Source organism: Hansschlegelia zhihuaiae, from assembly GCF_004103825.1.
Taxonomy (GTDB): Bacteria; Pseudomonadota; Alphaproteobacteria; order Rhizobiales; family Methylopilaceae; genus Methylopila; species Methylopila zhihuaiae.
The window spans coordinates 1-54,900 of the sequence record NZ_RYFI01000011.1 but is presented as its reverse complement, the minus strand read 5'-3'; the positions used below and the strand labels follow the sequence as shown (position 1 = coordinate 54,900).

The window sequence follows — 54,900 nt, the reverse complement described above, 5'->3', positions numbered from 1 at the left end:
GCGGGCAACTGGTCCTTGGCTTGTTGCAGCCGCTCGTTCACGAGCTGGCGGGCGAAATAGATGTCGGTCCCGTCCTTGAACACGACGGTGACCTGGGAGAGCCCGTAGCGCGAGAGCGAGCGGGTGTAGTCGAGGTCGGGAAGGCCGCCGAGACCTGTTTCGAGCGGAAAGGTGATGCGCTGCTCGACCTCGAGAGGCGAGAAGCCGGGCGCGGTGGTGTTGATCTGGACCTGGACGTTGGTGATGTCCGGCACGGCGTCGATCGGCAGGCGCATGAAGTTCCAGGCGCCGAAGGCCGCGACGGCCAGACACGCGAACACCACCATCCACCGCTGCGCGATAGAAAACGCCAGAATCCGTTCGATCAGGCCGTTCGGCTTGTAGTCGCCCGCCTCAGTGCGCGTTGCATCAGTGCTCATGGCTCGCGCTTCCCTTTGCGAGCTCTGCCTTCACGACGAAGCTGTTCCTCGAGGCGTAGGATTCGCCCCCCTTCAGACCCGTCACGACCTCGACGGACCGGCCGTCGCGCCGTCCGAGCGTCACGTCACGGGCGGCGAAGCGATCGCCCTCGCGGACGAACACGACGTCCCGCCCCTCGAGCGACTGGACCGCGTCAATCGACACCGCGAGCGGGACGGACTGCTCGGCGGTCGCCACGGCGCCCGTCGCGAACAGGCCCGGCCGGAACCGCCCGTCATTGGCGATCACGGCGCGCGCGACCGCGCTCTGGGTGTCGGCCGCTCCGATCGGCGAAAGGTAGGAGATCCTCGCCTCGATCGGTTCTCCGCCGTCCTCGGGGTCGATCCGCACGATCTCGCCAATCTTCACCTTGGCGAGGTCGCGGCGATAGACCGAGAAGTCGACCCAGAGCGTCGAGAGGTCGGTGATCACGAAGGCGGGCTTCTGCTCGGAGACATATTCGCCGAGCGAGGCCTGCCGCTCGGTGATCACCCCCGCCATCGGGGCTCTCAGCTCATAGGTGGTCAAGCTCTGGTTGCTCTCGACGACCGCGAGCAGGTCACCCTTCTTCACCTGGTCGCCGAGACGCTTCGACAGCGTGCGGACCACGCCGGGGAACCGCGGCGTGACCTGCACGACCGCCTCCTGGTTGGCCTGCACGATCCCGTTGAGCTGAAGTTCTTCGCGCAGCGTCGAGGCTCCGGCCTTGGCCAGCGCGATCCCCGCGGCCCGCACCTTGGCCTCGCCGAGCTCGACCACGCCCTCGGGGAGCTCCGCCCCATGACCGTGGCCGTCGTCTTCCTTCTCGGACCCGTGCCCGTGCCCGTCGTCCTTGGCGTCGACGGCCGCGACCTTCAGGGGCGCGTCGCCCCCCGCGTCGGCCTTGGGCTTCGGCTTGTCATGGCCATGGCCGTCGTCAGAGCCGTGGCCGTGACCATCGTCCTTGGAGTGCGCGTCTTCCTTCCCGTGGGCATGGCCGTCGGCCTCCTTGTGGTCGTCGGCGGCCGCGACCTGGATCGGGCTTCCCGCGTCAGCTTTGGGCTTAGGCGTGTCGTGGCCGTGTCCGTCGTCCTTACCGTGACCGTGGCCATCGTCCTTGCCGGAACCGTGGCCATGGCCATCGTCCTTGGAGTGGTCATCGTCCTTGCCATGGCCGTGCCCATCATCCTTCGAATGGGCGCCGTCCTTGCCGTGGGCGTGGCCGTCGCCCTCCTTGTGGTCGTCGGCGGCCGCGACCTGGATCGGGGCACCTGCGTCGGCCTTGGGCTTCGGCTTGTCGTGGCCGTGACCGTCGTCCTTGCCATGGCCATCGTCCTTGCCGGAACCATGGCCGTGGCCGTCGTCCTTGGAGTGGTCATCGTCCTTGCCATGGCCGTGCCCATCATCCTTCGAATGGGCGCCGTCCTTGCCGTGGGCGTGGCCGTCGCCTTCCTTGTGCCCGTCGGCGGCGGCGACCGTTTTCGGCGTCTCGGCATGAGCGTGGCCCTCCCCGCCCATCAGGCCGGAGTAGAGAGACAGCGCCTGGGCGGCGACCGCGGAGGGGCCCTGCTGGACGGCGTAGAGGCCACCGGCCCCGATGAGGCCGCCCACGATGAGGACGGCGGCATCGCGTGCGATCGAGCGGCTCATGACAGGTCTCCGGACAGGACGTTGCGGGTCGCGGCGGTCGCGCTGGCTGACGGGGTTTCGGATTGCGGGAAGGCGCGGCGGACGTAGCAGGGCGGCTTCGTCGGCTGGCCCTTGAAGTTCCGCTTCGACCACGCGTGGCCGTGGCCGAGATGGGCGTGGTCGGCGTGCGTGTCGGGATGGCCGTCGCCCGCGAAGTGGCGGACGCGGACGTCCCGGGCGTTGCAGGTCGGCGGCGTGCGGCCGTCGTAGACCCAGGCGCCACCGTAATCGGGAAGCGGGACGACGCTGGGCGTCGAGGCGGGCGCGGCGATGGCGGCGGTCATCGAGGCGAGCAGAGCCAGGCCTGCGGCGCAGGCGGTCTCGACGGCGTTCATTTGTCTCTCCGGGACAGAACGAGGGCAGATCCCGTCAGGCCTTCGAGACTGGCGAGCGATGAGTGGAAGGAGACGAGCGCGTCGATCTCCTTGAGCGAGGCTTCCGAAAGGGCGGCCCGGGCGTCGAGCAGCTCGAGCAGTGAGTAGCGGCCCTCGCCGTAACCGGAGCGCACCGCGTCATAGGCCTCGCGGGCGATCGGGATGACATTGGCGCGGGTGAGCCGGGCCTCGTCGTAGGAGCCGCGCAGCGCCTCGTAGGCGTTGCCCACGAGGATCGTCAGAGTCCGCTGCGCCGCGGCCTTTTCGGCCTCGGTCTTCGCCAGGGTTTCGTTCGCCTCGATGACGCCGCCCTGGTTGCGATCAAACACTGGAAGCGGAACGCTGAGCGTGGCCATGACCGCGTTGGAGCGGTCCTCGCGGTAGTGTCGCCAGCCAACGCCCGCCGTGACGTCAGGCACGGCCTTGGCCTGCGCCGCAGCGAGCAAGCCGCGTCGCTGGGCCCTCACGGCGGTGAAGCGCGTGAGCTGCGGGGTCTGCAACGCCCTCGACATCAGCGCGTCAAAGGGGGGCGGCGCGCCGATGCGGCGGAGGTCGCCCCCGACGGAGGCGAAGGACGGCATCCTCTCTCCGATCAGCGCTGACAGTTCGCGCCGGGCGGCCTGGAACGCCGACCGCGCCTTGGCGAGCTCGACGCGGGTGGTCTCGGTCGCGACACGACCACGAGAGATCTCCGCGCTCGACGACGCGCCCGCCTCGACGCGCCGCTGCAGCAGCGGGGTCAGTTGGTCCAGATCGTCCACCTGGGTTTCCAGCTCCACGACGCGCGCCTGGGTGCCGAGCGTCCTCGCGAAAGCTTCCGTGGCTTCCGCTAGGACCTGAAGCCGTGTTGCGGCCCGATCCCAGCGCGCCGCGTCGATCTCGGCGGCCGCGACCGCCAGACGCGCCTCGCGCTTGCCGCCGAGCTCGAACAGCTGGCTGATCTGGAGCGTCGTCTCGGCGCTCTCGAGGTTGCGCTTGAGCTTTGAGCCGAAGGCGTTGTCGAGCTCGGCGGAGAGCTCAGGATTGGGGAAGACGCCGGCCTGGAGGCTGCGACCGCTCGCCGCCCCGATCTCCCGGTCCGCCGCGGCGAGAGCAGGACTTGAGGAGATAGCGCGTGACAGCGCCTGAGACAGCGTGAGCGACCGCGCAGCCTGACTTGGAGACTTGGGCGCGGCGTGCGTCGCCGGCGCGGGAAGCAGCGCGATCGCCACCCCCAGCGCAAGCGCGCGGGTTCTGAAAAGCATGACCTGACCTGATGAACTGACGAGCGGTGGCGAGCGCGCTCACGCGCGCGCGGACTTAGGCTTTCGTCAGGTCAGGCTCGGGGAGGAGGAAGATCGACCAGCGGCTCTCGTCCCGCAGCCGAGGGCACAGAGGACCATGAAGGGGACGAGGCCAATGCGTTCGGAGCGGCAGCAAGATAGCGCATCGGCTCGGGAATGGTCGCGCAGCCATGGCATCCGTGGCCGACCACCTGGCCGTTCAAGTCCACATCGCCGGACTGGCCATCGACGTGGATGCCGGAATGGTCAGTCGAGATCCCCTCGAAAGCGTCGGCCGAGACCGCATACGAGAGCGCCGACTCGATGGTGACGTGGCCCGCGAAGCTGCGCTCGACGGCGTCGCCAACGCCGAAGACGACCAAGCAAAAGGCGACCGCAACCCGGACACAGACGCGCCAAGCATGCGTTGATCTTGCCTTCGACAGAACGTCCATGCTGCAACGCATCCGTGGAAACAGGGGTCGGTGTCAAGCGCCATGGCCGCCACGACTCCGCGATCGGATGGTGACCGCGAGCCGTCAACGTGTCCTTAACCCACCTTTGCGGGCAGTCCGTCTTGAGGCGAAAGAACCTCGATGATCCGGCAGTCGCGGACCGCCCCGTGACCGCATTGACGCACCATGCCGCGGAGCTCGTCGCGCAGCACAGCAAGGTCAACGATCTTGCGCGCGACCTCGGTGAGGTGGCTTCGGGGGCCGCCGTGCTGCCAGCAGCCGGATGTGCTCGTAGTAGCGGACGGTGGCTGAGCTTGTGGCCTGTCCCGGGCGACGATGTCGAACATCTAAACCAATGTCTCGCTGGCGCTCGGCCTGAAGGGCGCGTTTCTGGTCGCGACCCTCCTCGGCTTTACGCCGCTCTGGATGGCGATCTTTTGCCGACACGGTGCTGGTAACCGCCAACGCGCTCCGGCTGCTTCGTGTCCTCGTTGACGCTCCATGACGCTGGAAGCTTATGAGTGATCTTGAGGGCCTTCTGGATGGGAGACATAGCTTCGCCTACCAGGGCGAAGACCATGCCTCCCGAGACGACCTTCTGGCCTGGGTCCCGTTCACACACCGCCGATCACTCCTTGTCCCGTAGTAGGTGGGACGAGGCCGGGGTTCCGCGGTCGGCCTCGAAGGAGCGGGCTTCTCCCCTTTCGGGGCGAAACGCCGTGCCAGTCGCCACGGCGGCAGCTTCTGGCCTTAGCTGGGGTCCGCGCGAGCGGTTTCCCCTTCCTGACGCCCTCGCGGCGCCTTCCCCCTTGCCAAGGGGCGTCTTTTCTCGGGGTTTGGCTCACCACGACGTGGTCGTCGAGCGAGGCCGAAAGGGCATGACGATCGTTGGGTCGAGCGATCTAAACTGAGATCATTTGCTCTAGTCAGCCATTCTCCCATGCGGCGGTCCGCAACGACAACAGAAATACTTGCTTCTGAAATTGAAAAAATCGTTGATCTTTCCGATCCAACACAAAGCCGCCGTAATGTAGTCGATCTCCTTGTTCTACGCGGCGCTGGGAAGCCCCCGCTGCAGCGCGCCGACACGGGCGGCCGTTCTCTCGTGCCGGGTCAGAGGCTGAACGTCCTCGCCGGGGATCTCGTAGGCCGCGGCGCGCTTCACTAAGAGGAGGCGCTGGGGCGCGTGCTCGGCCTCTGGATGCGGATGGTCACCATCCCCAACCAGTCGTCGGTGGCGAAGGCCTTCCAGGAGTTCGACGAGGACGGTCGGATGAAGCCGTCGCCCTACTACGACCGGGTGGTCGACGTGATGGAGGAGCTGGTTAAGTTCACCTGGCTCACGCGGGACCTGTCGGATCACCTCACCGACCGCTACAGCGAGCGCAGGGAGAGCGCCGCGGCGCTCGAAGCGCGGGTGAACCTCAAGCAGGCCGTCTAGGGCGTGAGCGGGGCCTCGACGCCGCCGGGCGGCAGGATCGCGGTCCCGCTGCTCGGGGTCGCGCAGATCCTGTCGTGGGGCTCAAGCTTCTACCTGCTCGCCGTGCTCGCGACCCCGATGTCCATCGATACGGGATGGCCGATCGCGTGGGTGGTCGGCGGCGGGTCGGTCGGGCTGCTCTGTGCCGGGATCGTGTCGCCCTTCGTAGGCCGGATGATCGACAGCTTCGGCGGGCGGCCGACAATGGCAGCGGGGTCGCTCCTGATGGGCGCCGGGCTCGCCGCGGTCGGCTCCTCGACCGGGCTTGTGAGCTATCTCCTCGGCTGGGTCGTCCTCGGTGTCGGCATGGGCGCCGGGCTCTACGACGCGGCGTTCTCGACGCTCGGCCGGATCTTCGGGGCGTCGGCGCGGTGCGCCATCACCAATCTCACCCTGTTCGGCGGCTACGCCAGCACTGTCTGCTGGCCCCTGACCGCTCTCGCCGTCGAACACATCGGCTGGCGTGGGGCCTGCTTCGCCTACGCCGCCGCGTAGGTGTTCGTGATGGCCCCGGCGCTACTTGTCCTGCTGCCGCGGGAAGCGCGGAAGGCTCCAGCGGCGGACGACACCACGACCAACCACCGGTCGCCCCCCGGCGAGCGCGGGTCGTTCCTGCTGCTGGCTGCGATCCTGATGGCGAATGGCGCGGTCCAGACGGTGTCGGTGCACCTGCTTACGATCCCGCAAAATCAGGGCATGGCGCTCGCCGCCGCCGTCGCGGTCGGCGCTCTGATCGGGCCGTCGCAGGTCGGGGCTCGCGTGGTCGAGATGCTGGTCGGCGACCGGTTCCACCCCACCGTGACGCTTGCCTGCGCGGCGGGCTGGTCGCTGTCGGCGTCATGCTGCTCGCGCTCGGGGCGGCGCCGGCGGCTGTCGCGGTCGTGCTGTATGCGGCTGGGAACGGCGTGTGGTCGATCGCCCGCGGCACGGTCCCGCTCGCGCTGTTCAGCGCTGCGCGCTACCCGGTGGTGATGGGCGGCTGGCGGCGCCCAACCTGATCAGGCGGTCGGCCGCGCCCTTCGCCGCCGGCCTCGCGCTGACCGCCCTCGAGCCCCGGATCGTGCTGGTCGCGCTGGCGGTCGCCGCGGCGGGCAACGCCCTGCTGGCCCTCGTGCTCATGTTCCGCGCCGGTCGATCGCTCGGGTCCCGAGGACGCGCGACGTAGGCGACGCAAAGAGAGCGAAGTTCCGCACCCGCGAGGGTATCGCGGATGCCCGAGAACTTTTTTTGGCCAAGAGGATCCAAGGATCAGAGTCGACGCGTGGGCGCCCACTTTTCGAAAACGCCGTTTTCGATGAGACTCGCATGCTACTCGACCTACACTCGGGACTAACCAAAATGGTTGTCGGCTAGATCCAAGGATGAACTCTGGGGCAACAGGACCCATACTCGAACCCCATCAAGCATATTAAATTTTTCTAGGACTTCGACCTCCGCACCATTTGTCTGACTCTCTCCTGCGAATGTCAAAAGGACTACCTTTTGCAACCATTCCGGGAGCGTGCTAGATCAGTAACTTAAAGTTTGCAAAAGGGTCGTTGCAGAATGTCGCGCACCATCGGCTACGTCAGGGTCAGCACGGTCGATCAGGACCCAGCTCTCCAACGCAATGCGCTTGCAGACATCGGCGTCACCGAAATTTTCAGCGACACCACCTCCGGCGCCAACCCGAAGCGACCCGGGCTCAAGAACGCTCTCGCTGCACTGGAGAAGGGCGACACGTTGATCGTTTGGCGTCTCGACCGGCTGGGTCGCAGCATGAGGCAATTGGTAGACACCGCCGACGAGATCCAATACAAGGGCGCACACTTGAAGAGCGTCACCGAAACGATAGACACAGCCACCGCGGGTGGAAGGGTTTTGTTCCACGTTTTAGGTGCGCTAGCCGAATTCGAGCGCGAATCGATCAAAGAGCGCGTCGTCGCAGGCATGATGGCAGCGAAGCGCGACGGGCGGCATGTTGGGCGCCCCCAGCTCATGACTCCAGACAGAGTAGCCCTCGCTCGCGAGCAACTCACTCAGGGTCGCAGCTGGGCTGAGGTTGCGCGGCTCTTCAGCATTTCGCCTTCGACCTTGTCACGCGCCTTACAAAGACATCTCTCCTCTGGCTAATCCGTTAGGGCCTTTCGAAAAGAATGCCGTGGACGGGCCATACTTCCTTAAGATCGGTCATCTGCCCGGTCTCATAGGTGAGGACGACTGGGGGGAAGTCGCCGCTGATTTCGAGACTTTCCAGCACGACGGTATTTGCCTCACCTCGTCGCAAACGTTTGAAATAGCGGGCATCGTTGCCGTCACCAGCGATGACTGGCCGCCCCTCCAGCCGCGTTAGCGCGTGGGTCGGCGATACCGCGTCGCCGATCATCAGCATTTGCCCATCAAGAGCTATAGGCTCAGCACTCTGGCCAGACACCTCGACTAGTCCCTTGATCTCTATCGCGAAGCGTTGGAGAGCACTTTCGCCGCCGCAGTCGCCGACTTCTGCTTCTCCGACTGAGTTAATGTGATTGTAATCGAATAGAACGCCGATTATCTTGTGGAGCTCGAGCGTAGATCTTTTGATAACAATCGGTTGAGATATTTTCCTTGGATTGACAGAGTGTGCCGTCAATACTGCAATGTCGCTGTGATTATCTGCGATCTCAAAGCGACGTGCGACCACACGTGCCTCGCAGCGAGCAACAACGAGGGACTTGGGCGAAATATCGCCAATCTCTCGGACGAGCAGGACGTCTCCAGTTCGCGCAACGGGCTCGATCGTCGGTGCTAGCAGTCTGAAAGCAAAGTGACGTCCAAGCACAAGTGGGCTCGAGCTCGAAGCATTCAGGTCGAGGTCGACACGGCCGTCTGCCGCCAATCCACCGCTTAACGCTGCTGCACGGCCACGCAGCGGGAAGCGCAGCAGGTTCTTGACCTTATCGGTGTATCCCTCTGGAAGATCGCAAGCTGGATCATTAGCATGCAGTGCCCTAAGCCCACCGTGGATTAGGAAGTGATCTCGCGCGAGGCTGAAGGAGCGTCTCAAGGCCGGCTCAAGTTTGCCTCGCCAATGCGCTTCTACAACAGTCGCTTCAGCCATCGCTAAAGTAGTGCGGCCGGCATGATGCGACATCTCAAGGAACTTGATTGCGTCAATTCCCTGGTCGAGCCTCCCAACAAGAGTATGGAATTCTGACTTATCCCAAGGGGCGAGTTTCGCGGCATGCAGCTCGCGCACCTTGTCCCGCGCTTTTCCCATAACGAAACCATGGGTCACCCAGGCAACATCGGCAGCGTGACCTCTCAACATCAAACGCATGAGGCCCTCGACGTAGACGCGGACGTCGCTGATGTAGACTTGCGCCGCGGCCGGTGTGTTCTCAGTCTGCGTCTTCGCCCACCTTCGTTCCAACGCGGCACCCTCGAACACGCCAATGTGCCCAATTTCCGGGCCGGCAGATACAATAATCCCTTCTCGCCCGACAATGCCATGAACGTTCTTTACAAGTTCGACGAATATTTCATCGTGAGTAACTAAAATAACTTGAATTGGTGTTGTTGCCTGCTGAAGCGAAACAATTTCCATCGCCCAACGCAATCGATGTTCGGCATCAAAAGTTGCTTGCGGATCGTCAAGAATGAGTAGCGGAAGCGGGTCACTGCCGATCTGCTTCACAGCCTCGGCGCGCAGCGCGAACAGAAATGCCCAGAGCACCGCGCGGAGCCATGACGTATTCGCCACCAGCGTCGCGTCAATCTTAATGGAGGGGACGAAGCCGCCATGAACTTGAAGCCCGAGTTTCTTCTGTAAGTCAGCTCCCTTAAAAGAAAATCGCTCAGACTCGTGCATTCGTTCTAGTATTGCAGCGATCTCTCCGGACAACGTGTGGATCGCCAGGCGTGCTTGAGCTTCAGCTAAGACGCCGAGGCGCTTCAGCGGCGTGAGGCTCTCTACGATAGACTCGCGCTCGTTCTGGGCTTTCTGATATCTGTCTGTATCCCGGCCAGAGATCCAAGCTCTTCCTAACGCGTCAGCAGCAGAGCGATAGGGTTCGGCCTCGCTGATTGCGCCCGAGAGCCTCGACAGATGTTGAGCCAATGTCTCCTTGGGCGCGTCATCTCCGCTGGTGTCGTCATAAGTCGATGACGATCCGACACCGCCATCTAAAGCTTGCTCCCACCAGAGTTTCCATGCTTGGGAATTATCGATGAACCATTTCTCGAGCGAGATCAGTCGAAGAGCCGCTGCGATTTCTATGCGAACTGTGTCGGCCGCGGTTGGGTCGTTGGGGGCGCTGGCTAAATAAACGAGTTCGGGCTGCGGCGCGGCCTCGAATGCTTCAATCGATAAGCGAACGAACGTTGCTAGCGTGCTTTTAACGCGTGGCTTGTCGATTAGGCGCGCTTTGAGGTCGGCTAGCATGCTTTCGCGAGGAGCAAGCGATGCGAACTCGGCAAGCCGCGATCTTATTTCAGCCGGTAGAGCTGATGTCAGGCGCGCTCGAATGGCATTGAGGTTATCAGTGAGCTGCCGTGTCGCAGCTTCTCCGCTTCGACGCAGAGCTTCCATCTCCGCCCGCAGGGCCGCGTCGTCCAGTATCTTCTCGCATAGGGGACAATCAGTAAGCTCGTGCCCGCCCTTATGCGTTTCGTGCCAATGCGCGGCCAGCGCTTTGAGCTGCAATCTTGTATCACTCTGTGTTCTCGCATCGAGGTCAACGGCCTCTGCTAACGCTGACTCAGCAGTAGTTGCTGCGTTCTGAACTTGCGTCCTAGCCTCTCCGGCCAGTGCTGATCTCAGAGTCGATAATGCCTTCCAAGTTGGGATCGTATATAGCCCTGTTGCCAAATCTTCCCTTGCGATGGCGATCGCGCCGGCAACGTCGATCTGGACGTTAACCGTTCTTAGATCAAGGCCTTCGGCGAGGTCGTCACTTATCACCTGAGTTAATTCAGCTGCACGTTCGCGAAATCTTTTGCCAAGACGCGCGAAGGGGCCGTCTACGTCAGATGTATCATTTGGTTGGTATGCCGATATACTTTCTCCGGTCGGCTTTATGGCGCGCTGTGCCTCAGAAAGCGCCGCTTCGAAGAGGCTCTTGTTAGTATGAACCTGCTTTTGATTGGTCGCGAGATATTCGCGCCCTTTGTGGCAAAGGCCTTCAACAAGTGCGCCGACGTCGATCAGGTCGTCCAAACCGGTAAGCGTTTGGACCGCTTGCGTGAGTGGCGTCTGCCCTTTCTCAAAACGTATCCGCGGCATACGAGACGGCATGAGGAGGCCGGTCTCAGCGAGGACTTCGAGAGCGTTCAGCGCGGGGTCACAGTTGTAAGTGACCTCACCGCCCTCTAAGCGCCGCTCGACTAGCGCGGCAGTCCCAGCGCTATCTTGAAACGTAAGGGTGACGCGAACCAGCGGGTTTCCGACGAGACCGCTAGGTGCGTCCGGGTAGCAAGCGATCGGCGGCCATGTCCCGATCTTCCGATTGTTGCTATCGTAGACCTCTGCGCGCACGACTGGCTGTGCCGTATCGTGGTCTCGGGGGCGCTCTCCTGTCATAGCCCAGAGGATGGCCCCGATCAGGGATGACTTCCCGCTGCCGTTGGGTCCTTGAAGGATTAGACTTTCAGTGTCGAATTCGTAGCTGAATGGGGGCCCATTCCACGTGTTGAGCCCACCAAACCCTTCCGTCTCAATTTTTTGAAGGCGCCAAGGTCCGGTCTGTGCCGCCACCGCGTTTTCGCTGATGTCAGTGGCCGGGTCATCCTCTGCCGTGAAGGCGCTAGAAAGCCCGTCGATGAACTCGTCAGGAAGCCCCTTGGCATCTCGAACCGATGACCCTGCGAGATAGGCGAGCAAGCGCCTCTGAGCGGCTTCTTTCAGTTCTATGGCTTCGCGTTTCCCATCAGCGTTTGTCCATTCCACCTTTCTGCCAGCTAGCAGGGCGCGCTGGATCTCGAGCTTGGTCAGTCGGTTCATTGTCGCTACCCCGAAAAGCGCACATGGCGCTTCGGAGACGCATGCTAGGTTGCAATGGCCGTTGTTCAAGCGCACTACGCGCGGTCGCTGGGGGTAACTCAATGACCGTGGACGCCCGCCATAAACAAGCAGGCGCTGCAAACCTCGAGCGCGTCTCACGGTCGAGGCCCGTAACATACGGGCATGTGTTACGGATAATCTCGCAAAAAAAAGTTGAAACTTGTGTTAGATCAATGACTTAAAAAGTCTGGCTGGGGCGGGAGGATTCGAACCTCCGCATGGGGGAATCAAAATCCCCTGCCTTACCGCTTGGCTACGCCCCAAGGCCGGCTTGTCGCCGCCCGCGGCGATGGATAGCCGTGGGCGGGCGGGGCCGCAACCGGGCTTGATCGACCCGACCCCAAGCGAGAGAGCGCGATGGCCGAGGAACTCGTCTTCGACAGGACGGCCGACGCGGCGCCGGGGGAGGTCGCCGAGGTCGCGCCGCTGGTTCGTCGGATCGTCGCCCCGAACCCGTCGCCCTTCACCTTCACTGGCACTGCGAGCTACCTCGTCGGGCGCGGCAAAGTCGCGATCGTCGATCCGGGCCCCGACGATCCCGCGCATCTCGCCCGGCTTCTGGCCGCCGTGCGCGGAGAGACGGTGAGCCACATCGTGGTCACCCACACCCACAGGGACCACAGCGCGGGCGTCTCCGCCGCAGCCGCCGCGACGGGGGCGCCGGTCGTGGGCTGCGGCGCGCATCGCCGCTTCCGGCCCGCGCAGGACGGCGAGTCCGCCCCCCTCGAGGCCGGCGCCGATCCCGGCCATCGTCCCGACGTCGAGCTCCGGGAGGGTGAGGGCGTCGCGGGGCCGGGCTGGTCGCTGGTCGCCGTCGAGACCCCCGGGCACACGGCCAATCATCTGGCGTTCGCGCTTCCCGAAGCGCGGCTCGTCTTCTCCGGCGACCATGTGATGGCGTGGTCGACCACCGTGGTCGCGCCGCCCGACGGAGCCATGGGCCCGTATGTCGCCTCGCTTCGGAAGCTGATCGCGCGCGACGAGGACCTTTATCTGCCGGGCCACGGCCCGGCGCTCCGGAACGCGCGCTCGTTCACGCGCCACCTGCTCGGCCACCGGCTGATGCGCGAGGCCGCGATCCGCGAACGGCTCCGCGTCGGCCCGCAGCGTGTGACGGAACTCGTCGCCGAACTCTATCGCGGCCTCGATCCGAGCCTCAGGCGCGCCGCAGGTCTGTCGGTGTTCGCCCACCTCGAGGATCTGGTGGCGCGCGGCGAGGCGGCGACCGAGGGGCCGCCGCGGATCGACGGCCTGTTCCGTGGCGCGGGCTGAGCCGTCTCAGGGCGCGGCGTTGGCCGCGGCGGTCAGGTCGGCGAGGAAACTCTGGATCCGCGCGGCGTTCGCTCCGAAATCGGCGTCTCCGACGCGCGACGCCGACCGCATGTCGACCCGCGACCCCTCGGCGTCGGGGCGCACGCGGATCACGACGTCGCTCTCGAGGCCGAGCACCGGGCTGCGCGCCACGGCCTCGATCCGGCCGGTCGGCCCGCCGCCGCGCGGGAAGGAGGTGCGGCCGATCACCCGCCATTCGCGGTCGTCCACCAGCCCCGCCGCGAGATTGGCGATCTCCTCGGGCGGCAGCGCGAGCCTGAGCGGCGCGAGGTCGGGATAGGCGTCGCGCTGGGCGGCGGCCTGCTCGGGCGGGATGAGCGCCGGCGGGACCGGGTTGTCGCGAGGCCCGCGGTCGCGGGCGGCCCGCTCGAAGCGCGGCGGGTCGGCGAGGTCGGTGGTCACGTCGTTGATGCGCGGCGCGCCGAAGTTCGATCCGACCACATAGGCCGGGCCGCCGAGCACTATGGCGGCGAGCGCGATCGCGAGGAAGGCGCGGACGCCACCCGTCCGTCCTGTCTTCCAGACCACGACGAGCGCGACGACGCCGATCACCGCCGCCGCGCCGGCCAGCGCGAAGCCCGACAGCAGGGCCGAATAGGCCGCCGACGCCTCGACCGCCCGCAACCGCAGCAGGATCAGGGCGTAAAGGCACACGATCGCGGAGAACGCCGACAATCCGATCGCGAGGCCGGCGATCCGGGAGCGCGGGGCGGGGGGAAGGCGGGGATCGAAGGTCACGAATCGGGCCCGCAGATTCGCTTGAGGGCGAGGAAGTCGGCGTCGTCCATCACCGGCGCCGCCGGCCCGTCGCCTGCGATGGCGTCGATCGCCTGGCGGCGCTCGCCGGTCGCTGGATGCGACTGGACCCAGCGTTCGATCGTCTGCGCGCCGGAGCGCCCGCCGTTGTCGGGCTCGCTATCCGCCTCCTCGTCCGTGAGACGGGTGAGCATCTCGCCGAGCGCCCGCGGATCGCCGCCAAGCCGCCTCATGAGCGCGACCGAATAGGCGTCGGCGTCGGTCTCGGCGGCGCGCGAATAGGACGCCTCGCTCAGCACCCGCAACACCGCGATCGCGGCCGTGCCGCCGACGAAGTCGCCCAGGACGAAACCGAACAGCAGCGACGCCCCGCCGGCCTGGAGCGCGTGGCGCGTGCCGTCGCGGTTCGCGGCGTGGCCGACCTCATGGGCGAGCACCGCGGCGATCTCGTCGCCGCGCGCCGCGTGCTGGATGAGGCCGTCGAAGAGGTAGATCATGCCTCCGGGCAGCGCGAGCGCGTTCACGAAATCGCTCCGGACCGCGACGATCTCGATCGGGACGGGCAGGGCGGCGGCGTCCGACAGCCGCCTGGCGAGCCGGTCGAGGGCCTCGCGTCCAGGCCGCTCTTCGGAGCCTTCGCCGCAGGCGAAGGGGCCGGGCCGGGTTTCTATGAAGCCGCGGATCTGGCGGTCGGCTTCGCGGCCCATGCGCTGGTCGACGCTCCAGGGCAGCAGCGGCGTCAGGCGTTCGGCGAGCGCCGGAATTCCATAGAGCCCGAACAGCGTGAGGGAGACGACCGCGGCGAGGCTCCAGAGCACGACCTTGCGCGCGGTTCCGGCCTCGGCGGCGTGGGAGGCGCTGAGCTTCGGCGCGGCGGCGCGAACCGCCGCGGCGAGCGCGGCGTCGGCGATCTCGAGGCGAGCGAGCGCCGGGCCGCCCTCGCGCGTGAGCCGGAGCGCGCCGGGCCGCGAGGCGAGGGCGCGGACCTCGTCGAGCGGCCAGGAATCGAGCCGCGCGCCGTCGGGCCGGATGATGAGCAGCGCGTCCGAGAGCGCGACATGGACGTGCTGCCGGCGGCTGGTCAGCCCGTCGAAGAACACCGCGGCTCCGTTTGCGGCCACGCCGGACGCCTCAGAACCCGCCAAAGTCGAGCGCGTCCGCGACGCCCTCGCCGAAGGCGTTGGCGGGCGGCTCCGTCGACTGGTTGGCCATGAGAGCCGCGAGGCCGCGGATCTCGACGCTCTCGAGCGACTTCCGCCAGATCGGCCGCACCACGAAGAGCTGCCAGAGCGCCGCGAAGATGAGGCCGACGACGAAATAGAACGCCGCGGCGCTCGCCATGAGCGCGACCTGGCCAGCGCCCGCCAACTCCGGCGACAGGCTTTCGGTCCCGGAGCCCGCGATCAACGCGGCCGCGACCACGAGGACCGCGATTCCAAGGCCGAACAGCAGCAGGATGCCGGCATAGCCGAGATAGACCTTGAAGAAGGCGAACAGCCCGAGATCGCAGCCGACGGTCGCGTGGCCGATGCTGCAGCCGTTCGCCCACCAGCGATATTCGATCGCCTGAAGGAGCGGGAGGATGAGGACCAGCATGATCAGCGACAGGCCGATCGCGCCGCCGGCGGCGAACGGATGACCCGCCGCCTCGGCCGGAGCCGCTTCGCCGGAGGCGGCTGCAAGCAGCCCCAGGCTTGCGACGGCCAGCCCAAGGACCAGGATCGCGACCAGCCAGAGCAAGATTCCGCGCTTGAACAGCTGTCCGGCGGTCGCCGAGAATTCGCCCTTCTGGTCGCCGAACCAAGTGTTGGTCATCTTGTAGCGTTCGAGGCTCGTCCGCATCCACGGATAGGCGAGGCCGAGCGTCAGCAGCGTCACGATCCCCCAGCCGAGCGAGCGGCCCGCATAGGCCCAGCCGGAGCCGGATTGCTGGAAGCGGACGCCGCGCCAGATCGTGCGCGTCAGCCGGTAGCGCCGCGCGCGGAACAAAGCGTACTGGGCGAGGAAGAACAGGCCGACGGTCGAGCCGTATTGCAGCAGGACCGCGCCGATCGGCCCGGTGGCGAGCCCGAGGAGGAAGAGCGCCGTGTAAAACGGGACGAGCGCCGCGACCGCGATCAGGAAGCCGATGAACAGCTCGACGCCGCGCCCGGTATATTCGAAGGCGTCGCCGTCGAGTTCGGAATTCTCCCACAGGAAGCGGCGGACCTGCGTCACATACCAGAAGCGGTAGACGCCGAGCGTCAGCAGCGTCAGCGCGAGGCCCTTGAACACCACCGGGAACATTGCGCGCGCCGAGCCGTGGAAGCCCGGGCGGACCGCAGCCCCGCCGCCGTGACCGAAAGTCGAGACGTCCACGCCGATCCCCTGTCGCGCCCGCCGGTCAGATTCGGACCGGAGCGCATGGCCCGTTAGAGCATGGCCCCGCGCCGGAGGCGAGACGCGCGGGACCGCTCACGCCGCCTCGCGCGCGCCCTCTCGGGTCGCCCACTCCTCGGCGCGGTCGAGCGCCCGGGCGAGGCGATCGAACAGTTCGTCGATCTCCGCCTCGCTGATCACCAGCGGCGGGCAGATCGACACCGCCTCGCCGATCGCGCGCACGATCAGCCCCTCGTCCTGTGCGAGCGCCACCGCCTTCGCAGCCGCCGCCCGTCTGGCGTCGAAGGACCGCTTGGTCCGCTTGTCGGCCACAAGCTCGACCGCGCCCACGAGCCCGATCCCGCGGGCCTCGCCGACGATCGGGTGGTCGGCGAGCGCCTTCAGGCGGCGCTGGAACTGCGGGATGATGGCGCGGACATGCGAGAACACGTCCTCTCGCTCGTAGATTTCGAGGGTCTTGAGCGCGACAGCGGCCGCGACCGGATGGCCCGAATAGGTGAAGCCGTGGCCGAACACGCCGATCTTGGCGCTCTGGGCCTTCAGCGCGTCGTCGATCCAGTCCGGGATGATCACCGCGCCAAGGGGCACGTAGGAGGAGGTCAGGGCCTTGGCGACCGAGACCGTGTCGGGCGTCATGCCGAGCACGGATGAGCCGAACCATTCGCCGAGCCGCCCGAAGCCGCAGATCACCTCGTCGGCGATCAGCATGATTTCGTGCTTCTCGAGCACCGGCTGAATCGCGGCGAAATAGCCCTCGGGCGGCACGATCACGCCGCCAGCGCCCATCACCGGCTCGGCGATGAACGCCGCGACCGTCTCGGGACCTTCCGCCTCGATCTGAGCGTCGAGCTCGGCGGCGAGCCGCGCCGAGAACTCCGCCTCGCTCTCGCCCTCATGGGCGAAGCGCCAGTGATGCGGGCAGGCGGCGTGACGCACGCTCGACAGCGGCAGGTCGAAATCGATGTGGTTGTTGGGCAGGCCGGTGAGGCTGGCGCTCGCGATCGTGACGCCGTGATAGGCCTTGATGCGGGAGATTATCTTTTTCTTCCGAGGGCGTCCGAGCGCGTTGTTGACGTACCAGACGAGCTTCATCTGGGTGTCGTTGGCCTCGGATCCCGACGAGCAGAAGAAGACCTTGGCGGCCTCCATCGGCGCGATTTCCTTCAGCTTCTCCGCGAGCGCGATGGCCGGATCGTGGCTCTTGCCGGTGAAGAGATGCGCGAAGGGCAGGCGCCGCATCTGCTCGGCGGCGGCTTCGACCAGCTCCTCGCGGCCATGGCCGAGCGAATTGCACCAGAGCCCCGCCATGCCCTCGATATAGGGCTTGCCGTCGACGTCGTGGACGAACACGCCCTGGCCGCGCTCGAGGATCAGCGTGCCCTGCTCGGGCAGCGTCGCGAGGTTCGAATAGGGGTGGAGGACCGTGGCGACGTCGCGCGCCTGAAGATTTGTCAGCATCGGTCATCGCCTTTCAGTGGACGGTCCGGCGATGACTACGGAGTTTGGGCGGGCTTCGGAAGGGGCGTTTCTGGGGAGGCGGGCTTGCGCGCCTTGTCGGCGGGCGGCGCGTCGGCCTTCGGCTCTTCGTCTGCCTTGGTGCGGGGCTGCCCTTCCGCGTCCTTCTTGTCCTCCTCGGGCGCCCGGGCGACCTCCGGATCGGACCATTGGCAGAGCTTAGACTTCCCGTGGCGCGGCTGAAGGTCGATGTGGAGATGGTTCTCGTGGAAGCCGTCGGAGCCCGGCCCGAGGACCGTGTCGAAGCGCTCGCAGGCGCCGCTTTTCGCGGCCTTCGCAAGCGCTTCGGGCATGTCGCTCGCGAAGATCCCGAAGCTTTTGCCGTCCGACAGGCCGAAGCCCGACAGGTCGACGGCGTTGGCGCGGCCGTGCTCGCTCATCTTGCCGCCAGCCGCGCCGTTGCGGCCGCGGCACTGGAACGAGCCGGCGATCTCGAGCCGCTCGAGCTCTGCGCCGGAGAGCTTTGCGGCCGGCGCGACATCGTCGCGCAGATAGTCCGCGAGCGCCTTCGCCATGCCGCATCTCAGGGTCGCGGCCGGCTTGACCTTGATCTCGCCGCCGTCCTTGCGCTTGACCGCGGTCGGCGAGCCCGGCGGCCCGCCGCCGCAAACGCCCGGCCCCTCGATCGGCGGCAGCCTTTCGGCGACGGCGTAGTCGCGGTCGGCCAGCACGCCGCAGTCCGGGTCCTCGTCATGGGTGGTGACGGGGAGCGGGATGGCGGGGGGTGTCGGGCCCGGCGGCGGCTCGGGCGGCAGCGGGGCCGTCGGCTCCACGGCCGCCGTCTCCGTTCCGGGGCGGCGGGGCGGCAGCGGCACGCCTTCGGGCGCAAGGCCGCCTTCGGGAGCGAGGCCGCCCTCAGGCGAAAGACCTTCGCGCGTCGGCGCCGCGACTTCTCCGGGCGCGGCCGGCCTCACCGGAGGCAGCGGCACGTGGAGGTCGGGCGCGTCGTCACTGTCGTCGGGGGCAGGGGTGGCCGCGACGGGCTCCCGCGGGGCCGGCATGGCCAGTATCGCTAGCACATTGGCGGGCGCGGGCGCCGGCCCCTCCGGAGGCAGCAGTGGCGCCGGGTCGGGGGCGGGCGCCTGGGCGGCGACCGCGGCCCAGGCGTCGGCTTCGCGCCGCGTGTCGCCAGCGGGAAGCAGTCCGAGAGGGGCGAGACGCAACGGAAGCCGCGCGTCCATCGGATCGACGGGTTTCGGTTTCGCGGCGGCGGCCGGCGGCCGCTTCTCCTGCGCGCGTCGCGTCTTGGCAGGTTTCCTGCCGCGTGCGGGTTCGCTGCGCTTGGTTCGCTTGGTCCGCCGCTGCGGCTTCCGCTCGGTCTGCCAGGGGAAGCGGAACTGGACGGGCGTCGCGGCTGAGACGGCCTCGGCGGGACGCGGCGCGGGCTGTAGGGATTGCGCCGGCGCGGTCCAGATGACGGCGCCGACCAGCGCCGTCGCCGCCCAACCGAGGATTTTCATCGCCTGACGATATGTCGCGCAACACGGGCCGGGCAAGGCGACGGTCTCCGCCCTTTCGTCAAGGTTGCGCCGGGTTTGCGCGGCCCTCATCCCTCGTGTAACGCTCGTCGTCTCGTTTTCGAGGACGTCTCAAACCCGTGCCATCTGTTCCGTCCGTCACGCCGCTGCTCGACCGCGTGCATGTTCCGGCGGACATGCGCGCGCTGTCGGACGAGGAGCTCCGCACGCTCGCCGACGAGCTGCGCCAGGAGACGATTTCGGCTGTCTCGGTGACCGGCGGCCACCTCGGCGCGGGGCTCGGCGTCATCGAGCTCACGGTCGCGCTCCACCACGTCTTCGAGACGCCGAAGGACCGGCTGATCTGGGACGTCGGCCACCAATGCTACCCGCACAAGATCCTGACCGGTCGCCGCGATCGCATCCGCACGCTTCGCAAGGGCGACGGGCTTTCGGGCTTCACCAGGCGCGCCGAAAGCGAATACGACCCCTTCGGGGCCGGCCACTCCTCGACCTCGATCTCGGCGGGCCTCGGCATGGCGGTGGCGCGCGACCTCAAGGGCGCGGACAACCATGTCGTCGCGGTGATCGGCGACGGCGCGATGTCGGCCGGCATGGCCTATGAGGCGATGAACAACGCCGGCCATCTCGGCTCGCGGCTCGTCGTCATCCTCAACGACAACGATATGTCGATCGCCCCGCCAACCGGCGCGATGTCGGCCTATCTCGCGCGGCTGGTCTCCGGCCGCACCTATCTATCGTTCCGCGAGATCGGCCGGGGGCTCGCCAAGCGGCTGCCGAAGTTCGTCGAGCGCGGCGCCGCCCGGGCGGAGGAATACGCTCGCGGCCTCGCCATGGGCGGCACGCTGTTCGAGGAGCTCGGCTTCTACTATGTCGGCCCGATCGACGGCCACAATCTCGAACACCTGCTTCCCGTCCTGCGGAACGTGCGCGAGGCCGAGCACGGGCCGATCCTCGTCCATGTCGTGACCAAGAAGGGCAAAGGCTACGGCCCGGCCGAGGAGTCGGACGACAAGTATCACGGCGTATCGGCCTTCGACGTCGTCTCGGGCGCGCAGTCCAAGCCCAAGGCCAATGCGCCGAGCTACACCAAGGTGTTCGCCGAAAGCCTGATCCGCGAGGCCGAGGACGACGATCGCGTGGTCGCGATCACGGCCGCGATGCCCGGAGGCACCGGGCTCGATCTGTTCGGCCACGCCTTCCCGAGCCGCACGTTCGACGTCGGCATCGCCGAGCAGCACGCCGTGACCTTCGCGGCGGGCCTGGCGACCGAGGGCCTGAAGCCCTTCTGTGCGATCTATTCGACCTTCCTGCAGCGCGCCTACGACCAGGTGGTGCACGACGTCGCGATCCAGAAGCTCCCCGTGCGTTTTGCGCTCGACCGCGCCGGGCTTGTGGGCGCAGACGGCGCGACCCATGCGGGCGCCTACGACCTCTCCTATCTCGGCTGCCTGCCGGACTTCGTGCTGATGGCCCCCTCTGACGAGGCCGAACTCGTCCACATGGTCGCGACCGCCGCGGCCTATGACGAAGGCCCCTGCGCGTTCCGCTATCCGCGCGGCGAGGGGGTCGGCGTGGAACTGCCGATGCGCGGGCGCGTCCTGCCGGTCGGGCGCGGCCGCATCCTGCGGGAGGGCACGACCGTCGCGCTGCTGTCGCTCGGCACGCGCCTCGGCGCCGCGCAGGAGGCGGCCGAAGAGCTCGCGCTCAAGGGCGTATCCGCCACCGTCGCCGACGCCCGCTTCGCAAAGCCGCTCGACCGCGCGCTGATCCTCTCGCTCGCTCGCGAGCACGAGGTGCTGATCACCGTCGAGGAGGCCGCCGCGGGCGGCTTCGGCGCTTCGGTGCTCCAGCTGCTGGCGGGGGAGGGCGCGCTCGACCGCGGCCTCAAGATCCGGACGCTCGCGCTTCCAGACCAGTTCATCGAGCACGACAAGCCCGAGCGCCAGGTGGCGCAGGCGGGGCTCGACGCGCGGGCGATCACGGCCGCCGCGCTCGCCGCGCTTGGCCGCGAGGCGAGGACGGCTTTGCGGGCCTAAGGCCCGCGCGGCTCTCCGTCGCCGTTTTGCGACAGGCTCCGCAACCCGGCCCGTAGGGCTTCAGCGTCAGACTGGAGAAGCGCGCCGTCCACCTCGGCGTGCGTGCGCTCCCAGATCGGCGTCGCCGCAGCGAGCAGGGCGAGGCCCACGGGCGTCAACGTCAGCAGCCGGCCGCGCTTGTCCTCCGGATCGACCACGATCTGCAGCAAGCCTCGGCGCTCGAGAGGCTTCAGGTTCGCGGTCAGCGTCGTGCGGTCCATGGCGAGCAGGTTCGCCACCGAGCCGATCGACGGCGGTTCGGGGCGATTCAGCGACGTCAGCAGGGAAAACTGGCCGCTGGTCAGCCCGACCGGACGCAGGGCGTCGTCGAAGCGCCGCCCCAGCGCGCGCGCCGCCCGCTGCGAGGCGAGACAGAGGCAATGGTCGCGGATGTACAGGGTCGTTTCGAACGAAGTGGACCGTTCGGTCACGGCGGGTTGATCGGCGGAAGGAGCGGACGCGTTTGACATGCGCCCATTTACGTTGATATCAACATATAAGTCAAGAATGAGCACGGGAAGGAACGTGATGTCCTACGTCGAAGGCTTCGTCGTCGCGGTTCCTGCCGCCAACAAGGACGCCTATCTCGCCCTCGCCAGCAAATGCGCGCCGTTGTTCAGGGAGTTCGGCGCGACCCGTCATGTCGAGGCCTGGGGCGACGAGGTGCCGGACGGGAAGGTCACGGACTTCAAGGGCGCGGTGAAGGCCAAGGACGACGAGGTCGTGGTCTTCTCCTGGATCGAATATCCCGACAAGGCGACGCGCGACGGCGCCAACCAGAAGATCATGAGCGACCCGCGCATGAAGGAGATGGGCGCGGAGATGCCGTTCGACGGCATGCGGATGATCTTCGGCGGCTTCGCGCCGATCGTCGACGAAGGCCCGAAGGGCGCGATGGGCTACGCGGACGGCATGGTCGTGCCGGTCTCCGCCGAGAGGCAGGAGGACTATCGCGCCTTCTCCAGGCACGCCGCGCAGGTGTTTCTCGACCACGGCGCGACCCGCGTGGTCGACGCCTGGGGCGACGACGTGCCGGACGGTAAGGTCACCGACTACAAGGGCGCGGTGAAAGCCGAGGACGGCGAGAAGGTCGTCTATTCCTGGGTCGAATGGCCGTCGAAGTCCGCGCATGACGAGGGCTGGAAGAAGGTCATGCAGGACCCGCGCATGCAGCCGGGCCAGCCCATGCCCTTCGATGGCAAGCGCATGATCTATGGCGGCTTCGCGCCGATCCTCGACGCGTGAGTTAGCCGACCGCCGCCAGGATCGGGATCCGCTCGCGGGCGTTTAGCGGCGCGCAGACGTCGCCGAAGACGCGGAACGCTCCGCGGCCCGCGGCCTTGGCGGCGTAAAGCGCCGCGTCGGCCTCGCCGAACTGACGCCATGGCGCGTCGGAGGTCGAAAGCGCGACCCCGACTGAAGCCCCGACCGGGACGGCCTTGCCGTCGCGCTCCACGGTCATGCGCAGCGCCGCCACGATGGCGCAAGCGATGCGCTCGATGGCGTCGCGGCCGAGATGTCCTCCGAGCAGCACCGCGAACTCGTCGCCCCCGATGCGGGCCACGAGCTCGGCCTCGGCGCAGGCAGCGCTGAGCCGCGCAGCCGCTGTCTTCAGGCATTCGTCGCCCAGCGCGTGGCCGAACGTGTCATTGACCTGCTTGAAGCCGTCGAGATCGATCAGCAGCAGCGTCGAGGACGCGCATTCGCCGCCCATGCGCCGGCCGGCGTCCGACAGCCGCTCCTCGAACACCGCGCGATTGGCGAGGCCGGTCATCGCGTCGACCTCCGCGAGGCGGCGCGTGCGCTCAGCCTGCGACTTCGCCTCCGTGATGTCCTGCTTCATGCCGTAGAGGCGGGTCGACACGCCGTTCTCGCGCTCGACGTCGGCGGTGATGCGGATCCAGCGGCGCGTCCCCTTCGGCGTGACGATCTCCGCGTCGAGCCTGAAGCCGACGCCGGTGCGGATGGCGTTCGCGCGGACACGCGTCAGCGTTCTGAGTGATGGCTCGGCGTAGCAGGCGAGAGTTTCTTGGCGCCGGAGGCGCGCGCCGCGCGGCAGATCGAACATGTCGTAGACGCCGTCGGTCCATTCGAGCGCCTGGTCGCGCAGCGAGCATTGCCAGACGCCTGCCTGCGCGGTTGCGAGCGCAAGGCCGACGATGCGGTCGCGACGGGCAAGTTCGGCGTTTTGCTCACGGAGCAGGACGGTCCGGCTCTCGAGCTCGGAGAGCAACGTCCGCGCCGAAGAGAGGCCGCCCGCGACGTCGGGAAGGTCCATATCCGCGCGTTCGTTTGACTGCGGGACGGCGTGGAGCATCGTGCGGCGCAACCTTTCGGAACCAGGCCGAACCCCTAGATAAGCGACACTTCGTTAAGCATTGCTGTCGCACGGATGAAGGGCTGCGGGCGGCTTCAGAAGCCCAGCACCCTGGCGATCTCGTCGGCCGCGAGCGTCGGGGCGAGTTCGCCCTTCGCGACCTCGGCCTCGAGCGTCGGCACGCGCTCGGCTAGCTTCGGATGCTCGGCGAGGCGGTCGCGGAAGCGGGCCTCCACCATGTCCCACATCCAGCGCACCTTCTGGGCGGCGCGCCGTTCCGCGAATTCGCCCGATTTCTCGCGCGCCTCCCGGCAGGCGAGCACGCGCCGCCAGAGCTCGTCGAGGCGGATGTCCTCCCGACCCGACACCGTCAGCACCTCGGGCGTCCATGCGCCCGATTGGCTCGACAGGATCCTGAGCGCCGCGCGATAGTCGCCGGCGGCGTCCTTGGCCCGCGCCTCGCCGTCGCCGTCCGCCTTGTTGACCGCGATGATGTCGGCGATCTCGAGCACGCCCTTCTTGATGCCCTGGAGTTCGTCGCCGGCGCCGGGCAGCATCAGCACCACGAATACATCCGTCATGTCCGCGACCGTGATCTCGGACTGGCCGATGCCCACCGTCTCGACCAGGATCACGTCGAAGCCCGCGGCCTCCACCAGCAGCATCGTCTCGCGCGTCTTGGCCGCGACGCCGCCGAGGGTGCCGGCCGATGGGGAGGGGCGGACATAGGCGTTCGCGTCGTGGGCGAGCCGGCGCATGCGCGTCTTGTCCCCGAGGATCGAGCCGCCGGTGCGCTTCGACGACGGGTCGACGGCCAAGACCGCGACCTTGTGGCCGTCGGCCGTGAGCCGGCTTCCGAGCGCGTCGATCGTTGTCGACTTGCCGACGCCGGGCACGCCGGTGATCCCGACCCGGATCGCCTTGCCGGTCTCGTTCAGCAGCAACTGCACCATGGCGCGAGCGGCCGCCTGATGGTCCGGGCGGCGTGACTCCGCAAATGTGATCGCGCGCGCCAACGCCGCCCGCTCGCCCTTGCGGATGCGCGCGGCGAAGGCTTCGACGTCGATCCCGGAAGGAGAAGCCGCGTCCGACACTTAAAACCTCAAGGATTTGGCCGACAGCTGTGAAGCACAGCCGGCTCGGCGCGGCGTGATCGATTCACCGCATACGCCGAAAAAATGATCCCGGTCCGCCGAACTGTCATCTCGCGTTCAGCGTTCTCGGGGCATAAGTGTGTTACGGAATGTTTCACACCGCGCGTCGAGGGAGGACCTGATGAACGCGGACCGGCTGGAAGGGCTCTGGCGACAGGCGAAGGGTTTGGCGTTGCAGGTTTGGGGACGGGCGACCGGCAACCGTGCGCTGGTGATGCGCGGCAAGGCCGCGGCCTTCTCCGGCGCCGCGCAGGCAAGCTTTGGCCGCGCGATGGGCGCGGGACGGCTGCTCGGCTTGCGTCGCCGCCTTGGCGTGTGAAACTGCACACCACGCGGCATTGACCTGATCGGCGACCGTCGACGCGGCCCGCCGCAGCGCGGACGTCCTCACTCCGCCGCCTGCGCCTTGGCGTAGCCCAGCCGTTCGTTGAGCAGCCCCATCAATTCCTTCGCCGCGTTGGCCACAACGGTGCCGGGCGGGAAGATCAGGCCGGCGCCCGCCTCCTTCAGCGCCGGATAGTCCTGCGGCGGGATCACGCCGCCCACCACGATCACCACGTCCTCGCGGCCTTCCGCCTTCAGCGCGTCCCGGAGCGCCGGCACCAGCGTCAGATGGCCGGCCGTCATGGTCGAGATGCCGACGACATGGACGTCGTTCTCGATCGCCTGCCGAGCGCATTCCTCCGGAGTGGCGAACAGTGGCCCGATGTCGACGTCGAAGCCGAGATCCGCGAATGCCGAGGCGATGATCTTCTGGCCACGGTCGTGGCCGTCCTGCCCGACCTTGGCGACCAGGATGCGCGGCCGGCGTCCGTCCGCCCGCTCGAAGGCCGCGACCAACTTCTGCACGTCCTCGATCGCGCCCATCTTCCTGGCCTCGCGCTTGTAGACCCCCGAGATCGACTTGATCTCCGCCCGGTGCCGGCCGAACACCCGCTCCATCGCCTGGGTGATCTCGCCGACCGTCGCCTTGGCGCGCGCCGCCTCGATCGATAGCGCGAGCAGGTTGCCGTCGCCGCGCGCCCCGGCCTCGAGCCTGTCGAGCGCCGCGTCGACCGCCGACTGGTCGCGCTCCTCGCGCAGCCGCTTCAGCTTCGCCTCCTGTGCGGCGCGCACCTCGGCGTTCTTGATCTGGCGGACGTCGAGCGTCTCGTTCTCCAGCACCTTGTATTTGTTGACGCCGACGACGGTCTGCTCGCCGGAGTCGATCCGCGCCTGGGTGGTGGCGGCCGCCTCCTCGATGCGGAGCTTCGGCACGCCGGCCTCGATCGCTTTCGCCATGCCGCCGAGCCGGTCGATCTCGGCGATATGGGCGAGCGCCTTCACAGCGAGGTCGCGTGTCAGCTTCTCGACATAGGCCGAGCCGCCCCATGGGTCGATGAACCGTGTCGTGCCGCTTTCCATCGCGAGCACCAGCTGGGTGTTGCGGGCTATGCGGGCGGAAAAATCGGTCGGCAGCGCCAGCGCCTCGTCGAACGAGTTGGTGTGGAGCGACTGGGTGCCGCCTTGCGTCGCGGCGATCGCCTCCAGCGTGGTGCGGACGACATTGTTGTAGACGTCCTGCGCGGTGAGCGACCAGCCGCTCGTTTGGCAGTGGGTGCGCAGCGGCAGCGACTTCGGGCTCTTGGCCCCGAGGTCGGTCATGAGCTTCGTCCAGATGAGGCGCGCGGCCCGCATCTTGGCGATCTCCATGAAGACGTTCATGCCGATCGCCCAGAAGAACGACAGGCGCGGCGCGAAACGGTCGATGTCGAGCCCGGCCGCGAGCCCGGCCTTCACATATTCCGCGCCGTCCGCCAGCGTGTAGGCGAGCTCGAGGTCCGCCGTCGCTCCGGCCTCCTGCATGTGGTAGCCGGAGATCGAGATCGAGTTGAACTTCGGCATGTGCTCGGACGTGTGCGCGAAGATGTCCGACACGATCCGCATCGAGGGCTGCGGTGGATAGATGTAGGTGTTGCGGACCATGAACTCCTTCAGAATGTCGTTCTGAATGGTCCCGGCCAGCTGTTCCTGCGGCACGCCCTGTTCTTCGCCCGCCACGATGAAGAGAGCGAGGACCGGCAGCACCGCGCCGTTCATCGTCATCGACACGGTCATCCTGTCGAGCGGGATGCCGTCGAACAGCGTGCGCATGTCGTAGATCGAGTCGATCGCGACGCCCGCCATGCCGACGTCGCCCGCTACTCGGGGATGGTCGCTGTCGTAGCCGCGATGGGTCGCGAGATCGAAGGCGACCGACAGACCCATCTGCCCGGCCGCGAGGTTGGCGCGGTAGAAGGCGTTCGAGTCCTCGGCGGTCGAGAAGCCGGCATATTGCCGGATCGTCCAGGGCTGCGAGGCGTACATGGTGGGGTAGGGGCCGCGGATGAACGGCGCGAGACCCGGCCAGGTGTCTAGCCCCGCCAAGCCCTCCAGCTCGGCCTCGCCATAGACGGGCGCTACATAGATACCCTCCGGCGTGTTCCAGGGCTCGGCGGCGCCTTCGGGCGCGGCGGGTTCGGGCCGGGTCCAGGGAACGGACGAGAAATCGGGCAGCGTCTTCGCCATCATGCGCCTCCGGCCGCCGCCTTGGCGGCCTCTTTCAACGTCGCGAGCGCATCGTCTCCGGCCGTGACGAAGCGCGTGACGCCTGCTTCGATGAGGGCCTCCGTCAGCTCACCAGGCCTGCCGGCCAGCCAGACCTTCGAGCCGCGCGTCTTCAACCCGGAGACCACGGCCGCCGCCTGCTCGGCATAGCCTTCGTCCGATCCGCACAGGATCGCAAGTCTCGCTCCGCTTTCTTCGAATGCGGCCGCGATCGCCTCCGGCTCCGCCGCTACAGGGCCATCCAGGAACCGCAACCCGCCCGCGGTCAACAGGTTCCGCACGAAACCGGCGCGCGCCGAATGCTTAGCGATCGGGCCGATCAGCGCGAGGAAGACGGGCCCGCCCTTCGCCGTCCGGGCCTCATTCTCCGCGCGGAGCGCCTCGAACGGCGCCGCGAGCCGATCGAGGTCGAGCGCCAGGACGGGGGCGCTCGGGTCCGGCCGCAAATTGGCCCTGAGCGTAGCGATCGAGGCGCCGGACTCGAGCGCCGCGACCATTCCTTCGAAGACGATCACGTCGTGCGTCGGATGTGCGTCCTGCGGCGCGGCCGCGGGCGAGGTCTGCGGGAGCGGCCCGAGGCCCAGCGCGGGAAGGGTCTCGCCACGCTGAGGGAATTCGCTCACACCCACGATCGGCGACTTGCGCCGCGCGACGTTTTGAGCGCGCGCCTCGCGGGTCTCGGCGATCCGCCTCTGCCAAGCGCCGGCGCGAAGACTCGCGAACAGTCCGCCCTCGCGTTCGATCTCCTGGAACAGCGTCCAGGCTCGATCGGCGAGACTGTCCGTCAGCTTCTCGATCGCGCCGGCGCCTGCAGCCGGATCGGCGACGCGGTGCGCGTTCGACTCTTCGAGCACGATCGACTGAACGTTGCGCGCAAGCCGCCGCGCATTGCCGTCGGACCTGCCCAGCGCATGGGTGTGAGGCAGGACGGTGAGCGAATCCGCGCCGCCCACGCCCGCCGCGAAGGCTGCAATGGTGGTGCGCACCATGTTGGTGTGCGCATCCCGGATGGTCATCATCCGCCGCGAGGTCTCCGCATGGATGTGGACCGCCCCCTGATCGAGCCCCGCCTCGCGGCGCCAGCCGGCCCAGAGCAGCCTCAGCGCCCGGATCTTCGCAATCGTCGTGAACTGCTCGGCGTCGACGGAGACTGCGAAGGCGATCGTCCCGGCGGCCTGATCGAGCTCGAGTCCGTTGTCGAGCAGCGCGCGGACATGGTCCGTCGCGCTCGCCAAGGCGCCCGCAAGTTCCTGCGTCTCTCCGCCCCCTGCGTCATGAGTGACGCGCGAGTCGATCATCGTGACAGGGCTCGTAAAGCCCCGCTCGCCGAGAGACGAAACGAGGCGGGCGAAGCGCGAGCGGATTTCCAGCCAACTCACGGGCAGGGCGCCCATGAGTGCGAGATCGCGCAGCAGGTCGATCCCGAACAGGATATTGACGGCGTCCGGATCGAGCCCGCGGCGCTCCACCAACGCGGCCGCCATCGCAGCCGCGATCCGGCCTTCGATAGGCGCGGCGTCCAAATGGAGTGGGACCAGATCGAGCAAAACGCCGTCCAGGGCCCGGTCGAAGCGGTCGAGCGTGTCGGCCGCCACTCCGGAGCCGTCGCCCGGGCGCGCAAAGACGAAGGACAGACCCGAAGCGCCGTTGTTCAGATCCTCGAGCGCCTGCGCGTTCGCCTCGGAAGGCTCGGCGAGGTCGATCCGGGTCATCGCGATCCAGGGCTTGCCAGGCGCTCGGCCCACGATCGGTCGGGCGGGCGTCCGGGGCGCAATCGCCTCGACCGGCGTGCCGTCGACGAGCGTACGACGCAGGATCGGCTCGAGCGGCCGGCCCTTGAGGGCGGCCTCGGCGGCCTTTCGCCATTCGGCTTCGTTCGCCGGGAACTCGGCGGCGAAATCGGTCGTCAGGGCGTCGGGCTCGGCGGTCATATTCGTCTCTGGTGCAGTGCAGCGCGACCCTGCCACATGCGCTCCGTCGCGCCATCTTGGACGATGGAACTATCGGATGCGTGGAACAAGACGCGGCATTGCCCGAAGACATGGCGCAGCCGCGCGCAGGGAGAACCTTTCCATGAGCGAAGGCCCAGGGGCGAAAGTCTACGTCTTCGACGCCTATGGCACGTTGTTCGACGTGCACTCGGCGGTCGCCCGCCACCGCGAGACGATCGGGCCCTCAGCAGATCGCCTTTCCGAACTCTGGCGGACCAAGCAGCTCGAATACAGCTGGGTGCGGTCGTTGGCGGGCCGCTATCGCGACTTCTGGTCGCTGACCGAGGACGCGCTCGATTTCGCGGCCGCGAAGATCGGCGGGATCGCGCCCGAGGCGAGGGCGACGCTGCTCGACGCCTATCGCGCGCTCGACGCCTATCCGGAGATTCGCGAGGTTCTGGGCGAGTTGAAGGCGCAGGGCGCGTCGATTGCGATCCTGTCCAACGGCTCGCCTGCGATGCTCGACGCCGGAGTCTCGGCGGCCGGGATCGGCGACCTGCTCGACGATGTCCTGTCGGTTGATGAACTCGAGGTCTTCAAGACCGATCCTCGGACCTACGCGCTCGTCACGCGCCGCTTCGGGGTCACGGCTGAAGATGTTTCGTTCCAGTCCTCGAACCGGTGGGACATCGCAGGCGCCAAGGCTTTCGGGTTCCGCTGTGCGTGGATCAATCGCGCGGGCGCGCCGGACGAATACGCGGAACTCACGCCCGACAGGACGCTGTGCGATCTGAGAGGGCTGCTCGACGCCTCAGAATGAGACGCCGAGCCGGGCCCGGCCGGCGCGGGTCGAGACGCCGTCGCGCGAGCCGTAGTCGTAATTGACCTTGAACTCGACTCCCTGGGCGAGGCTGGTCCCGACCCCGAGCCCGCCCACGACGCCGCGGCCGGTCGGGCTGCCCAGCACCGCGGCCGTGATCTCCGAGGCGTCGGACCTTGCGCGCAAGCGGTCCGCCTTGAAGCCCACCACCTCGTCCGCGCCGACAAAGGCCTCGAGATCGAGGTTGTGGTTGGGGGCGACCCGCACGGTCTTCGCGCCCGTCAAGCGGATCGTTCCGATCGCGGCGGCGGCGCGCCGTTCCGCGAAGGAAAGACCGCCATTGTCGCCCTTCACGTCGAAGCCGGAGAGGCGGTTGGCGTGCAGCGACAACGTGGCGGCCGGCGTGATCCTCAGACTTTCGACTTCCAGCGTGCCTCCGACCTGGCTGGCGGCCCTCAGGCCAGTCGAGACGGCGCGGCCCTGACACCGCGCATCTTCGGGCCCCTGTCCCAGGCCGTCGAAATCCACCGTGGTCGCGCCGACGAGCCCGCGAAGGAAAGCGGGTCCGTGGGTCACGCCTGCGTAAAGGTCGGCGTGGGCCGCAAGCGATTGGGAGGAGAGATCGCCGGACGAGACCGTCCCGACACCGGCCCCGGCCATTCCGCCCACGACCACGCCCGGCCGGACTTCGCGATCGACGCCCAGACGGAACTGCGACGCCGACCCGCCGGAACCGAGCCGCCCGCCTTGCTCCGCCTGACCGAACGACGCCGCGCCCTGCTCCCAATATGCCTTCGCGTTCGGGATCGGCCGCTTCTTGTCGGTGGGTCTATCCACGCCGAAACGGGCGAAGGCGGCCTCGACCTCTGCCTGGGACAGAAAGACGCCGCCCTCGAGCAGCACCTGGGCCGACCTGATGTCTTGGACCGACGCAGGGGCCGGGGCCGGCTCCTGCGCCAGCGCGGCCGAGGCGAAAACGGCTCCCGTCGCGCCGAGCGTAAGCCCGGCGCGCCATGACAGTCTCGGCATGGGATGAACCTCCGTCGCCGTTCGGACGCCTCCCGCACGGAGCGTCCGCTGCAATGCAGTATGAACGGATGTTCAGAAATCGCACCCCCCTCGGACTCACGAATGCGCGAGGCGGACGGGGTAAGTCCGCGCTAGTGGCCTTCAGGACTCAGGACGCCGGTCGCGCAAAACGATCGCGCGAAGCGTTTCCGACGGCGCCTCTATTTCGTGCGCCGGGCCGATGACGCCCAAGAGGCGTGCATCGCACAAGGCGCGCCTGCGGCACCCGAACGCGCCTCGGTCATTGGCCGAGCGCGGCGAGGATTCTCACCCAGGAACGGGCGCCCTTGCGAAAGCTTTCGAGATCGTACTTCTCGTTGGGCGAATGGATGCGGTCGTCGTCGAGCGCGAAGCCGACCAGCAGCGTGTCGAGGCCGAGCGTCTTCTTGAAGTCCCCCACCACGGGGATGGAGCCGCCCGATCCGATGGTCACGGGCGCGACGCCCCATTCGTCCTCGAGCGCGCGCCGCGTCTTGGTCAGCGCCGGGCTGTCGAACGGCACCTGGATGGCGCGCGAGCCCTTGTGGCCCGTGAACTCGACCGAGCAGTCGGCCGGAACACGCTCGCGCACGAAGGCGCGGAAGGCCTGACGAACGGCCGCCGGGTCCTGTTCTCCGACGAGCCGGAACGAGATCTTGGCGTGGGCCTCGGCGGGGATGACGGTCTTGGCGCCCGCGCCGGTATAGCCGCCCCACATGCCGTTCACGTCGCAGGTCGGCCGCGACTGGATCTGCTCGATGATCATGCGGTCCCGTTCGCCCGCGGGCGTCGAAAGCCCGATCGGGCCGAGGAACGCCTCGGCGTCGAGCCCGAGGCCGCGCCACTGCTCGCGGACGTCGGCGGGCGTCTCCGGCACGCCGTCATAGAAGCCCGGAAGCGTGACGCGGCCGTCCTCGTCGTGCAGCGCCGCGACGATCGCCGACAGCACGTGCAGCGGGTTCCGCGCCGCGCCGCCATACATGCCGGAATGCAGGTCGCGGCTCGCCGCGCGGATGGTGATCTCCTCATAGATCAGCCCGCGGAGCGAGGAGGTGATGGCCGGCCTGCCTTCGCCCCACATGGTGGTGTCGCAGACCAGCGCGGCGTCGGCCGCGAGCTCGTCCTTCGCCTCCTCGAGGAAGCCCGGCAGGTTGATGGAGCCCGACTCCTCTTCGCCCTCGATGAGCATGGTGACCCCGACCGGCAGCGTTCCGGTCGCGGCCTTCCAGGCGCGGCACGCCTCCACGAAGGTCATCACCTGGCCTTTGTCGTCGCTTGATCCGCGGCCGAGGATGATCTTCTTGCCGTCCTTGGTCACGGCGATCTTCGGCTCGAAGGGCGGCGTCTCCCATTTGTCGAGCGGGTCGACCGGCTGCACGTCGTAATGGCCATAGAACAGCACGTGCGGCGCCCCCGGCTTCGGGTGCTTCGCGAGCACCACCGGATGGCCCGGGGTTTCGCGAAGCGCCGCGGCGAAGCCGAGGGCCGCGAGATCGCGCCTCAGCCAGTCGGCCGCCTCGCGGCAGCCGTGGCGATAGGCCGGATCGGTCGAGATCGACGGGATCTTCAACAGCGCGAACAGGCGCTCGAGGCTCTTGTCGAGGCCGGCGTCGGCGGCTTCGAGCGCGCGGTCGAGGTCGGACATGTCGGGCCTTTCGGGACGTCTTGTGTCAGGCGAGGTCGGTGTGGATGAAATCGTCGCCCTTGTAGAGCAGCGACACGCCATGCGCCCTGGCGCACGCATAGGCAAAGCAGTCGCCCATGTTGAGCTGGGCCGGGTGGCCCGTGCCCTTGCCGTAACGCGCCCGGGCCTCGATCGCCAGCCGGCCGATTTCGGGCGTGATGGGGACGGTCGTCACGCGCCCCAGGTCGAGCAGCGCTTCGGTCCGATTGAACGCCTCTTCCAAGGCGCGGGACCTCTCCCTGTTCAGCGCAAGCGCCGCCTCGAAGGCCGCGATCGGAGACGTGATGGGTTCAGCGGCGTCGACAATGCGTCGTTTGAAGTCTTCGCCTTCCGGCTCGCCCAGCAAGATGGCGCAAAGCGCCGAAGCATCGACGAACACGCCTGTCATTCGTCGTTCAGCGCGTCGTAGAAGGCCTTGTCGGCGACAAGGCCGGTGCGTGGCCAGGTCGCGATCTCGTCGACGATCGCCCGCATGGCGGCGAGGCGTCTCGCTCTGTCGGCCGGCTCGTCGAGCTTTGCGAGCTCCGCCTCGCAGGCATGGCGAATGGCGTCGGTCAGGCTCTCGCCCTTCCTTGCCGCCAACTGCCGCACGACCCTATCGGTCTCCGCGTCCCGGACATGAAACGCCATCGTCTAGACTCCGTCGCTCGTCATCTAGATAGCGTCCGACCGGCATTCCATCAACGCCGCAGCAGGCTCCCCAGCACCCCCCGCACCACCGCGCGGCCGACCGAGCCGCCGACCGAGCCGGCGACGGACTTGCCGATCGAGGCCGCGATGTTGCCGGCGGTCTGGTTGACGATCGTCCGGGTCACCTCGCGGGCGACGCGCTGGCCGGGCGCGAGCGTTCCCTTGCGCCCCGAACCGCCGCCGAAGATCGTCTCGAAGATGCCGCCGAAGCCGCCGCCCGCGTCAGCCTCGACCGCCTGCGTCTCCGCAGCCTTCTTGATGAGCATCTCGTAAGCCGACTCGCGGTCGACCACGGCGTCGTACCGTCCCGCCAGCGGCGACGCCTGGATCACGCTTCTGCGCTCCTCGGCGGTCAGCGGCCCGATCCGGGCGGCGGGCGGGCGGACCAGCGTCCGCTGCACGATCGAGGGCGCGCCCTTGCCTTCAAGGGTCGAGACGAGCGCCTCGCCGACGCCCAGTTCCGTGATGACCTCGGCGGTCTTGAGCTTCGGGTTCGGACGGAACGTCTCGGCGGCGGCGCGCACCGCCTTCTGCTCGCGCGGCGTGTAGGCGCGCAGCGCATGCTGGACGCGGTTGCCGAGCTGGCCCGCCACGCTTTCGGGCACGTCGAGGGGGTTCTGCGTCACGAAATAGACGCCGACTCCCTTGGAGCGGATCAGCCGCACCACCTGCTCGACCTTCTCGACCAGCGCCTTGGGCGCTTCGTCGAACAGCAGGTGCGCCTCGTCGAAGAAGAAGACGAGCTTGGGCTTGTCGGGATCGCCGATCTCGGGAAGCTCCTCGAACAGCTCCGAGAGCAGCCAGAGCAGGAAGGTCGCGTAGAGCCGCGGGCTTCCCATCAGCTTGTCGGCCGCGAGGATGTTGACGACGCCCTTGCCGTCGCGGCCGTTGCGCATCAGGTCGGCGAGCGCGAGCGCAGGCTCGCCGAAGAAGTTCGCGCCGCCCTGGGTTTCGAGGACCAAGAGCTGGCGCTGGACGGCGCCGACGGTCGCCTTGGCGACGTTGCCGTATTTGGTCGTCAGCTCGGCCGCGTTCTCGGCGACATGGCCCAGCAGCGCCTGCAGGTCCTTGAGGTCCAGAAGCAGCAGGCCCTGCTCGTCCGCGACGCGGAACACGATGTTGAGCACGCCTTCCTGGGTGTCGTTGAGGTTCATGAGCCGCGCGAGCAGCAGTGGCCCCATCTCCGTGACTGTCGCGCGGATCGGGTGGCCCTGCTCGCCGAACAGGTCCCAGAACACCACCGGGAACTTGTCGTTGACGTAAGGGTCCAGCCCGATCTCCTTGGCGCGTTTGACGAGAAAATCCTTCGGCTCGCCCATCGCTGCGATCCCCGAGAGGTCGCCCTTGATGTCGGCGGCGAAAACCGAGACGCCGGCGTCCGAGAAGCCTTCGGCGAGCGCCTGCAGCGTGACCGTCTTGCCGGTGCCGGTCGCGCCGGTGACGAGGCCGTGCCGGTTCGCGAGCCTCAGCTCGAGATACTCGCCCTTCTCTCGCGCGCCCTTGGCGTCGAAGCTGGTCCCGAGGAAGATCTTGCCGTCTTCGAGCATCGCGCAGTCCCCGTGGTGCGCCGGCCCCCGAGCGCGGCGGCCGCAGCCTCGCGCGGCCCGCGCGTCGATACAAGCTGCGGCGCCCCCGCCGATAGGCGGCTTGTCTTCGCAGTCTCGGCTCCTACTATGCGGCCGACAACAAGAGCCGTGTCTTTGGGTGGGGGAACGACGGGCATGGACGAACTCGTGAACCGCCTGTCGGCGGCCGCCGGCCTCGACCGCGAGAAGGCCGTCGCGGCGGTCAAGACGATCCTCGTCTTCCTCGACAAGGAGGCGCCGCCGGACGCCGTGAAGCAGCTCGTCGACGCCATTCCCGGCGCCCAGCAGGCGCTCGACGATGGACGTCGGGAGCAGGGAGGGTCGGGCGAATATGCCGGCTTCGGCGCCATGGCGGCGTACCACGCGCTCACCGCCGTCGGACTTTCGGGCGGCGAGGTGCAGATCGTGACCAAGGAGCTGCTGGCGCATTCCCGCGACGCCGTCGGCGACGAAACGACCGGGCGGATCGTCGGCGCCGTGCCCGGACTCGAGGCCTTCGTCTGAACGAAGGCGGCCGCCGGGCGGCTCGCCCGAGATTTGCATGAGTCCGATTTCGCCCCGCGTGACCCTGGGGCTCGTTCCAGCGAGGTTCCGGGCGGCAGGAGGCGACGGATGTCTTATCCCATCCTCAGCATCGAAGGCGTCGGTCCGCAGCGGGCCGAAAAGCTGAAGATGCTGGGAGTCCGCACGACTGCGACTTTGCTCGAGCGAGCGAAGGATCCGAGGGGGCGCAAGGCGCTCGCCGCCGCCTCCGGCATCGAGGAGAAAAAGATCCTGAGATTCGCCAATATGGCGGATCTGATGCGGCTGAAGGGCGTCGGAGAGGAGTACGCCGAACTGCTGGAGGCGGCGGGCGTCGACACCGTCAAGGAGCTCAGGACTCGCAACGCCGCGAACCTCACCAAAGCGATCGTCCTGCTCAACGAGAAGAAGCAGCTTGTGCGCCTGCTGCCGTCGGAGAGGACGGTCGCGAAGTGGATCAGCCAGGCCAAGACCATGCCGGCGATGATGACCTATTAGGCGCCGCGCGCCGCGCCTTCCGGCGCGGTCGGAAACATGCTCTTGCTGCGCCGAAACGCGACGAGCCGAGAGCCTGACATGATCGATCCGTCCCCCAAACCTCCATTCGAGGCCGCGCGGCTGTTCGACCGCGCGGGGGGGCCACGTGTGATGGGCATTCTCAACGTCACGCCGGACTCGTTCTCGGACGGCGGTCGCTTCGAGGCCGTGGAGGCCGCCGTGAGGCGCGCGCGGGCCATGGTGGATGAGGGCGCCGACGTCGTCGACGTCGGCGGCGAGTCGACGCGGCCCGGCCACACGCCGGTCGAAGCCGACGAGGAGATCCGACGGGTCGTTCCGGCCATCCGCGCGATCCGCGCCGAACTCGAAGCGCCGATCTCGATCGACACCATGAAGGCGAAGGTGGCGGCTGCGGCGCTGGAGGCCGGCGCGACCATCGTCAACGACGTCTGGGGGCTTCAGCGCGATCCGGACATCGCGAGCGTCGCGGCGGAGCACGGCGCGCCCGTCGTCGTGATGCACCACAGGACCGAGGTCGACGCGAGGCTCGACATCGTCGAGGACATCAAGCGCTTTCTCGGCCGGTCGATCGAGATCGCCCAGAAGGCGGGCGTGCCCGACCGGGCCATCATGCTCGACCCCGGCGTCGGCTTCGGAAAGACAGTCGAGCAGAACCTCATCGCTATCCGCCGCGTCGACGCGCTCGCCGCCATGGGCTTTCCCGTTCTGTTGGGAACCTCGCGCAAGTCGCTCATAGGCCACATCATTCCACGCACGCCCGAAGAGCGGGTCTTCGGCACGGTCGCGACCTCCGTTATCGGCTGGGCGGCCGGCGCGACGATGTTCCGCGTCCACGACATCCGCGCCAACCGCGACGCCCTGCTGGTCGCGCAGGCGGTGCTTTCGGGCTGAACGAAACGGGGCCCGAAGGCCCCGTCGCGATCCGTAGGTTCTCAGCCCGAGGCGTCACTTCGCCTCGTTGTAGAGCTTCTCGACATATTCCCAGTTCACCAGGTTCTCGACGAACGCCTTGAGATAGTCCGGGCGCTTGTTCCGGTAGTCGATGTAATAGGAGTGCTCCCAGACGTCGACGCCCAGGATCGGCGTCGCGCCGTGGACCAGCGGGTTCTCGCCGTTCGGGGTCTTCATCACCTCGAGCTTGCCGCCCTTGAGCGCGAGCCACGCCCAGCCGGAACCGAACTGGGTCTTGCCGGCCTCGATGAAGTCCTCCTTGAACTTGTCGACGCCGCCGAGGTCCTCCTTGATCTTGGCCTCGAGGGCGCCCGGGATCGCGCCGCCGCCATTCGGCTTCATCCAGTTCCAGAAATGGAGGTGGTTGTAGTGCTGACCGGCGTTGTTGAAGAGCCCGGCGTTCTTGCCGTAGGACTGCTTCACGATCTCCTCGAGCGACTTGTCCTCGAGGCCCGAGCCTTCCAGCAGCTTGTTGCCCGTCTCGACATAGGTGTTGTGATGCTTGTCGTGGTGGAACTCGAGCGTCTCTTTCGACATGTAGGGCTGCAGCGCGTCATAGGCGTAAGGCAGCTCGGGCAGCTTGAAGGCCATCGAAAATCTCCGAGATGAAAGACGTCGGTTCCGCCGGGAAGCGGCCCCTCGGGACCCCGCCGGCGGGGTTCGCAGCGGTACATAGGCCCCTGTTTGGGAGCCGACAACGCCGCGCCCCGGGCTCAGCCGCCGATCGGTAAGGGGGCGCCGCCTTTACGCGACCTTCACCACGTCGCAGTGAGTAGTTTGTTCTGTTTCGAGCCTGAGAGGTCCCCGCGCGCCATGTCGATCGTGCTTTATGCGCTTGGGGCGGGGCTGCTGGCCTGGGGCGGCCTGATGCTGCTGTCGGGCGAAGCCTATGCGGCGATCGACATCGCGGCCGGGCTCGCCGGCTCCGGCGCAGTCGCGATCGGTCTCGGAGCGGTCACGGGGGCGATCACCCGACTCGCGAAGAGGGTCGAGCGCGGCGCGGACGGAACGGCGCGTCCCGAAGCCGCCGATTCTGGGCGGCGGCGCGAAGAGGCGCGGGACGAGATCGTCCCCGTTTTCATCGCGCGAGGCCGGGGCCCGGCGCATTTCGAGCCTGCTTCGGAGCCGACCGTCGAACCGGCTCGACCCGCATCCGAAGTCGCGCAAGCGCGCGGGGAGCCCAGGCCGACCGCGGCGCCCCTGCAGCCGACCGCCTCGCCGGAGGAGCCCGAAGCGCCTCCGCCGGAGCCGCCGACGCCCGCCGCTCCGCCGTCCGGTGAGGCCGAAGATCCCGAGGCCCAGAGCCTGACGCGCCGCGAGCGGCGCGCCCGCCGCCTCGCGGCGAAGCAGCAGGCGGCGTCCCTCGAGCGCCGGTCCGGCTTGGCGGCGCCAGGCGGAGGTCTCGCAGCCGGCCTCCAACGCGCGCTCCACGATGACAGGAAGACGCCAGCGCCTTCGGTTGAGAGCGATTCCGCGCCGGCGTCGTCGTCCGACAAGCCCGTCGCGAAAGCCGCGCCGGCGGCTGCGCCTGATGCGCCGCATCCGATCATGCCGACGCGCGCGAGCCTTCCGCCTGCGGGGACCATCCCCGAACCTCCGACCACTGACGCGCCTTCATCCGAAGCGCCGTCGGAGACGGTCCCGCCGGTCGTCGCCGCGCCGGACGCAGACCCCGCGGCCCGCGAGGCCGAACCGCCTTCCGGAGTCGACTCTCCGCTCGCGGCGGACACGCTTCCGACGGCCGCAATAGAGGCTCCAATTGAACCAGCCGCGGAAACGCCGGAGCCGGCGGCCGCCCTTGAGCCGGAGGCGCAATCCGCGCCGCCTTCGCCTGCCCCCGAGGAGCAGCCTGCGCCTCCCACCGTCGTGGTCGAGCCGAAGCCGGCCCAGGCTTCGTTTCCCCCCGCCGAGCCGCGCGTGCCCGAATGGCTGGCGCGGGCCCGCGCGCGGCGGGAGGCGCGCGCGAAGGCCGAGGCCGAGGCCCGCGGCGACGCCTCCGCTCCGCCGAAGCACGAGGAGCCGCAGGCGGCGCCTCGGCCCATGTTCCCCGGCGCCGGCGGGGCTTCACAGCAGGCCGAGCCTGAGCTGCCCCAATCCCTGCCGCCAGCCCGACCGGAGCCTAACGAGCCCGAGGCGACGGTCGAGCCGCCATCTGTGCGCCAGGTCGTCCGCGAGGGGGAGCACAACGGCGTGCTCTATCGCTTTTTCGACGACGGCGCCGTCGAGGCGGTCAGCGCCCATGGCGTGCGGCGGTTCGCGAGCGTGGAGGAGCTGCGCAGCACCGTGACCGCGGCGCGTGGCGAGACGCCGATCGTCGAGAAGCCTGACGACACCGCGCCGCCGGCGCCGGGCGCCGAGCCGGAGCCCAAATCCGACCGCGATCCGCTCGACGAGGCGCTCGCGGAGCTCGAAGGCCGCCACGCGGCGGCGCCCGAACTCAAGATCGATCCCGAGGATCGCTTCGGACCGCCCGGCCGCCGCCGGTGAGGCGACGCTCTCAGGCTTCCGACAGCCCCGTCGCCCGGAGCGCGAAGGCGTAGGCGATCGCCACCTCCTCCAGCCTGTCGAAGCGCCCGGCCGCGCCGCCGTGTCCTGCGTCCATATTGGTGCGGAGCGCGATCGGATTGTCGGAGGTCGTGGCCTCGCGAAGCCGCGCCACCCATTTGGCCGGCTCCCAATAGGTGACGCGCGGGTCGGTCAGCCCCGCGAGCGCGAGGATCGCCGGGTAGGGGTGGGGCGCGACATTGTCGACCGGGCTGTAGGAGTGGATGCGCTCGAACGCCTCCCGGTCCCGGATCGGGTCGCCCCATTCGGGCCATTCGGGCGGGGTGAGCGGGAGCGTCTCATCGAGCATCGTGGCGAGCACGTCGACGAACGGCACCTCGGCGAGGATCGCGGCGAACAACGCCGGCCTCAAATTCGCGACCGCGCCCATCAGCATGCCGCCCGCCGAGCCGCCATGCGCCACGATGCGGCCGGGGGAGGTGAAGCCCTCCGCGCAGAGCGCTTCGGCGGCGGCGATGAAATCCGTGAACGTGTTCGGCTTATGGGCGAGCTTGCCGTCGAGATACCAGCCCCAACCCTTCTCGGTCCCGCCGCGCACATGGGCGATGGCGTAGACGAAGCCGCGGTCGACCAGCGACAGCCGACCGCCGGAAAAGCTCGCGGGCATCGAGATGCCATAGGCGCCGTAGCCATAGAGCAGGCAAGGCGCGGAGCCGTCGAGCCCGAGGTCCGCGCGGTGCAGCACGGTGACGGGCACCCGTTCGCCGTCCGGCGCGACAGCCTGCAGGCGGCGGGTCACATAAGCCTCAGGGTCGTGGCCCGACGGGATCTCCTGGCGTTTGCGCAGCCGCCGCTCACGGCGCGCCATGTCGTAGTCCCAGGTCTCGGCCGGGCGGGTGGGCGACGAGTAGACGAAGCGGGTGAGGTCCGTTTCGAACTCGTGGCCGGCGTCGACGCCGAGCGAATAGGCCTCCTCGTCGAAGGCGATCTCATGTTCGCCGCCGTCCTCCAGCGACCGCACGACGATGCGCGGCAGGGCGTCGACGCGTTCGAGCCGGACGAGGTGGCGGGCCGTCGCCGCATGGTCGAGCAGGTAGACGCCGGGCCGGTGGGCGACGATCTCTCGCGGCCCGGCGTCCGGCGCGTCGGCGTCGACGGCCACGAGCTTGAAGTCGATCGCGTCGTCGGCGTTGGTGCGCAGGAGAAGGGTCGAGCGGCCGCCGAGATCCGGATGGTGGTCGAGTTCGTAGCGCACGCCCGTCCGCCGCGGCCAGACCAGCCGCGGCGCGGCGAGAGGCTCGGCGCGCGGGATCAGATGCGCCTCGCTCGTGTCGTGGTCCGACACCGTGACGACGCAGAACGCGCCCGAGCGCGTCTCCTCGATCCCGACGAACCAGCCCGGATCGGCCTCCTTGAACACCAGCGCGTCCTCGGCGTGGACCGAGCCCAGGACGTGGCGATAGACCTCGAGGGCGCGGTGCTCGTCGTCGAGGCGGACATACCAGAAGCTCGCTCCGTCCGCGGCCCAGACCACGGCTCCCGTGGCGTCGGGGATGACGTCCGGCAGGTCTCCGCCGGTCTCGAGGTCGCGGATCCGGATCGTGAGGAACTCGGAGCCTGCCTCGTCGGCGCTCCAGGCCAGCAGGCGGTGGTCGGGCGAGACGCGCCACGGTCCCAGTTTGAAGAAGGCGCGACCCTGCGCGAGGGCGTCGCCGTCAATGAGAATGGATTCGCCGTCGTCCCGGCCGGCGGGGCGGCGGACGATGAGCGGATGCTGGCCGCCCTCGCGATGGCGGATCGCGTAGTCGTAGGGGCCCTCGCGCGTCGGGACGCTCGAATCGTCCTCCTTGATGCGGCCGCGCATCTCGGCGACGAGCCGCGTCTTCAGGCCGTCGAGCGGGTCGAGCAGCGAAGCCGCATAGGCGTTCTCGGCTTCGAGATGGGCGCGGATGTCGGACGGCAGGACCTCGGGGCGCCGAATCGCCTCGCGCCAGTTCTCCGCCCGCAGCCAAGCGAAAGGATCTTCGAGTCGGACTCCGTGGATTTCGACCACGTGCGGCCGCCGCTCGGCTCTTGGCGGAATGGCCGGACGACGGACAAGATCGGTGGGCGCGGCGGATTGATGCGGCATCGGCGCTCGAAACTTGGGAGGCGGAGGGAGGCGACGCGAAATCGCCGTGGAGGAGCTGAAAGCTATTGATCAGAGGGCGTTCCGACAAGAACAGCGCCGCGCGACGTCGCCCTCTGTGCCGCGTTCGCAAATCCTCGCCGGAACTGAAAGGCTTGCGCTTGCCGACCTGCGGCGCCGGTAATGTGTTCAGTCATCGCGACGCAATTCAAACAAAAGCTGGGAGAATCGTCGCAGAGAACTTGCGCCGTAATGAAGCCTCGTCTATCTAACTCTCAGTCGAGAGCCTTCCGAATCGACGTCCGCCGTAAAAGCGGTCTGAGGCTTCGGTCGACGCAAAGACAGTCCAAGAGGGTCAGGCGGTTTCCGAGTGATCGGCCGGCCCGAAGCACCAGTACGGAACCGGATTTGATGAACGATACCGCTCCCTCGTCTAACTATATCGAGCTCGCGGCCGACATCGTGTCGGCTTATGTCAGCAACAACTCCGTCGCGGTGGGGGATCTGCCCTCGCTGATCAACGACGTGCATGTCGCGCTGACCCGCGTCTCGACCGGCACGGTCGAGACGGTCGCCGAGGCTCCGAAGCCTGCGGTGCCGCTCAAGAAGTCGGTCACGTCCGACTACATCATCTGCCTCGAAGACGGCAAGAAGTTCAAGTCGTTGAAGCGCCACCTCCGGACCCAGTACAACATGTCGCCGGAGGAGTATCGCGAGAAGTGGGGCCTTCCGGCCGATTATCCGATGGTGGCGCCGAACTATGCGGCGGCGCGCTCGGAACTCGCAAAGAAGATGGGCCTCGGCCAGCAGCGCGGCAAGCGCCGCTGATCTTTCTCTCCGCCAATCTCGAATCGGCCAATGTCATGAACGCCGTCCGGTCCTCCGGACGGCGTTCATCGTTTTCGCGGTTTGCGATTGGTGGTCCGGCGTGACGGGCGATGGACGCGCTTCGGCGCTTCCCGGAGATCCGCGGCTCTCGCCAGCGAGCGCCTGAAGCAGCGCGATATGGCGGTTGAGATCGTAGGTCCAATGGCCGGCGCGCCCACGCCGTCGCTCTGCCCGCAGCGCCCGTTTGAGCCGCGCCTCGATCACGCGGTCGAGCGCCACGTCGCCTGGCTCCAGCTCGCGCGGATCAATAGCGATCAGCCGCGGCAGCGCCCGCCGCCTGTCATAGGCCTCCCGACCGCCGTCGACCGCGCCCACAAGGCCGACATTCGCGGCCTGGCGCATCTCTTTTTCCCCGGCGTTGACCGTCTGGCGTCGCGATCCCCGACCCGGCGTCGTTTTCCCCATGCCGTCCCTCCATCGAACTGATCGGCATCATGACGCCCGCAGCGGCTATGGACAAGAAAAAAATCCTATAATACGGTTCAAAGTCCTAGCGACGGAGGGCGATGCGATGAACCGAACACAGTGCAGGGACGAGATGCGAACGGACGTCCGGCTGAGCCGCGCCGAATCGAAGCTGCTGGCGCGCGTCGCCGAGGCAGGCGAGGCGGGGTTGGAAGCGCCCTTGGATTCGGACGCCGCCCGGGCCCTTCTGCGGCGTGGGCTCGTCGCGGCGCGCGTCGGGCGGCTCTGCTCTACGGCCGAGGGACGGGCCCGGGCGGCGCGGGAGGCGGGCGGCGAGACGGGCTTCCTTGCCCAGCACCGTACAGTCGAGCGCCGGACGCTTGAGACCGAGCGCGGTTACGAGGCCCTCCTGGTCGATCTCGACGAGAGCCCGCTCGGTTGGCTCGCGCGCCGCAAGGACCGCGACGAAAAGCCGCTGCTCGCCCCCGCCGAGGTCGCGGCGGGAGAGCGCCTGAGGGCGGACTTCACGTTGGGACAGATGACGCCGCGCATCACGGCGAACTGGGAGGCGGCGATTGCGAGCGGACGGCGGGGTGGGGCCTTCGGCGAGGACCCGACCGACGCGACGGTCGCCGCGCGCATCAGGGTGAGCCGAGCGCTCGACGCCGTCGGGCCGGAGCTGGCCGGCGCGCTGCTCGACGTCTGCTGCTTCTTGAAGGGGCTCGAGGAGGTCGAGCGCGAGCGGCGCTGGCCGGCGCGCGGCGCAAAGCTGGTGCTCGGCCTCGCGCTGGCGCGGCTCGCCCGGCACTACGGTTTCGCGGCGGAGGGCCAGGGCCCAGCGGGCGGACGCGTGCTTAGCTGGGGAGCGCCGGACAGCCGTCCCCGCATCGACGGTGGTCCGTCATGACAGGCTATGGGCCGCGGCGGCCTCGGCTTTCAGCGCGGCGGCGGCCTCGCGCTTGATGCGCTCGACCATGGCGCGCAAGCCGTTCGAACGCTGCGGCGTCAGGTGCTCGCGCAGCTTGATGCGGTCGAAGGTCTCGCCTGCGTCGGTCGCGAGGATCTGGCGCGCCGTGTGGCCGGAATAGAGCGCGATCGTCACGGCGACGAGCCCCTTCACGAGATGCGCGTCGCTGTCGCCGCGGAATGTGAGCGTCGGGTCCTCGCCGTCGCCGACCTTCGTCTCGAGCCAGACCTGGCTCGCACAGCCCTGCACCTTGTTCTCGGCCGAATGGGCGCCCTCGGGCAGCGGCTCGAGCTCGCGGCCGAGCTCGATGAGGTAGCGAATCCGCTCCTCCCAGTCGTCGATGAACTCGAAGCCTTCGATGATCTCGTCGATCGTCATGACAGGGAGTTAGTGCGGCGGCGCTTCGCCCGCAAAGGAAAAAGCGCCGCGGGCGTTTGGGCCCGCAAGCCCGCGCGGAGCCGCGGCGCAAGGTTCCGGCGGAGGCAGGTCCGCCGGGGTCTCGGGAAGGTCAGGCCGCGGGGCCGCGCCAGGCGGGCTTGCGGTCGGCCGGCGTGAGCGTGCCGGAGGCGGCGCTGGCCGACGGGGTCGAGCCCGTGACCACCGGACGGGCCTGCTCGGCGTCGCCGGCGAGATAGTCCTGCACGGCGGCGGCGCCCGACATGGCCCGCTCGCCGACCAGCTTGAGCGCCTGGGCGCCGACGTCGCAGGCCGTGGGCTGGCGGCCGCAGAAGCCGCTGACGTCCGACACCGTGGCGCCGGCCGCCGCAAGCGCCGACATGGCGTCGATCGAGGCGCGGTCCTTGGCGTTCGGGCCCTCGCCCTTGGGGTCGCCGCCGAAGGGCAGCACCAGCATCAGGACCGACAACCAGAACGCGGTGCGCAGCAGAAAGAACATCGTGACTGCCTTCTTGTCCTATCGGCCGCCGCGCTCTTCGCCGGCGCGGTCGGCCTCTTGAGACAGGACCGTAACAGAGCCGCGCTAACCCCCGTTCAACGCGCCTTGCACGTTTTTTCCGATCGCGTTCAACTTTGCGAAAGCTTTGGGAAAGCTTTCGGTAAGTTTTAGCTCGAGGCTTGTTTCCGCTGGCAAGTCGCGTTGGCGTGAACCGGAAGGACCGCATTTTAGCTTTCGTTTAAGCCCGCGCTGCCAGTGTGCGTTAAGCAAGAACGGGGGGGCCCTTGGTCGGGTCCCCCGGTCGGCGGTCGTGTCGCGTCGCCGGGCGGAGTGAGCGGGTTGCTTCAAATCGCAAGGTTCAGGGCGCTCGCGGACCAGGTCGCCGGAAGCTTGCTTCCGGCTGACGCCGTCGGCGATCCCGCCGCCCTTGCCCGCCGCCGCGCCGTGAGCCTCGGCTATCTCGCCCTCGGGGTCGCGCCTTTCGCAGCGCTTCCTGCGCTGCTCGCCTTCGGACCAGCGCCCTCCGCGGCCACGCTTGCGGCGTTCGCGCTGCTGATCGTCCCGCTGGTTGCGGCGCTCGATCTGTCGCGCTCGGACCGGCTCGGTCGGGCGCATGTCTCCGTAGCGGCCGCCTTCTCGACCCTCGTCGCGCTGGTCGCGAGCGGGAGTTCGGCGTCGCCGGCGCTGGCGCTCGTCGCGCTGCCGGTTGTCGACGCGGCGCTGTCCGGCTCGCGCCGCCTGGTCGCGGCGACCGCCGCCGCGGCGGCGGCCCCGCTGGCCGGCTTCTCGGTCCTTTCCGCCGCGGGGTTCGGCGCTCCGCCTGCCGACGCCGCGCTCGCGGCGGTCGGGGGCGTCGCGGCCATGGTCTACGGACTTGCGATCATGTGCCGCGCGCTCGCGATCGCCGACTGGATGAAGCGGGACGGCGCGGCCGACCGACGGTTCGAGCAGTTCGCGGGATCGCTCGACGAACTCGTGACGCGGCACGCGCCGAGCGGCGCGGTCATCTTCGCGTCCCAGGCCGCCGACGCGCTGATCGGCGCTCCTTCGCGCCGCCTCCTCGATCAGGGGCTGTTCTCCCGCGTTCACATCGCCGATCGGCCCCTCTTCCTGCAGACGCTCGCGGCCGCCGCCGCGAGCGAGCTTCCGCTGCGAGCTGAACTCCGCGTCAGGCGCGAGAGCGCGAACGCCTTCGTCTGGGTCGAGATGCGCGCCCGCGCCGTCCGGCTCCACGAGGCGGACCCCGCCTCTGCCGCCGCAGCCCCGGTCGTCGCCATGTTCCGCGACCTCGGAGCGGTCAAGGCCCATCAGGAGGCTTTGATCGCGGCCCGCGAGGAAGCGGAGCGCGCGAGCCTCGCCAAGACGCGGTTCCTCGCGCATATGAGCCATGAGCTCCGCACGCCGCTGAACGCGATCATCGGCTTCTCCGAGATCCTCTCGGACAAGACGCTTTGCAGCCTGACGCCCGAGCGCCGCGCGGACTACGCCGACCTGATCCGCCGCTCGGGCGCCCATCTGCTCGAGGTGGTAAACTCGATCCTCGACATGGCCAAGATCGAGAGCGGCTCGTTCTCGATCGCGCCGCGCCCTTGCGCGCTCGAGCCGCTGGCGCGGCATTGCCTCAACCTGATGGCGCTGAAGGCCGAGGCCGCCGGCGTCGCGCTCGCGATCGAGGCCGCGGGCGACCTGCCCGAGATCGAGGCCGATCCCCGCGCGGTCACGCAGATGCTGCTCAACCTGGTCGGCAACGGCGTCAAGTTCACGCCGCGCGGCGGCGCGGTGACAGTCGGCCTTACGACGCGTCGCGGCGGGCTCGCTCTGACGGTCCGCGACACCGGCGTCGGCATCGCGCCCGAGCATATCGGCCGGCTCGGGGAGGCGTTTTATCAGGCTGACGCCGGTTATGGCCGCCAGTATGAAGGCGCGGGCCTCGGCCTGTCGGTGGTGCGCGGCCTCGTCGCGCTGCATGGCGGCGAGATGTCCATCGAGAGCGCGATCGGACGGGGCGCCACGGTCACGGTCTTCCTGCCGGCCGTCTGCGTGGGCGGCGAGCCTCGGCCCCCGCAGGTCGCGCCGCGCGTCGAAGCTTCTGAGTGTTCCACGGAAAGGGTGTTGCGTCGTGCCTAGGAGCGCCCCGCGAGATTACGGATATGACGGCGAGCCGCGCGGGCTGATCGGCTCGGCGCTCGCCGTCGCGGCTCGGCGTCCGGTCGACGCGCTCGCCGGCGCGCTCGCGGCCGCCTGCGCCGTGATGATCCTGGTGAACGCCCTGCTGCTCCAGCAGGGCCGCCCGGCCGCCGTCGCGCCGAGCAGGCACGCCGCGGAGGCGACGGCTTCCGCGCCGCGCGTCGCCCCGAAGCGCGACGACCTGGTGGCGCAGGTCCAGACCGCGCTTGCCGAGCGCGAGCTCTATGACGGGGTCGTCGACGGCGTGATGGGTTCCGCGACCTCGGCGGCGGTCCGCGCCTTCGAGCAGGCGCAGGGCATGACGGTGACGGGCGAGGCGAGCGAGAAGACGCTGGCCGCGCTGATGACGGCGCCGGTGCGCCCCGCCGGCGCGCCCGCGAAGCCCGCCGCGAAGGCGCCCGCGCAGGCTCAGTCCGCGCAGACCACGGGTTCGACCGCCGCGCCCGCGAACGCCAAGATGATCGCGACCCAGCGAGCGCTCGCCCGGATCGGCTACGGCCCCGTCACCATCGACGGCAAGATGGGCGCCGAGACCCGCAACGCCATCAAGAGTTTCGAGCGCGACCGGGGCATGCCCGAGACCGGCGAGCCGTCGCCCGCCGTGCTACGCGCGCTGCAGGCGATGACCGGCGCCCCGCTCCAGTGATCGCCCGGCCCGCGTGAGCGCGCGCCTCAAATCGGAGTTCTGGGTCTCGGCCTATGTCCGGCGTTGCCAACTCGCCGGCGCCTATGCGCTGGTGCGCCGGCGCGGCGCCTCGGAGGCGGGCGCGATCTTCATCGTGGTCGACCGGCTCGACAGGACGAACGACCTCTACGGGCCCGCGCTCCAGAGCGAGGCGGACGACGTCCGGGGCCGCGGCTTCGAGCGGCTGCTCGAGGCCGTGGACGGGCTTGTCGTCGAGGAGCGGCTCGCCAAGGAGACGCGTTTCGACACGGATCTCTGGATCGTCGTGGTCGAGGACCGCGAGGGCAGGGCGCATCTCGACGAGATCTGAGCGGGCTCCTCAGCCGCGCTGGCGCGCGAGCTCTCCCAGCCGGGACCGGCGCGTCGGCTTGGCGGCCCGCGCCGCGCCGGCGCGCTCCATGACGCCGATCGGCTCGAACAGCGGCTCATGCCGGGCGGACTTCGCCGACGGCGCGATCAAGGCTGAAATCACCTCGGCGGCGACCGACCGAGACGTCGTCTCGGCGATCTCGACGAGAGCGAACACACGCGCCACCGACGTCGCGATCTCCGGCTGGGCGACGAGCAGCGCGCGCGCCACGACGTCGCTGTCGAGCCCCGCGGCCCGCAGCATGAGCACGAAGGGCTCGCCGCTCGGTTCCGTCACGAGGCGGGCGGCGTCGTCGGGCCGCAGCTCCAGCGCCTCGGCGATCGATTCCGCCACGCGCCGGCCGCCGCCCTCATGGGCGACCGCCTGGTCGATGGCGGCCGTCAGTTCGTCGGCGCCGCCGAACGACCGCAGCGATCCGATGCGGCCCGGGCGGGACGCCAGCGCCGCTCGGATCGAAGCCCGCCGGGCCGGGTCGGCGAAGAGGTAGAGCGGACAGAAGGCGACGGCGTCGAGATCGTCCCGTCGCAGCAGCGCCGCCGCGAGCGCGGGCGACCTTGCGGCGCGCTCCACAACCGCCGCGAGGGTCGAGCCGGTCAATCGGACGGCGGCGTTCGCGACCAGCGTCTCGAGGACGAACTCGTCCGGGTGGCGCGCCAGAAGGCGGATCAGGTCCGAGTCGAGATCTTCGCGCGAGGCGATCGCCGCCGCCTCGGCCGGGCCTCCATCGAGCGCGAGCGCGAGCAGCGTCTGGCGGGAGACGTCCGGAAAGCGGGCCAGGATGGGGGCCGAAACGGCGATGTCGTCGGCGATCAGCCGTTCGACCAGCGAGTGGGGGGCGCGGGGCTCGCCGGCCAGCTTGCGGGCGACCGCCGCGCGCGCGTCGACATTCACGACGTCAAGCAGCTGCGACACCAGCTCCACATACCGCGCGACCTCCTCCGGCGAATGGTCGGGCTTCTGGACGAACAGATCGGTGAGCACGCGCACCAGGATCGGGCGGACGTCCACTCCTTCCTGTCGAGACAGGCGTTCGAGCGTCTCGACCGGAATCAACTCATGGCTCATCGCCGGATCCATGTTGGGGCGTCGGGCGGTCCCACCGGGCGACCGCCTCAAGAAAATCTGGAGCCTGCATGGTTAGCGAGCGGTTAACCAACGGGGCGCGGCCCTTCCTTTCGCCCAGGGAATGAATGGCGATCCAGGACGTTGTTGTGCCGACGCAACAACCGACGGTTCGAACGCATTCGAGAGTGGCCGGTTACCAGTCGTTAACCAATCGGGCCGCTCAATCTTCGTCAGACAGGGCCCGCAACGGGGTCGACCGCCGGGCCAGACCTCAACCCCTTCAGGGGAGGACACAATGGGCCTCGTGCTCGCCTTCGACTCCGCCCCGCGGCCGCCGTCCCGCCAATCCGCAAGACGCCGCGACACCGCCGGCAGCGCTGACATCCTGCTGTTCACGGGCGTCCGCTACGAACGCCACGGCGTCCAGCAGGCGCCCCAGGCTGAGCGCCCGACGCACAGCTCCGGCCACGTCACGCCGGTCCAGTGACCTCCGCCTCCGCCCGCGCGGCGCCCGCGCGCCGCCTGGGCGGGAGAAGGCTCGGCCTTACCGCTGCGGCGTTGCTGGCCGCCGCGCTTGCCGGCTGCGCCCAGACGGGCGATTTCGGACGGCCCCAGCCCAACGTCGTCAACGACGCGCTCATGCCGGCCACGGGCGCCGCGCTCGCTTACGCCCGCAACGAGCCAGTCTCCTCGTTCCGCCTGACCGACGAGGAGCGCGAGATGCGCGATCTCGCCTGGGCGATCGTCACGCCGCCGCTCTCCGAGCAGGTCCGCGGCCGCATGCTGGCCGAACTGCGCCGCACCCGAATCCTGCCGGCCGCGCGCGCCCGGCTCGATCCTGCGTCCTATGTCCGTGCGCTGATCTCGATCGACTTCCGCTCGAGCGCGGCGCGCTATGCGCGGCTCAAGGAGGACGTGCGGGCCGACACCTACCGGATCGAGCCGTTCTTCGCGGCGGCGTCCGACGTCGCCGAGGGCGACCGCGTGCGGGCGAGGGCGCTCACGCGCGTTCCGGACGTCACCGAGGCGGAGCGCGCCGACGCGCTCGCGCGGATCGAGGAGAACGCGCTGATGATCGGCTGGGTCCGCGAATCCTTCGAGGAGCGGCTCGTCTCCTACCGGTTCGCGCTCGACCGATTGATCCTCGAGACGCCGGACCCCTACGCCGTCGAGGTCTCCCGCGCGATCGACGCCTTCGCGGCCGTGCTCGGAAGCCTGAGGCCGCTCGGCGCGCCGCGCGGCGTCTTCAAGAGCTGAGCTTGCGGGTCACGGCGGGGCCGCAGGCGGCCTTGCCGGCGAGCTCCCTCAGCGCCGGCCGCGCGCTCGCGGCGGCCGCGAACAGGCGCACCAGCACGAAGCCGGTCGGCGTCGGCGACACGATGCGGAGCTGCGGGCGGCCCTCCGCCGGATCCTCGATCTCGGCAGCGGCCACGTCGTCCTTCGAGTAGATCGTGACCTCGACGCCGCCATCGGTCGCGGCGCGGTCGGTGAGCGAATAGAAGGGCTGTCCGTAGCGGCTGTGGACCGAGAGCGCGCCATAGGTCGAGGGCAGGGCGGCGGTCACCGTCACCGGACCCTTGGCGAGGTCGAAGCGGCAGGCGGCGGTGACGAAGGCCGGGTCGCGGAACGGCAGCAGGTTCGCGCCGTCGCCTTCGTCGGCGAGCACGGCGAAGCGGCCGTCCGCCCCGACGGCGCCGAGCCGCTCATAGGGCCCGGCGGTCGCGACCCGCGGCACGCCAAGCAGCGAGCCGATATGGACGAGACCCGCGATGACGAGGCTCAACGCCGCGAGATAGGCGAGGCGCATCAGCGACATGCGCCCCTCCGGACATCGAGCAGGCCGGTCGGGTTGGCGCGCTCGAGCGGCGTGCCGAGCGTCGTCTCGTAGAGCGAAAGGCGCAGGACGAAGCGGCCCTCGCCCTCCAGCGGCGCCCAGTTGCCGGGCCGCGCCTGGCTGGACAGCGCGATCCGGATGGGACCGTCGTCCATGCGGACGGCGCCCGCGCTGGTGAGCGACAGATCCTTGGCGTCCTTGGCGTCCTTGGCGAAGCGTTCGCCCTTCGAATTGAAGGCGGCGAGCGTCCAGAGCCGCGCGGGCGGCAGATCGCCGACGAGCTCGTAGTCGCAGGACGCGTCGAGCGTCCGGCCGCCGCCGTCGGTCAGCGCCGTGAACGCCAGCCCGTCGCCATAGGCGAGCGGTGCCTCACCGCTGCGCGCGGTGGCCGCGACCTCGTAGGGGTCGGCGCCGAGCGTGCCGGCGTCCGGCTCGGCCCGCCACACGCCGATCGTGAGGCCCGACACGGGCAGGCCGTTCGCGACCGTCCACCAGGTCGCGCCGAGCCCGAGAACGGCGGCGAGAGCGAGCGCCACGAGCGCTCCGAGCGCGAACCGCATTCGCCGCTCCCTCAGCGCGTCGCGACGGCGGGAGCGGCCCCCGCGGCCGGCAGCACGAGCGAGGCGCGCTCCGGCTTCGGGCCGCCCGCCGAGGCGACGTCGGAGACGATGTCGTTCAGGACGCGGGCCGCGCCGTCGGTCAGGTTGCGGGAACGCGGCACCGCGGCCTCGCCCTCGGCGGGCGCCTGCGCGACCGCCTGCGGCGTGCTCGGAGGCGGCGGCAGGCCGTAGATCGGACGCGGCGGCAGGCCCTGATGGGCGAACGCCATGATCTCCTTCCAGGTCATGGCCGGCAGCGAGCCGCCGGTCATCTCCTTGGTCATGGTGAAGTCGTCATTGCCGAACCAGACGCCGCCGACGAGCGAGCCGGTGAAGCCCACGAACCAGCCGTCGCGATAGGATTGCGACGTGCCGGTCTTGCCGCACACCTGATAGCCGTCGAGCCGGGCGCGGCCGCCGGTGCCGGCCTCCGTCACCGCGAGCATGATGCGGTCCATATCGGCCACGACATGCGGCCCGAGCACCTGCTCGGGGGGGCTGGTGTCGCGATCGTGCCGCCACAGCAGGTCGCCCTTTGAGTCGAGCACGTCGATCGCGGCGTAGGGCGTGGCGCGACGGCCGGCGTTGGCGATGGTCGCATAGGCCGAGGTGTGGTCGATCACCGAGACCTCCTCCACCCCGAGCGCGAAGGCCCGCCCGACGTCGAGCTTGCTGGTGATCCCCATCTTATGCGCGAGGCTGATCACGTTCCGCTGGTCGACCGCGAGGGCGAGACGCACCGGGATCGTGTTGATCGACTTCGCATAAGCGGTCTGCAACTGGACCCGGCCCGCGAACTTCCGGCCGTAGTTGCGAGGACACCAATTGCCCACGCAAATGCCGGTGTCGTTGACCACGCTGTCCGGCGTGAACTTTCCGGACGCGAAGGCGGTCGCGTAAACATAGGTCTTGAACGACGAGCCGGGCTGCCGCAAGGCGTCGACCGCGCGGTTGAACTGGCTCTGGCCGTAGTCGCGGCCGCCCACCATCGCGCGAACCGCGCCCGACGGCTCCATGATCACGGCGGCCGCCTGGTCGACCTCGTACTGCTCGCCATACTGACGCAGCATCTGCTCGACCGCGGCCTCGGCGTGGCGCTGGACCGCGAGGTCGAGCGCGGTGCGCACGACCAGCACCCGCTGGCCCTTGAAGGCGCCGTCCTTGGCCATCTGCCGGACCTGGCCGAACGCCCAGTCGAGATAGTAGTCGGGGCTCGACGCCTGGACGATCGGTTTCGGCGTCGCCGGATTGAAGCGGGCGACCTGCACCTGCCCCTCGGTCATCATTCCGGAGTTCACGAGATTGTCGAGGACCACGGAGGCGCGCGCGCGCGCGGCCGCCAAATTGATGTGCGGGGCGAAGCGCGTCGGCGCCTTGAACAGGCCCGCAAGCATCGCGCTTTCGGCGAGCGTCACCTCGCGGGCGGACTTGCCGAAATAGTAGTTCGCCGCCGCGTCCACGCCGAAGGCGCCGCCGCCCATATAGGCGCGGTCGAGATAGAGCTTGAGAATCTCGTCCTTGGTCAGGTGATGCTCGAGCCAGAGCGCGAGGAACGCCTCCTTGATCTTGCGCTCGATGGTGCGCTCGTTGGTCAGGAAGATGTTCTTGGCGAGCTGCTGGGTGATGGACGAGCCGCCCTGCCGCACGCCGTTCGCGCGGGCGTTTTCGACGATGGCGCGGACCGTGCCCAGGACGTCGATTCCGAAATGCGAATAGAAGCGCCGGTCTTCGGTCGCGAGCGCGGCCATCACGAGATGCGGCGGGTATTCGGACAGCGGAATGCCGTCGTTCTGCAGCACGCCGCGCTTGCCGACCTCGACCCCGTGCCGGTCGAGGAAGGTGACGGAGATGTCGCCGCGGTTGAGCCAGTCGTCGCCGGTCTCGCGGAACGCCGGCGTGGCGAGCGCCATCACCAGCACCGCGCCGGCGGCCCCGAGCGTCAGCGTCTCGCCGAGGCCCTCGGCGAGCCAGCGCCGCCAGCCGCGGACCCGGAACCGGTCGAAGGCCGCGCAGACGGCGTCCCATTTGCGGGTCGCGGCGGGCGTGAGGCTCCAGACCGCATCGTCGAGCCACGAGTCGATCGCGAGCAGCCGCCGCTTGATTTCGGCCCGCCTCTTTCCCTCGAACCGGAACATCGGACGCCGACGACCTCACCAAAGCGGCCCATGCCAGGGGATCGGCGATCCATCCGGCGCGAGCCTCGCCCTAAGACACGACTTGACGCTTTCCGTCCCTGCGCGCAAGAGCCGTGCCTCCCATGCCGGAACGCAGCGCGCGTCGCACGGACGACCCGGCTGGAGCATGAGGTTCAGCATGGCGCGGCCCGCCGCCGCCGATGCGCCGTTCTGGCGCACCAAGCGGCTCGACCAGATGACGAACGACGAGTGGGAGAGCCTGTGCGACGGCTGCGGCCGGTGCTGCCTGCTCAAGCTCGAGGACGAGGAGACCGAGCGCGTCTACTATACGGACGTGTCGTGCCGTCTGCTCGACTGCGAGGCGTGCCGTTGCACCAACTACCCCGCACGGGCGACGCTTGTCCCGGACTGCGTGCAACTCACCCCCGAGACCGTCGAGGAGATCGGCTGGCTGCCGCCGACCTGCGCCTACCGGTTGGTGCGCGACGGCCGCGACCTGCCCTGGTGGCATCCGCTGGTCTCCGGACGGCCCGAAACGGTTCACGAGGCGCGCGTCTCCGTCCGGGGCCGGGTCTCGGCCTCGGAGACCGAGGTTGCGCTCGAGGACATGGAGGAGCGGATCGTCAGCTGGCCGGCCAGAGGTGTGAAGCGACGGAAGGACTGAGCGCGCGCTTGGCGACGGGCCGGAACCTCACTTCGCTCCGACGGCGACGTTCCTGGCGCCTGCGGCGATGGCGACGAGGCCAAGGCCTATGCAGGCCGAGGCCAGAACCTCGACAGCGTCGATCGCGAGCGGCGAAGGCGAGATCATGACGCTGACCAGCCCGTAGACCAGGCCCACCGCGACGCCCAGGAGAGAGGCCTGGGTGAGGCTCCACCGCTCCGGCGTCGCCGGCCGCGCGCCGAGAACGATCGACAGATCCTGGTTCGCCATCTTCATCTCCCTTCGACCGGGAAGAAAGTCGAGAGGAGACGATTTGGTTCCCGTCCGAAGCCTCCGCGCCGCGCGCGGAGGCTTTGGGGCCTCATTTTTCGACGAAGGCCTTTTCGATGACGAAGTGTCCGGCCTCGCCGTGGTTGCCTTCCTCGTATCCGCCGGCGACCAGCATCTCGCGGGCGTCACGGATCATGTCGGGCGAGCCGCACAGCATGAAGCGGTCGCGTTCGGGCGACAT

The 54,900-nt window shown here is 68.7% G+C and carries 53 protein-coding genes, 1 tRNA gene and 3 pseudogenes (1 of these 57 only partly in view); 22 read left to right on the top strand and 35 right to left on the bottom strand.

Annotated elements, in window-relative coordinates; all coding sequences use genetic code 11:
• The 6 genes from EK403_RS12375 to EK403_RS22715 form a co-directional block, all read right to left on the bottom strand.
• Window positions 1-368, bottom strand: partial view of an efflux RND transporter permease subunit gene (locus EK403_RS12375; RefSeq protein WP_128777902.1) — the 5' portion only. It extends 2,845 nt beyond the left edge of the window; the window shows 368 of its 3,213 coding nt (coding positions 1-368); the start codon lies at window positions 366-368; its stop codon lies beyond the left edge, outside the window.
• 40 nt (window positions 369-408) lie between these two features.
• A complete protein-coding gene (gene ihpB, locus EK403_RS22720; RefSeq protein WP_245479673.1) occupies window positions 409-2,088 on the bottom strand; it encodes a divalent metal ion exporter adaptor subunit IhpB in 1,680 nt (559 codons plus the stop codon).
• Complete coding sequence (locus EK403_RS12365) at window positions 2,085-2,462, bottom strand: hypothetical protein (protein WP_128777795.1); 378 nt, start codon at window positions 2,460-2,462, stop codon at window positions 2,085-2,087. The genes ihpB and EK403_RS12365 overlap by 4 nt, the downstream gene beginning before the upstream one ends.
• Window positions 2,459-3,745, bottom strand: coding sequence for a TolC family protein (locus EK403_RS12360; RefSeq protein ID WP_128777794.1), 1,287 nt, complete (start codon window positions 3,743-3,745; stop codon window positions 2,459-2,461). The genes EK403_RS12365 and EK403_RS12360 overlap by 4 nt, the downstream gene beginning before the upstream one ends.
• A 71-nt stretch (window positions 3,746-3,816) precedes the next feature.
• A complete protein-coding gene (locus EK403_RS12355) occupies window positions 3,817-4,218 on the bottom strand; it encodes a hypothetical protein (protein ID WP_128777793.1) in 402 nt (133 codons plus the stop codon).
• Window positions 4,219-4,313: 95 nt separating this feature from the next.
• On the bottom strand, window positions 4,314-4,565 hold the full coding sequence (locus EK403_RS22715) for a MerR family transcriptional regulator (protein ID WP_206659536.1): 252 nt from the start codon (window positions 4,563-4,565) through the stop codon (window positions 4,314-4,316).
• Between EK403_RS22715 and EK403_RS23170 the strand changes: the two are divergent.
• The 3 genes and pseudogenes from EK403_RS23170 to EK403_RS23165 all read left to right on the top strand — a co-directional run.
• Window positions 4,540-4,723, top strand: a pseudogene (locus EK403_RS23170) (hypothetical protein); the annotation flags it as partial. The gene EK403_RS22715 and the pseudogene EK403_RS23170 overlap by 26 nt on opposite strands.
• 678 nt (window positions 4,724-5,401) lie before the next feature.
• Window positions 5,402-5,659, top strand: a pseudogene (locus EK403_RS12340) (arsenical resistance protein ArsH); the annotation flags it as partial.
• A gap of 3 nt (window positions 5,660-5,662) precedes the next feature.
• Complete coding sequence (locus tag EK403_RS23165) at window positions 5,663-6,193, top strand: MFS transporter (protein ID WP_245479672.1); 531 nt, start codon at window positions 5,663-5,665, stop codon at window positions 6,191-6,193.
• A 21-nt stretch (window positions 6,194-6,214) separates the two neighbouring features.
• Here the strand turns inward: EK403_RS23165 and EK403_RS23160 are convergent, their stop codons facing one another.
• Complete coding sequence (locus EK403_RS23160; protein WP_245479671.1) at window positions 6,215-6,490, bottom strand: hypothetical protein; 276 nt, start codon at window positions 6,488-6,490, stop codon at window positions 6,215-6,217.
• 47 nt (window positions 6,491-6,537) lie between these two features.
• Here EK403_RS23160 and EK403_RS23155 point away from each other — a divergent pair, with 47 nt between their 5' ends.
• Together EK403_RS23155 and EK403_RS12330 are read left to right on the top strand one after the other, a co-directional pair.
• Entirely contained in the window at window positions 6,538-6,696 is a 159-nt protein-coding gene (locus tag EK403_RS23155) for a hypothetical protein (RefSeq protein ID WP_245479670.1), read from the top strand.
• A 547-nt stretch (window positions 6,697-7,243) separates the two neighbouring features.
• On the top strand, window positions 7,244-7,810 hold the full coding sequence (locus EK403_RS12330) for a recombinase family protein (protein WP_128777792.1): 567 nt from the start codon (window positions 7,244-7,246) through the stop codon (window positions 7,808-7,810).
• Between the two features lie 4 nt (window positions 7,811-7,814).
• Here EK403_RS12330 and EK403_RS12325 read toward each other — a convergent pair whose 3' ends face one another.
• A complete protein-coding gene (locus tag EK403_RS12325; protein WP_164919585.1) occupies window positions 7,815-11,657 on the bottom strand; it encodes an AAA family ATPase in 3,843 nt (1,280 codons plus the stop codon).
• Window positions 11,658-11,905: 248 nt separating this feature from the next.
• Window positions 11,906-11,980 (bottom strand) — tRNA-Gln (locus EK403_RS12320).
• 94 nt (window positions 11,981-12,074) lie between these two features.
• On the opposite strand from EK403_RS12320, the gene EK403_RS12315 reads away from it, so the two are divergent.
• A complete protein-coding gene (locus tag EK403_RS12315; protein WP_128777790.1) occupies window positions 12,075-12,989 on the top strand; it encodes an MBL fold metallo-hydrolase in 915 nt (304 codons plus the stop codon).
• A gap of 6 nt (window positions 12,990-12,995) precedes the next feature.
• Here the strand turns inward: EK403_RS12315 and EK403_RS12310 are convergent, their stop codons facing one another.
• The 5 genes from EK403_RS12310 to EK403_RS23630 form a co-directional block, all read right to left on the bottom strand.
• On the bottom strand, window positions 12,996-13,787 hold the full coding sequence (locus EK403_RS12310) for a DUF1499 domain-containing protein (RefSeq protein WP_128777789.1): 792 nt from the start codon (window positions 13,785-13,787) through the stop codon (window positions 12,996-12,998).
• Window positions 13,784-14,926, bottom strand: a complete 1,143-nt coding sequence (locus EK403_RS12305) for a M48 family metallopeptidase (protein ID WP_128777788.1) — start codon at window positions 14,924-14,926, stop codon at window positions 13,784-13,786. Before EK403_RS12305 ends, EK403_RS12310 begins: the two co-directional genes overlap by 4 nt.
• Before the next feature lie 10 nt (window positions 14,927-14,936).
• Entirely contained in the window at window positions 14,937-16,163 is a 1,227-nt protein-coding gene (locus tag EK403_RS12300; RefSeq protein ID WP_128777787.1) for a DUF898 family protein, read from the bottom strand.
• Window positions 16,164-16,259: 96 nt separating this feature from the next.
• On the bottom strand, window positions 16,260-17,642 hold the full coding sequence (locus EK403_RS12295) for an aminotransferase (RefSeq protein WP_128777786.1): 1,383 nt from the start codon (window positions 17,640-17,642) through the stop codon (window positions 16,260-16,262).
• A 35-nt stretch (window positions 17,643-17,677) separates the two neighbouring features.
• On the bottom strand, window positions 17,678-19,159 hold the full coding sequence (locus tag EK403_RS23630) for an extensin family protein (protein ID WP_128777785.1): 1,482 nt from the start codon (window positions 19,157-19,159) through the stop codon (window positions 17,678-17,680).
• A 137-nt stretch (window positions 19,160-19,296) separates the two neighbouring features.
• Between EK403_RS23630 and dxs the strand changes: the two genes are divergently transcribed.
• Window positions 19,297-21,216, top strand: coding sequence for a 1-deoxy-D-xylulose-5-phosphate synthase (dxs, locus tag EK403_RS12285; protein WP_128777784.1), 1,920 nt, complete (start codon window positions 19,297-19,299; stop codon window positions 21,214-21,216).
• Here the strand turns inward: dxs and EK403_RS12280 are convergent.
• Window positions 21,213-21,686: a MarR family winged helix-turn-helix transcriptional regulator gene (locus tag EK403_RS12280; RefSeq protein ID WP_245479669.1), complete on the bottom strand. Its 474-nt coding sequence runs from the start codon at window positions 21,684-21,686 to the stop codon at window positions 21,213-21,215. The genes dxs and EK403_RS12280 overlap by 4 nt on opposite strands.
• 97 nt (window positions 21,687-21,783) lie before the next feature.
• Here EK403_RS12280 and EK403_RS12275 point away from each other — a divergent pair, with 97 nt between their 5' ends.
• Entirely contained in the window at window positions 21,784-22,500 is a 717-nt protein-coding gene (locus EK403_RS12275) for a DUF1428 domain-containing protein (protein WP_128777783.1), read from the top strand.
• Window position 22,501: 1 nt separating this feature from the next.
• Here EK403_RS12275 and EK403_RS12270 read toward each other — a convergent pair whose 3' ends face one another.
• Both EK403_RS12270 and meaB read right to left on the bottom strand, forming a co-directional pair.
• On the bottom strand, window positions 22,502-23,533 hold the full coding sequence (locus EK403_RS12270) for a diguanylate cyclase domain-containing protein (protein WP_128777782.1): 1,032 nt from the start codon (window positions 23,531-23,533) through the stop codon (window positions 22,502-22,504).
• Between the two features lie 134 nt (window positions 23,534-23,667).
• The gene (gene meaB / locus EK403_RS12265) at window positions 23,668-24,666 is read right to left on the bottom strand and encodes a methylmalonyl Co-A mutase-associated GTPase MeaB (RefSeq protein ID WP_128777781.1); all 999 of its coding nucleotides are present in this window, start codon (window positions 24,664-24,666) and stop codon (window positions 23,668-23,670) included.
• Window positions 24,667-24,847: 181 nt separating this feature from the next.
• Between meaB and EK403_RS12260 the strand changes: the two genes are divergently transcribed.
• On the top strand, window positions 24,848-25,045 hold the full coding sequence (locus EK403_RS12260; protein ID WP_128777780.1) for a CsbD family protein: 198 nt from the start codon (window positions 24,848-24,850) through the stop codon (window positions 25,043-25,045).
• A 68-nt stretch (window positions 25,046-25,113) separates the two neighbouring features.
• On the opposite strand, the gene scpA is transcribed toward EK403_RS12260, so the two are convergent.
• Both scpA and EK403_RS12250 read right to left on the bottom strand, forming a co-directional pair.
• The gene (gene scpA / locus EK403_RS12255) at window positions 25,114-27,273 is read right to left on the bottom strand and encodes a methylmalonyl-CoA mutase (RefSeq protein WP_128777779.1); all 2,160 of its coding nucleotides are present in this window, start codon (window positions 27,271-27,273) and stop codon (window positions 25,114-25,116) included.
• Entirely contained in the window at window positions 27,273-29,243 is a 1,971-nt protein-coding gene (locus EK403_RS12250) for a methylmalonyl-CoA mutase family protein (RefSeq protein WP_128777778.1), read from the bottom strand. Before EK403_RS12250 ends, scpA begins: the two co-directional genes overlap by 1 nt.
• Before the next feature lie 142 nt (window positions 29,244-29,385).
• On the opposite strand from EK403_RS12250, the gene EK403_RS12245 reads away from it, so the two are divergent.
• Window positions 29,386-30,063, top strand: coding sequence for a haloacid dehalogenase type II (locus EK403_RS12245; RefSeq protein WP_128777777.1), 678 nt, complete (start codon window positions 29,386-29,388; stop codon window positions 30,061-30,063).
• Here the strand turns inward: EK403_RS12245 and EK403_RS12240 are convergent.
• From EK403_RS12240 to EK403_RS12220, 5 genes are all read right to left on the bottom strand, one after another.
• Window positions 30,055-31,092, bottom strand: coding sequence for an autotransporter domain-containing protein (locus EK403_RS12240; protein ID WP_128777776.1), 1,038 nt, complete (start codon window positions 31,090-31,092; stop codon window positions 30,055-30,057). The two genes, EK403_RS12245 and EK403_RS12240, sit on opposite strands and share 9 nt — an antisense overlap.
• A gap of 280 nt (window positions 31,093-31,372) precedes the next feature.
• The gene (locus EK403_RS12235) at window positions 31,373-32,755 is read right to left on the bottom strand and encodes a dipeptidase (protein ID WP_128777775.1); all 1,383 of its coding nucleotides are present in this window, start codon (window positions 32,753-32,755) and stop codon (window positions 31,373-31,375) included.
• 25 nt (window positions 32,756-32,780) lie between these two features.
• Window positions 32,781-33,182 (bottom strand): type II toxin-antitoxin system VapC family toxin, encoded by a 402-nt coding sequence (locus EK403_RS12230; RefSeq protein ID WP_342633781.1) that lies wholly within the window; start codon window positions 33,180-33,182, stop codon window positions 32,781-32,783.
• The gene (locus tag EK403_RS12225) at window positions 33,179-33,424 is read right to left on the bottom strand and encodes a type II toxin-antitoxin system VapB family antitoxin (protein WP_128777774.1); all 246 of its coding nucleotides are present in this window, start codon (window positions 33,422-33,424) and stop codon (window positions 33,179-33,181) included. Before EK403_RS12225 ends, EK403_RS12230 begins: the two co-directional genes overlap by 4 nt.
• 50 nt (window positions 33,425-33,474) lie before the next feature.
• Window positions 33,475-35,031: a helicase HerA-like domain-containing protein gene (locus tag EK403_RS12220; protein WP_128777773.1), complete on the bottom strand. Its 1,557-nt coding sequence runs from the start codon at window positions 35,029-35,031 to the stop codon at window positions 33,475-33,477.
• A gap of 174 nt (window positions 35,032-35,205) precedes the next feature.
• Between EK403_RS12220 and EK403_RS12215 the strand changes: the two genes are divergently transcribed.
• The 3 genes from EK403_RS12215 to folP all read left to right on the top strand — a co-directional run bounded on the left by EK403_RS12215 (window position 35,206) and on the right by folP (window position 37,002).
• A complete protein-coding gene (locus EK403_RS12215) occupies window positions 35,206-35,574 on the top strand; it encodes a hypothetical protein (protein ID WP_128777772.1) in 369 nt (122 codons plus the stop codon).
• Window positions 35,575-35,682: 108 nt separating this feature from the next.
• A complete protein-coding gene (locus EK403_RS12210) occupies window positions 35,683-36,090 on the top strand; it encodes a DUF4332 domain-containing protein (protein WP_128777771.1) in 408 nt (135 codons plus the stop codon).
• Between the two features lie 78 nt (window positions 36,091-36,168).
• The gene (folP, locus tag EK403_RS12205; RefSeq protein ID WP_128777770.1) at window positions 36,169-37,002 is read left to right on the top strand and encodes a dihydropteroate synthase; all 834 of its coding nucleotides are present in this window, start codon (window positions 36,169-36,171) and stop codon (window positions 37,000-37,002) included.
• Window positions 37,003-37,056: 54 nt separating this feature from the next.
• Here the strand turns inward: folP and EK403_RS12200 are convergent, their stop codons facing one another.
• Window positions 37,057-37,653: a superoxide dismutase gene (locus EK403_RS12200; protein ID WP_128777769.1), complete on the bottom strand. Its 597-nt coding sequence runs from the start codon at window positions 37,651-37,653 to the stop codon at window positions 37,057-37,059.
• 222 nt (window positions 37,654-37,875) lie between these two features.
• On the opposite strand from EK403_RS12200, the gene EK403_RS12195 reads away from it, so the two are divergent.
• Entirely contained in the window at window positions 37,876-39,549 is a 1,674-nt protein-coding gene (locus EK403_RS12195; RefSeq protein WP_128777768.1) for a hypothetical protein, read from the top strand.
• 10 nt (window positions 39,550-39,559) lie between these two features.
• On the opposite strand, the gene EK403_RS12190 is transcribed toward EK403_RS12195, so the two are convergent.
• Window positions 39,560-41,698: a S9 family peptidase gene (locus EK403_RS12190; protein ID WP_128777767.1), complete on the bottom strand. Its 2,139-nt coding sequence runs from the start codon at window positions 41,696-41,698 to the stop codon at window positions 39,560-39,562.
• Between the two features lie 408 nt (window positions 41,699-42,106).
• Between EK403_RS12190 and EK403_RS12185 the strand changes: the two genes are divergently transcribed.
• Window positions 42,107-42,523 carry a Ros/MucR family transcriptional regulator gene (locus EK403_RS12185; RefSeq protein WP_128777766.1) on the top strand — a complete coding sequence of 139 codons (417 nt, stop codon included), beginning with the start codon at window positions 42,107-42,109 and terminating at the stop codon, window positions 42,521-42,523.
• A gap of 33 nt (window positions 42,524-42,556) precedes the next feature.
• Here EK403_RS12185 and EK403_RS12180 read toward each other — a convergent pair whose 3' ends face one another.
• Window positions 42,557-42,925, bottom strand: coding sequence for a DUF6477 family protein (locus EK403_RS12180; RefSeq protein ID WP_245479668.1), 369 nt, complete (start codon window positions 42,923-42,925; stop codon window positions 42,557-42,559).
• A gap of 169 nt (window positions 42,926-43,094) precedes the next feature.
• Here EK403_RS12180 and EK403_RS12175 point away from each other — a divergent pair, with 169 nt between their 5' ends.
• The gene (locus EK403_RS12175) at window positions 43,095-43,895 is read left to right on the top strand and encodes a DUF6456 domain-containing protein (RefSeq protein WP_245479667.1); all 801 of its coding nucleotides are present in this window, start codon (window positions 43,095-43,097) and stop codon (window positions 43,893-43,895) included.
• On the opposite strand, the gene EK403_RS12170 is transcribed toward EK403_RS12175, so the two are convergent.
• Both EK403_RS12170 and EK403_RS12165 read right to left on the bottom strand, forming a co-directional pair.
• On the bottom strand, window positions 43,890-44,333 hold the full coding sequence (locus EK403_RS12170; RefSeq protein ID WP_128777765.1) for a SufE family protein: 444 nt from the start codon (window positions 44,331-44,333) through the stop codon (window positions 43,890-43,892). The two genes, EK403_RS12175 and EK403_RS12170, sit on opposite strands and share 6 nt — an antisense overlap.
• A 130-nt stretch (window positions 44,334-44,463) precedes the next feature.
• Window positions 44,464-44,850 (bottom strand): DUF5330 domain-containing protein, encoded by a 387-nt coding sequence (locus tag EK403_RS12165; RefSeq protein WP_128777764.1) that lies wholly within the window; start codon window positions 44,848-44,850, stop codon window positions 44,464-44,466.
• 339 nt (window positions 44,851-45,189) lie between these two features.
• On the opposite strand from EK403_RS12165, the gene EK403_RS12160 reads away from it, so the two are divergent.
• The 3 genes from EK403_RS12160 to EK403_RS12150 are packed head-to-tail and all read left to right on the top strand — an operon-like array spanning window position 45,190 to window position 48,032.
• Complete coding sequence (locus EK403_RS12160) at window positions 45,190-46,977, top strand: sensor histidine kinase (RefSeq protein ID WP_128777763.1); 1,788 nt, start codon at window positions 45,190-45,192, stop codon at window positions 46,975-46,977.
• Window positions 46,970-47,683 carry a peptidoglycan-binding domain-containing protein gene (locus tag EK403_RS12155; protein ID WP_164919584.1) on the top strand — a complete coding sequence of 238 codons (714 nt, stop codon included), beginning with the start codon at window positions 46,970-46,972 and terminating at the stop codon, window positions 47,681-47,683. The genes EK403_RS12160 and EK403_RS12155 overlap by 8 nt, the downstream gene beginning before the upstream one ends.
• A 13-nt stretch (window positions 47,684-47,696) precedes the next feature.
• A complete protein-coding gene (locus EK403_RS12150; protein WP_128777761.1) occupies window positions 47,697-48,032 on the top strand; it encodes a DUF1491 family protein in 336 nt (111 codons plus the stop codon).
• Between the two features lie 9 nt (window positions 48,033-48,041).
• Here EK403_RS12150 and EK403_RS12145 read toward each other — a convergent pair whose 3' ends face one another.
• Window positions 48,042-49,157 (bottom strand): DUF2336 domain-containing protein, encoded by a 1,116-nt coding sequence (locus tag EK403_RS12145; protein WP_128777760.1) that lies wholly within the window; start codon window positions 49,155-49,157, stop codon window positions 48,042-48,044.
• A gap of 295 nt (window positions 49,158-49,452) precedes the next feature.
• Here EK403_RS12145 and EK403_RS12140 point away from each other — a divergent pair, with 295 nt between their 5' ends.
• Both EK403_RS12140 and EK403_RS12135 read left to right on the top strand, forming a co-directional pair.
• On the top strand, window positions 49,453-49,644 hold the full coding sequence (locus EK403_RS12140; RefSeq protein ID WP_128777759.1) for a hypothetical protein: 192 nt from the start codon (window positions 49,453-49,455) through the stop codon (window positions 49,642-49,644).
• Window positions 49,641-50,414 (top strand): hypothetical protein, encoded by a 774-nt coding sequence (locus EK403_RS12135; RefSeq protein ID WP_245479666.1) that lies wholly within the window; start codon window positions 49,641-49,643, stop codon window positions 50,412-50,414. Before EK403_RS12140 ends, EK403_RS12135 begins: the two co-directional genes overlap by 4 nt.
• On the opposite strand, the gene EK403_RS12130 is transcribed toward EK403_RS12135, so the two are convergent.
• From EK403_RS12130 to EK403_RS12120, 3 genes are read right to left on the bottom strand one after another with little or no spacing between them, the layout of a single operon-like run.
• On the bottom strand, window positions 50,404-50,973 hold the full coding sequence (locus EK403_RS12130) for a DUF1254 domain-containing protein (protein ID WP_128777758.1): 570 nt from the start codon (window positions 50,971-50,973) through the stop codon (window positions 50,404-50,406). The two genes, EK403_RS12135 and EK403_RS12130, sit on opposite strands and share 11 nt — an antisense overlap.
• Window positions 50,964-51,551, bottom strand: a complete 588-nt coding sequence (locus EK403_RS12125; protein ID WP_128777757.1) for a DUF1214 domain-containing protein — start codon at window positions 51,549-51,551, stop codon at window positions 50,964-50,966. Before EK403_RS12125 ends, EK403_RS12130 begins: the two co-directional genes overlap by 10 nt.
• 11 nt (window positions 51,552-51,562) lie before the next feature.
• Window positions 51,563-53,725 (bottom strand): transglycosylase domain-containing protein, encoded by a 2,163-nt coding sequence (locus EK403_RS12120; RefSeq protein ID WP_128777756.1) that lies wholly within the window; start codon window positions 53,723-53,725, stop codon window positions 51,563-51,565.
• Between the two features lie 178 nt (window positions 53,726-53,903).
• Here EK403_RS12120 and EK403_RS12115 point away from each other — a divergent pair, with 178 nt between their 5' ends.
• Window positions 53,904-54,389: a YcgN family cysteine cluster protein gene (locus EK403_RS12115; protein ID WP_245479665.1), complete on the top strand. Its 486-nt coding sequence runs from the start codon at window positions 53,904-53,906 to the stop codon at window positions 54,387-54,389.
• Between the two features lie 27 nt (window positions 54,390-54,416).
• Here EK403_RS12115 and EK403_RS12110 read toward each other — a convergent pair whose 3' ends face one another.
• Together EK403_RS12110 and EK403_RS23145 are read right to left on the bottom strand one after the other, a co-directional pair.
• Entirely contained in the window at window positions 54,417-54,659 is a 243-nt protein-coding gene (locus tag EK403_RS12110) for a hypothetical protein (RefSeq protein WP_128777754.1), read from the bottom strand.
• 91 nt (window positions 54,660-54,750) lie between these two features.
• Window positions 54,751-54,900: pseudogene (locus EK403_RS23145) on the bottom strand (ferredoxin--NADP reductase); the annotation flags it as partial.

What these genes read in the sequence shown, in the direction of transcription:
- ihpB (WP_245479673.1), bottom strand. Translation starts at nt 2,088, where the DNA reads ATGAGCCGCTCGATCGCACGCGATGCCGCCGTCCTCATCGTGGGCGGC.
- EK403_RS12365 (WP_128777795.1), bottom strand. Translation starts at nt 2,462, where the DNA reads ATGAACGCCGTCGAGACCGCCTGCGCCGCAGGCCTGGCTCTGCTCGCC.
- EK403_RS12360 (WP_128777794.1), bottom strand. Translation starts at nt 3,745, where the DNA reads ATGCTTTTCAGAACCCGCGCGCTTGCGCTGGGGGTGGCGATCGCGCTG.
- EK403_RS12355 (WP_128777793.1), bottom strand. Translation starts at nt 4,218, where the DNA reads ATGGACGTTCTGTCGAAGGCAAGATCAACGCATGCTTGGCGCGTCTGT.
- EK403_RS22715 (WP_206659536.1), bottom strand. Translation starts at nt 4,565, where the DNA reads ATGTTCGACATCGTCGCCCGGGACAGGCCACAAGCTCAGCCACCGTCC.
- EK403_RS23155 (WP_245479670.1), top strand. Translation starts at nt 6,538, where the DNA reads ATGCTGCTCGCGCTCGGGGCGGCGCCGGCGGCTGTCGCGGTCGTGCTG.
- EK403_RS12330 (WP_128777792.1), top strand. Translation starts at nt 7,244, where the DNA reads ATGTCGCGCACCATCGGCTACGTCAGGGTCAGCACGGTCGATCAGGAC.
- EK403_RS12325 (WP_164919585.1), bottom strand. Translation starts at nt 11,657, where the DNA reads ATGAACCGACTGACCAAGCTCGAGATCCAGCGCGCCCTGCTAGCTGGC.
- EK403_RS12315 (WP_128777790.1), top strand. Translation starts at nt 12,075, where the DNA reads ATGGCCGAGGAACTCGTCTTCGACAGGACGGCCGACGCGGCGCCGGGG.
- EK403_RS12295 (WP_128777786.1), bottom strand. Translation starts at nt 17,642, where the DNA reads ATGCTGACAAATCTTCAGGCGCGCGACGTCGCCACGGTCCTCCACCCC.
- EK403_RS23630 (WP_128777785.1), bottom strand. Translation starts at nt 19,159, where the DNA reads ATGAAAATCCTCGGTTGGGCGGCGACGGCGCTGGTCGGCGCCGTCATC.
- EK403_RS12275 (WP_128777783.1), top strand. Translation starts at nt 21,784, where the DNA reads ATGTCCTACGTCGAAGGCTTCGTCGTCGCGGTTCCTGCCGCCAACAAG.
- EK403_RS12270 (WP_128777782.1), bottom strand. Translation starts at nt 23,533, where the DNA reads ATGGACCTTCCCGACGTCGCGGGCGGCCTCTCTTCGGCGCGGACGTTG.
- EK403_RS12260 (WP_128777780.1), top strand. Translation starts at nt 24,848, where the DNA reads ATGAACGCGGACCGGCTGGAAGGGCTCTGGCGACAGGCGAAGGGTTTG.
- scpA (WP_128777779.1), bottom strand. Translation starts at nt 27,273, where the DNA reads ATGGCGAAGACGCTGCCCGATTTCTCGTCCGTTCCCTGGACCCGGCCC.
- EK403_RS12250 (WP_128777778.1), bottom strand. Translation starts at nt 29,243, where the DNA reads ATGACCGCCGAGCCCGACGCCCTGACGACCGATTTCGCCGCCGAGTTC.
- EK403_RS12245 (WP_128777777.1), top strand. Translation starts at nt 29,386, where the DNA reads ATGAGCGAAGGCCCAGGGGCGAAAGTCTACGTCTTCGACGCCTATGGC.
- EK403_RS12240 (WP_128777776.1), bottom strand. Translation starts at nt 31,092, where the DNA reads ATGCCGAGACTGTCATGGCGCGCCGGGCTTACGCTCGGCGCGACGGGA.
- EK403_RS12235 (WP_128777775.1), bottom strand. Translation starts at nt 32,755, where the DNA reads ATGTCCGACCTCGACCGCGCGCTCGAAGCCGCCGACGCCGGCCTCGAC.
- EK403_RS12230 (WP_342633781.1), bottom strand. Translation starts at nt 33,182, where the DNA reads ATGACAGGCGTGTTCGTCGATGCTTCGGCGCTTTGCGCCATCTTGCTG.
- EK403_RS12225 (WP_128777774.1), bottom strand. Translation starts at nt 33,424, where the DNA reads ATGGCGTTTCATGTCCGGGACGCGGAGACCGATAGGGTCGTGCGGCAG.
- EK403_RS12220 (WP_128777773.1), bottom strand. Translation starts at nt 35,031, where the DNA reads ATGCTCGAAGACGGCAAGATCTTCCTCGGGACCAGCTTCGACGCCAAG.
- EK403_RS12215 (WP_128777772.1), top strand. Translation starts at nt 35,206, where the DNA reads ATGGACGAACTCGTGAACCGCCTGTCGGCGGCCGCCGGCCTCGACCGC.
- EK403_RS12210 (WP_128777771.1), top strand. Translation starts at nt 35,683, where the DNA reads ATGTCTTATCCCATCCTCAGCATCGAAGGCGTCGGTCCGCAGCGGGCC.
- folP (WP_128777770.1), top strand. Translation starts at nt 36,169, where the DNA reads ATGATCGATCCGTCCCCCAAACCTCCATTCGAGGCCGCGCGGCTGTTC.
- EK403_RS12200 (WP_128777769.1), bottom strand. Translation starts at nt 37,653, where the DNA reads ATGGCCTTCAAGCTGCCCGAGCTGCCTTACGCCTATGACGCGCTGCAG.
- EK403_RS12195 (WP_128777768.1), top strand. Translation starts at nt 37,876, where the DNA reads ATGTCGATCGTGCTTTATGCGCTTGGGGCGGGGCTGCTGGCCTGGGGC.
- EK403_RS12190 (WP_128777767.1), bottom strand. Translation starts at nt 41,698, where the DNA reads ATGCCGCATCAATCCGCCGCGCCCACCGATCTTGTCCGTCGTCCGGCC.
- EK403_RS12185 (WP_128777766.1), top strand. Translation starts at nt 42,107, where the DNA reads ATGAACGATACCGCTCCCTCGTCTAACTATATCGAGCTCGCGGCCGAC.
- EK403_RS12180 (WP_245479668.1), bottom strand. Translation starts at nt 42,925, where the DNA reads ATGCGCCAGGCCGCGAATGTCGGCCTTGTGGGCGCGGTCGACGGCGGT.
- EK403_RS12175 (WP_245479667.1), top strand. Translation starts at nt 43,095, where the DNA reads ATGAACCGAACACAGTGCAGGGACGAGATGCGAACGGACGTCCGGCTG.
- EK403_RS12170 (WP_128777765.1), bottom strand. Translation starts at nt 44,333, where the DNA reads ATGACGATCGACGAGATCATCGAAGGCTTCGAGTTCATCGACGACTGG.
- EK403_RS12165 (WP_128777764.1), bottom strand. Translation starts at nt 44,850, where the DNA reads ATGTTCTTTCTGCTGCGCACCGCGTTCTGGTTGTCGGTCCTGATGCTG.
- EK403_RS12145 (WP_128777760.1), bottom strand. Translation starts at nt 49,157, where the DNA reads ATGAGCCATGAGTTGATTCCGGTCGAGACGCTCGAACGCCTGTCTCGA.
- EK403_RS12140 (WP_128777759.1), top strand. Translation starts at nt 49,453, where the DNA reads ATGGGCCTCGTGCTCGCCTTCGACTCCGCCCCGCGGCCGCCGTCCCGC.
- EK403_RS12130 (WP_128777758.1), bottom strand. Translation starts at nt 50,973, where the DNA reads ATGTCGCTGATGCGCCTCGCCTATCTCGCGGCGTTGAGCCTCGTCATC.
- EK403_RS12125 (WP_128777757.1), bottom strand. Translation starts at nt 51,551, where the DNA reads ATGCGGTTCGCGCTCGGAGCGCTCGTGGCGCTCGCTCTCGCCGCCGTT.
- EK403_RS12120 (WP_128777756.1), bottom strand. Translation starts at nt 53,725, where the DNA reads ATGTTCCGGTTCGAGGGAAAGAGGCGGGCCGAAATCAAGCGGCGGCTG.
- EK403_RS12115 (WP_245479665.1), top strand. Translation starts at nt 53,904, where the DNA reads ATGGCGCGGCCCGCCGCCGCCGATGCGCCGTTCTGGCGCACCAAGCGG.
- EK403_RS12110 (WP_128777754.1), bottom strand. Translation starts at nt 54,659, where the DNA reads ATGGCGAACCAGGATCTGTCGATCGTTCTCGGCGCGCGGCCGGCGACG.